General features: G+C 48.5%; 49 protein-coding genes, 1 tRNA gene, 1 riboswitch and 1 other annotated feature. Of the genes, 5 read left to right on the top strand and 45 right to left on the bottom strand.

Annotation, left to right across the window (positions count from 1 at the left end; all coding sequences use genetic code 11):
- The 3 genes from EGV91_RS17525 to EGV91_RS02400 form a co-directional block, all read right to left on the bottom strand.
- The coding region (locus tag EGV91_RS17525; protein WP_135500589.1) for a type IV pilus modification PilV family protein at positions 1 to 124 on the bottom strand (124 nt) is incomplete at its 3' end.
- A 222-nt stretch (positions 125 to 346) separates the two neighbouring features.
- The gene (locus tag EGV91_RS02405; protein ID WP_135500588.1) at positions 347 to 2,050 is read right to left on the bottom strand and encodes a sensor domain-containing diguanylate cyclase; all 1,704 of its coding nucleotides are present in this window, start codon (positions 2,048 to 2,050) and stop codon (positions 347 to 349) included.
- Positions 2,051 to 2,260: 210 nt separating this feature from the next.
- Complete coding sequence (locus EGV91_RS02400; protein WP_135500587.1) at positions 2,261 to 3,448, bottom strand: bifunctional folylpolyglutamate synthase/dihydrofolate synthase; 1,188 nt, start codon at positions 3,446 to 3,448, stop codon at positions 2,261 to 2,263.
- 72 nt (positions 3,449 to 3,520) lie between these two features.
- On the opposite strand from EGV91_RS02400, the gene EGV91_RS02395 reads away from it, so the two are divergent.
- On the top strand, positions 3,521 to 4,384 hold the full coding sequence (locus EGV91_RS02395; protein ID WP_135500586.1) for an ATP-grasp domain-containing protein: 864 nt from the start codon (positions 3,521 to 3,523) through the stop codon (positions 4,382 to 4,384).
- Complete coding sequence (locus tag EGV91_RS02390; RefSeq protein ID WP_135500585.1) at positions 4,381 to 5,172, top strand: ATP-grasp domain-containing protein; 792 nt, start codon at positions 4,381 to 4,383, stop codon at positions 5,170 to 5,172. Before EGV91_RS02395 ends, EGV91_RS02390 begins: the two co-directional genes overlap by 4 nt.
- 83 nt (positions 5,173 to 5,255) lie before the next feature.
- On the opposite strand, the gene EGV91_RS02385 is transcribed toward EGV91_RS02390, so the two are convergent.
- The 29 genes from EGV91_RS02385 to EGV91_RS02245 all read right to left on the bottom strand — a co-directional run bounded on the left by EGV91_RS02385 (position 5,256) and on the right by EGV91_RS02245 (position 33,610).
- Positions 5,256 to 5,570 carry a DMT family transporter gene (locus tag EGV91_RS02385; RefSeq protein ID WP_135500584.1) on the bottom strand — a complete coding sequence of 105 codons (315 nt, stop codon included), beginning with the start codon at positions 5,568 to 5,570 and terminating at the stop codon, positions 5,256 to 5,258.
- A 1-nt stretch (position 5,571) separates the two neighbouring features.
- The gene (locus EGV91_RS02380) at positions 5,572 to 5,913 is read right to left on the bottom strand and encodes a DMT family transporter (protein WP_135500583.1); all 342 of its coding nucleotides are present in this window, start codon (positions 5,911 to 5,913) and stop codon (positions 5,572 to 5,574) included.
- A gap of 22 nt (positions 5,914 to 5,935) precedes the next feature.
- Positions 5,936 to 6,517 (bottom strand): TetR/AcrR family transcriptional regulator, encoded by a 582-nt coding sequence (locus EGV91_RS02375; protein ID WP_135500582.1) that lies wholly within the window; start codon positions 6,515 to 6,517, stop codon positions 5,936 to 5,938.
- Between the two features lie 147 nt (positions 6,518 to 6,664).
- Positions 6,665 to 9,295 (bottom strand): valine--tRNA ligase, encoded by a 2,631-nt coding sequence (locus EGV91_RS02370; RefSeq protein WP_135500581.1) that lies wholly within the window; start codon positions 9,293 to 9,295, stop codon positions 6,665 to 6,667.
- Between the two features lie 67 nt (positions 9,296 to 9,362).
- Positions 9,363 to 9,583: a binding site (T-box leader), on the bottom strand.
- A gap of 22 nt (positions 9,584 to 9,605) precedes the next feature.
- Complete coding sequence (locus tag EGV91_RS02365) at positions 9,606 to 10,655, bottom strand: AbrB family transcriptional regulator (RefSeq protein ID WP_135500580.1); 1,050 nt, start codon at positions 10,653 to 10,655, stop codon at positions 9,606 to 9,608.
- 167 nt (positions 10,656 to 10,822) lie between these two features.
- Positions 10,823 to 12,109: a glutamate-1-semialdehyde 2,1-aminomutase gene (gene hemL, locus EGV91_RS02360; protein ID WP_135500579.1), complete on the bottom strand. Its 1,287-nt coding sequence runs from the start codon at positions 12,107 to 12,109 to the stop codon at positions 10,823 to 10,825.
- Complete coding sequence (gene hemB, locus EGV91_RS02355) at positions 12,110 to 13,090, bottom strand: porphobilinogen synthase (protein WP_135500578.1); 981 nt, start codon at positions 13,088 to 13,090, stop codon at positions 12,110 to 12,112.
- Positions 13,083 to 13,784 carry a uroporphyrinogen-III synthase gene (locus EGV91_RS02350; protein ID WP_135500577.1) on the bottom strand — a complete coding sequence of 234 codons (702 nt, stop codon included), beginning with the start codon at positions 13,782 to 13,784 and terminating at the stop codon, positions 13,083 to 13,085. The genes hemB and EGV91_RS02350 overlap by 8 nt, the downstream gene beginning before the upstream one ends.
- Positions 13,777 to 14,706: a hydroxymethylbilane synthase gene (hemC, locus tag EGV91_RS02345; RefSeq protein ID WP_135500576.1), complete on the bottom strand. Its 930-nt coding sequence runs from the start codon at positions 14,704 to 14,706 to the stop codon at positions 13,777 to 13,779. Before hemC ends, EGV91_RS02350 begins: the two co-directional genes overlap by 8 nt.
- Positions 14,707 to 14,721: 15 nt before the next feature.
- Positions 14,722 to 15,552 (bottom strand): cytochrome c biogenesis protein CcsA, encoded by an 831-nt coding sequence (gene ccsA / locus EGV91_RS02340; protein WP_135500575.1) that lies wholly within the window; start codon positions 15,550 to 15,552, stop codon positions 14,722 to 14,724.
- An 84-nt stretch (positions 15,553 to 15,636) separates the two neighbouring features.
- Entirely contained in the window at positions 15,637 to 17,001 is a 1,365-nt protein-coding gene (gene hemA, locus EGV91_RS02335; RefSeq protein ID WP_135500574.1) for a glutamyl-tRNA reductase, read from the bottom strand.
- Positions 17,002 to 17,458: 457 nt separating this feature from the next.
- A complete protein-coding gene (locus tag EGV91_RS02330) occupies positions 17,459 to 17,869 on the bottom strand; it encodes an HIT family protein (RefSeq protein WP_135500573.1) in 411 nt (136 codons plus the stop codon).
- Between the two features lie 70 nt (positions 17,870 to 17,939).
- Positions 17,940 to 18,521, bottom strand: a complete 582-nt coding sequence (yihA, locus tag EGV91_RS02325; protein WP_135500572.1) for a ribosome biogenesis GTP-binding protein YihA/YsxC — start codon at positions 18,519 to 18,521, stop codon at positions 17,940 to 17,942.
- Positions 18,518 to 20,845: an endopeptidase La gene (lon, locus tag EGV91_RS02320; RefSeq protein ID WP_135500571.1), complete on the bottom strand. Its 2,328-nt coding sequence runs from the start codon at positions 20,843 to 20,845 to the stop codon at positions 18,518 to 18,520. The genes yihA and lon overlap by 4 nt, the downstream gene beginning before the upstream one ends.
- A 319-nt stretch (positions 20,846 to 21,164) precedes the next feature.
- A complete protein-coding gene (gene clpX / locus EGV91_RS02315; RefSeq protein WP_135500570.1) occupies positions 21,165 to 22,436 on the bottom strand; it encodes an ATP-dependent protease ATP-binding subunit ClpX in 1,272 nt (423 codons plus the stop codon).
- Positions 22,437 to 22,612: 176 nt separating this feature from the next.
- Complete coding sequence (gene tig / locus EGV91_RS02310) at positions 22,613 to 23,926, bottom strand: trigger factor (protein WP_135500569.1); 1,314 nt, start codon at positions 23,924 to 23,926, stop codon at positions 22,613 to 22,615.
- 101 nt (positions 23,927 to 24,027) lie between these two features.
- Complete coding sequence (locus tag EGV91_RS02305; RefSeq protein WP_135500568.1) at positions 24,028 to 25,008, bottom strand: tetratricopeptide repeat protein; 981 nt, start codon at positions 25,006 to 25,008, stop codon at positions 24,028 to 24,030.
- A gap of 89 nt (positions 25,009 to 25,097) precedes the next feature.
- Positions 25,098 to 25,496, bottom strand: coding sequence for a transcriptional regulator Spx (gene spx / locus EGV91_RS02300; RefSeq protein ID WP_135500567.1), 399 nt, complete (start codon positions 25,494 to 25,496; stop codon positions 25,098 to 25,100).
- On the bottom strand, positions 25,493 to 26,149 hold the full coding sequence (locus tag EGV91_RS02295; RefSeq protein WP_135500566.1) for a TetR/AcrR family transcriptional regulator: 657 nt from the start codon (positions 26,147 to 26,149) through the stop codon (positions 25,493 to 25,495). The genes spx and EGV91_RS02295 overlap by 4 nt, the downstream gene beginning before the upstream one ends.
- A gap of 110 nt (positions 26,150 to 26,259) precedes the next feature.
- Entirely contained in the window at positions 26,260 to 26,697 is a 438-nt protein-coding gene (locus EGV91_RS02290) for an OsmC family protein (RefSeq protein ID WP_135500565.1), read from the bottom strand.
- A 158-nt stretch (positions 26,698 to 26,855) separates the two neighbouring features.
- Positions 26,856 to 26,929: transfer RNA gene (locus EGV91_RS02285), tRNA-Arg, on the bottom strand.
- Between the two features lie 107 nt (positions 26,930 to 27,036).
- On the bottom strand, positions 27,037 to 27,645 hold the full coding sequence (locus EGV91_RS02280; RefSeq protein WP_135500564.1) for an XTP/dITP diphosphatase: 609 nt from the start codon (positions 27,643 to 27,645) through the stop codon (positions 27,037 to 27,039).
- Positions 27,642 to 28,391, bottom strand: coding sequence for a ribonuclease PH (gene rph, locus EGV91_RS02275; RefSeq protein WP_135500563.1), 750 nt, complete (start codon positions 28,389 to 28,391; stop codon positions 27,642 to 27,644). Before rph ends, EGV91_RS02280 begins: the two co-directional genes overlap by 4 nt.
- 81 nt (positions 28,392 to 28,472) lie before the next feature.
- Entirely contained in the window at positions 28,473 to 29,276 is an 804-nt protein-coding gene (gene racE, locus EGV91_RS02270; protein ID WP_135500590.1) for a glutamate racemase, read from the bottom strand.
- 18 nt (positions 29,277 to 29,294) lie between these two features.
- Complete coding sequence (locus EGV91_RS02265) at positions 29,295 to 29,747, bottom strand: MarR family winged helix-turn-helix transcriptional regulator (protein ID WP_135500562.1); 453 nt, start codon at positions 29,745 to 29,747, stop codon at positions 29,295 to 29,297.
- A 74-nt stretch (positions 29,748 to 29,821) separates the two neighbouring features.
- Positions 29,822 to 30,289 (bottom strand): acyl-CoA thioesterase, encoded by a 468-nt coding sequence (locus EGV91_RS02260; RefSeq protein ID WP_135500561.1) that lies wholly within the window; start codon positions 30,287 to 30,289, stop codon positions 29,822 to 29,824.
- A 119-nt stretch (positions 30,290 to 30,408) separates the two neighbouring features.
- Positions 30,409 to 31,176, bottom strand: a complete 768-nt coding sequence (sdhB, locus tag EGV91_RS02255) for a succinate dehydrogenase iron-sulfur subunit (RefSeq protein WP_135500560.1) — start codon at positions 31,174 to 31,176, stop codon at positions 30,409 to 30,411.
- Between the two features lie 25 nt (positions 31,177 to 31,201).
- Positions 31,202 to 32,950, bottom strand: coding sequence for a succinate dehydrogenase flavoprotein subunit (sdhA, locus tag EGV91_RS02250; RefSeq protein WP_135500559.1), 1,749 nt, complete (start codon positions 32,948 to 32,950; stop codon positions 31,202 to 31,204).
- Positions 32,951 to 32,995: 45 nt separating this feature from the next.
- A complete protein-coding gene (locus tag EGV91_RS02245) occupies positions 32,996 to 33,610 on the bottom strand; it encodes a succinate dehydrogenase cytochrome b558 subunit (RefSeq protein ID WP_135500558.1) in 615 nt (204 codons plus the stop codon).
- Between the two features lie 197 nt (positions 33,611 to 33,807).
- Between EGV91_RS02245 and EGV91_RS02240 the strand changes: the two genes are divergently transcribed.
- Together EGV91_RS02240 and EGV91_RS02235 are read left to right on the top strand one after the other, a co-directional pair.
- Entirely contained in the window at positions 33,808 to 34,209 is a 402-nt protein-coding gene (locus EGV91_RS02240; RefSeq protein ID WP_135500557.1) for a YslB family protein, read from the top strand.
- Positions 34,210 to 34,378: 169 nt separating this feature from the next.
- Positions 34,379 to 35,371 (top strand): glycosyltransferase family 2 protein, encoded by a 993-nt coding sequence (locus tag EGV91_RS02235; RefSeq protein WP_135500556.1) that lies wholly within the window; start codon positions 34,379 to 34,381, stop codon positions 35,369 to 35,371.
- Between the two features lie 50 nt (positions 35,372 to 35,421).
- Here EGV91_RS02235 and EGV91_RS02230 read toward each other — a convergent pair whose 3' ends face one another.
- The 13 genes from EGV91_RS02230 to zapA all read right to left on the bottom strand — a co-directional run bounded on the left by EGV91_RS02230 (position 35,422) and on the right by zapA (position 50,468).
- Complete coding sequence (locus EGV91_RS02230) at positions 35,422 to 36,636, bottom strand: aspartate kinase (protein ID WP_135500555.1); 1,215 nt, start codon at positions 36,634 to 36,636, stop codon at positions 35,422 to 35,424.
- 143 nt (positions 36,637 to 36,779) lie between these two features.
- Positions 36,780 to 36,954: riboswitch (Lysine riboswitch) on the bottom strand.
- A gap of 37 nt (positions 36,955 to 36,991) precedes the next feature.
- Positions 36,992 to 38,788 carry an excinuclease ABC subunit UvrC gene (gene uvrC, locus EGV91_RS02225; RefSeq protein ID WP_135500554.1) on the bottom strand — a complete coding sequence of 599 codons (1,797 nt, stop codon included), beginning with the start codon at positions 38,786 to 38,788 and terminating at the stop codon, positions 36,992 to 36,994.
- Positions 38,789 to 38,838: 50 nt separating this feature from the next.
- On the bottom strand, positions 38,839 to 39,153 hold the full coding sequence (gene trxA, locus EGV91_RS02220) for a thioredoxin (protein WP_135500553.1): 315 nt from the start codon (positions 39,151 to 39,153) through the stop codon (positions 38,839 to 38,841).
- A 458-nt stretch (positions 39,154 to 39,611) separates the two neighbouring features.
- Complete coding sequence (locus EGV91_RS02215) at positions 39,612 to 40,577, bottom strand: electron transfer flavoprotein subunit alpha/FixB family protein (protein WP_135500552.1); 966 nt, start codon at positions 40,575 to 40,577, stop codon at positions 39,612 to 39,614.
- A 66-nt stretch (positions 40,578 to 40,643) separates the two neighbouring features.
- Positions 40,644 to 41,417 carry an electron transfer flavoprotein subunit beta/FixA family protein gene (locus tag EGV91_RS02210; RefSeq protein ID WP_135500551.1) on the bottom strand — a complete coding sequence of 258 codons (774 nt, stop codon included), beginning with the start codon at positions 41,415 to 41,417 and terminating at the stop codon, positions 40,644 to 40,646.
- A gap of 20 nt (positions 41,418 to 41,437) precedes the next feature.
- Positions 41,438 to 42,211, bottom strand: a complete 774-nt coding sequence (locus EGV91_RS02205) for an enoyl-CoA hydratase (protein WP_135500550.1) — start codon at positions 42,209 to 42,211, stop codon at positions 41,438 to 41,440.
- A gap of 16 nt (positions 42,212 to 42,227) precedes the next feature.
- Entirely contained in the window at positions 42,228 to 42,857 is a 630-nt protein-coding gene (locus tag EGV91_RS02200) for a TetR/AcrR family transcriptional regulator (RefSeq protein WP_158290559.1), read from the bottom strand.
- 59 nt (positions 42,858 to 42,916) lie between these two features.
- Positions 42,917 to 44,608 carry an AMP-binding protein gene (locus EGV91_RS02195; RefSeq protein WP_135500548.1) on the bottom strand — a complete coding sequence of 564 codons (1,692 nt, stop codon included), beginning with the start codon at positions 44,606 to 44,608 and terminating at the stop codon, positions 42,917 to 42,919.
- Between the two features lie 393 nt (positions 44,609 to 45,001).
- The gene (locus tag EGV91_RS02190; protein WP_135500547.1) at positions 45,002 to 45,415 is read right to left on the bottom strand and encodes a DUF350 domain-containing protein; all 414 of its coding nucleotides are present in this window, start codon (positions 45,413 to 45,415) and stop codon (positions 45,002 to 45,004) included.
- 22 nt (positions 45,416 to 45,437) lie between these two features.
- Positions 45,438 to 47,798 (bottom strand): endonuclease MutS2, encoded by a 2,361-nt coding sequence (locus EGV91_RS02185; RefSeq protein ID WP_135500546.1) that lies wholly within the window; start codon positions 47,796 to 47,798, stop codon positions 45,438 to 45,440.
- Positions 47,799 to 47,810: 12 nt separating this feature from the next.
- Positions 47,811 to 49,514, bottom strand: a complete 1,704-nt coding sequence (polX, locus tag EGV91_RS02180) for a DNA polymerase/3'-5' exonuclease PolX (RefSeq protein WP_135500545.1) — start codon at positions 49,512 to 49,514, stop codon at positions 47,811 to 47,813.
- A gap of 151 nt (positions 49,515 to 49,665) precedes the next feature.
- Positions 49,666 to 50,202, bottom strand: coding sequence for a CvpA family protein (locus EGV91_RS02175; RefSeq protein ID WP_135500544.1), 537 nt, complete (start codon positions 50,200 to 50,202; stop codon positions 49,666 to 49,668).
- Positions 50,203 to 50,207: 5 nt separating this feature from the next.
- Complete coding sequence (gene zapA / locus EGV91_RS02170) at positions 50,208 to 50,468, bottom strand: cell division protein ZapA (protein WP_135500543.1); 261 nt, start codon at positions 50,466 to 50,468, stop codon at positions 50,208 to 50,210.
- Between the two features lie 84 nt (positions 50,469 to 50,552).
- On the opposite strand from zapA, the gene rnhC reads away from it, so the two are divergent.
- The gene (gene rnhC / locus EGV91_RS02165; RefSeq protein ID WP_135500542.1) at positions 50,553 to 51,482 is read left to right on the top strand and encodes a ribonuclease HIII; all 930 of its coding nucleotides are present in this window, start codon (positions 50,553 to 50,555) and stop codon (positions 51,480 to 51,482) included.
- The last annotated feature ends 347 nt before the right edge of the window (positions 51,483 to 51,829 follow it).

The following is a 51,829-nucleotide window of genomic DNA, read 5'->3' as shown; positions in this document are numbered from 1 at the left end:
TTTCATTAAAAAGAGTCATTTGCGGGAAAATAGTCATGATTCCAATGAAAACGACGCTTAAAATGACAAGCGCGGCAAGAACTTCTACTAGCGTCAAACCATTTTCGTCCTTAAAAGCCTTCATATCATAACCCCCAGCTCACTAAGTAATGACTTGTTTCCATTTTTTTCTATAAAATAATGTAATTTCTCCAAATATTCATATGCTTATTATTACATTTAATTCAAGCTTCTGCACTATGTTTTTACAGTATAATCTACGTTATTTACTATTATTTTTCAGGTCTATACCCATTAAAATAGGAAAAAAGACTGTAAAATGAGTGATTCCTCATTTTACAGTCTTTTATTTTGCATACGCCGCGACTTTATTTCGGCCGGCTTGTTTCGCCCCGATATACAATGCCCGGTCAGCATTGCGGATCAATGCATTCGGTTCGTCGCTATCATCTGGCGCCGTTGATACGCCGATGCTTAATGTGATGTGAACTTTTTCCATTGAACGTTCAGAATCCAGGTCGCTTTGGATCAGAAATTCATGCTGCTCGATCCGCTTGCGCAAGTTCTCGGCAAACAGCATGCTGAACTCTTTGCCATAGTTTTCGAACATGACGACGAATTCTTCTCCCCCGTAACGCGCCACGGTCCCTTCTGACCCTACTTCTTCCCGGATCATGTTCGCCAGTTTGACAAGGATATCGTTTCCACTTTGATGGCCGTAAGTATCGTTGATTGATTTGAAATGGTCAATGTCCATCATGATCAGCGACAAGCTGGCAATTTCACCCGACTTGACTTTCTGCATGCTTTTTTCGAGCTTTTCATCCAAATAACGATAATTATAAAGCTGCGTCAATCCACAGCGCTCACTTGTGGCAATCGCACGCTGGACATATCCTGCCTTTTCCAAAGAAACGGCGAAATAGGTACTGAGAATGTCCAGGATTTTCAATTGGTGCGCTGCAAATGCGAACTTTTTACGGCTAGCGACGAGCAGCACTCCTTCTATTTTGTTATTCCGTGCGATGGGCGTACACATGATGCTTTCTGCATCGACTGGAACATAGCCTGTAACGATGTCGTCCCATTCGCTTTTCTTGTCGTAGATGACAGGCGTGCCGGAGACAATGACGTTGCCCGCTATCCCTTTATTGTAGCGGACCGGAGGCACTTGGTTCTTGATGAATTCATCATTTTCGAACATGCGCAGCATGAGCAATTCGCCGTCCCGGTAATCGATGACGTAGGTATAATCGAGGCGGAACATTTTCGTCACCTGGATGACAAATTGGTCGAGCACTTCATCGGTCGACAGCCGGGCCGCGAGCTGATGGCCGATCTCGCCGGCTTTTTTCAAGTCGATGTTAACTTTTTCCGAACTGCTGTACATGCGCAGCAGACCCGCAATCATGAGAAACGGGATGCCAAGCAAGAACAGCGCTGTCGCTCCGATATAGGCTTCTGTAATATACAGCGTGATGGCATATGGAAACACCAATAACGTAATTGCAAAGTCCCAAACGGTATCCAGAGAAAAGAATGATTTGTTGACTCCCATGAACATATCATCCATATAGAGGAATAAATGATTGGACAGGATGGAAATTATTTCGTAGATCAAGCCGAAAATCAAAATATGGGCGATAACCGTCGAACCGATTTCACCGCCAAATTCCATATAGGCAATGCCGGCAATCGCCGATACGACGAAAAACATCAGCGAATTGAACGGCAGCCGGATATGGCGCGGCTCATCGCTTCTGCTTCGGAATAATAAGATCAATACAGTCAGCTGAGACAGGATGATTTCCGCAAATAAACCATATTTCAAAAATACGGCTATGGTCACACATTGAACCAAATACATCGGTGTACCATTGATGTTGAGCGGCATCAATGCAGTCAAAATAGCCAATACTGTAAAAGCGGTGATATTCCACAAGTCAATTTCCGGCGGCGGATAATGTTGGTAAACTAGATACAATCCCAGTGGAACAATTGCAATCCAAAGCAGCCAAAGTATTATGCTTCGCTTTTTCGTTACAGCCATGCCATCTTCTCCCTCTTTATTCAATTGTTATGCGGCTTATGATTTCGCTTGGACTTATCGATGCCCGATGCGATCAGGTACCTTTCCTGCTGAAGTTCATGATGGCTGCAGATACAGAAGTCTTCTTCCCCCTGGGCAGGACGGTTTTTTCGCCGCCGGGCAAACAGGGTTAATGAAAACTATTGGAAACGATTTACAGATTCCCAACGTTTACCTGCGTAAATTCTGGAAAATCCGATAATCGTCTCGTTTTAGTTTTGACAATAAATAGAGAGAACCAGTGACTATTGTCACCTCTTTATGTTTATGTACAGGTAATATATCACAACTTTTCACAATTGTCTTTATTTTACACCTATTTTCTGAAAATAAAATTTCAGCAGGCAGAGCACGTTTATTTTCAAAGTCCACAAACGTGAAGCGGGTCCCAAAAGTTTCGAGTTGGCGCAGAATAGCAATATAGTCCTTGTCTTTCAAAAGCCCCATCACGATATGGATCGGCCGGTCGGGATAGCAGGTCGTCACCGTGTCAGCGAGCGCTTGGATGCTGGCTGCGTTATGGGCGCCGTCCAGGATGACGTCTGGAAAAATTTCTTCGAATCGGAACGGGATGCTGGCCCCTGCCAACGCTTTGCAGGCTTTCTCTGCATCATATGCCAAGCCCAGCAATTCTTTCGCGGCTTCATCGGCGAGCGCAGCATTCCATTTTTGGTGGCTGCCTTTCAGTTTGAGTTCTATTTCTAGAGGTCCTGCAGGTCGGATCACTTCTGCATGAAGCGATCTAGCCGTTTCTTCAACTACTTTAGAGGCTTCTGGTGGTAGCGGTCCGACGACGACAGGTTTCCATTTTTTTATAATACCAGATTTATGTAAAGCAATTTTTTCCAAGGAATCGCCCAAGAAATTTACGTGTTCCAACGCGATGGACGGGATGATGGCAATTTCAGGATCGATGACGTTCGTGCTGTCAAAGCGTCCCCCCATGCCGGCTTCGATAATGGCGTAATCGGGTGCTTTATCTTGGAACACCAGAAAAGCCGCAGCCGTCAGCAATTCAAAATCCGTCAACGGCGTTTTGATGCCGGTGAGCTTCTCCATCACTCGATCCAGATCTTCCGGCGACACCGGGACTCCATCAATCTGGATCTGATCGTGCAAGTCTTCAATCGCCGGCGAGAAGAAATTGCCGACCGAATGGCCGTGCTCACGCAGAATAGAAGTTAAAAAGGCAGCGGTGGACCCTTTGCCGTTCGTGCCAGCGATGTGGACGAACTTCCCCGTTTTATGCGGATCGCCCAATTCGGCAAGTGCCGCAGTGATCGTCTCCAAGCCCGGTTTGATTGCCGGGTCAGATGGCAGCGCCCATTTCTTTTTATAGCTATCGAGTCCATTTATCATTTTTAGCCTTCTTTCTGCGTGAAACATGATACACTTTTTTGAGACTTATTATATCACGAAGGTGGAGTGGAAATGACTACTTGTTGGGTTATTTATAATGGCAGTTTGATTTCGGATAAATTCGCGGACCAGGCACGGCTCGTTGCGGACGCGGCACAGCGCGCCGGCGTTGAGGCGAAGGCCGTGAAAAATTACGAAGTGCTGATGGATTTATCGGCTGAAGCCGTGCTGCCCGATTTCGCTGTGCTGCTTGATAAGGACATTCTGCTCGGCCATTTTCTGCAGAGCCGCGGCGTGCCGGTCTATAACGATCCGGCAGTCATCGGCTTGTGCGACAATAAAGCGACGCAATATATCCGCTTGGCCGAAGTTGGCTTGCCGATGCCGAAAACGATTGTCGCCCCGAAAGTTTATCCGAACTTCTCCATCCTGGAGTCCGGTTATTTCGAACGTGTCATCGCCGAGCTCGGCTTGCCAATGGTCATTAAAGAAGGCCATGGCTCATTCGGCATGAAAGTGTATTTGATCGAAAATGAAACCGAGTTCTATGAGAAAGTCGAATCGCTGCGCGGCGTCGATTTTGTGTTCCAGGAATTCATCGCATCGAGCCGCGGACGCGACATCCGCGTCAATATCGTCGGCGGCAAGATTGTCGCCGCGATGCAGCGCCATTCCGAAACGGATTTCCGCGCGAACATCACGAACGGCGGACAGGCTTCCCTGATCGATTTGAGTGAGGCTCAAGAGACCGTCGCGTTGCAGGCCGCAGAAGCGGTCGGTGCGGAATTTGCCGGCGTCGATTTATTATTCGGCGAGAATGGTCTGCCGCTTGTCTGCGAAGTCAATGCGGCGGCGCACATCCGCAACATTTTGGAAGTCACCGGCATCAATGTCGCGGACGCCATGATCGCCTACATACTGGAGGACTTGAAATGATTTTGCTATATGAACCGGCGGATGCCGAACGCAATGCAGGGTTTATTTGCGAATTGGAGCGCTTCGGCGATTTCGAATTGATGCTTTGGGAAGACTGGTCGATCGGCGGCATGTCCGCGCTTGCTGCCAAACTGTCCGGCTTGATGGTGTTGAACCGGACGCGGCAGCCCGGTGCGATGCGGTTCCTCGAGGACCACGGCGTCCGCTTGGTGAACCGTGCCGAAGTGAATCGAATAGCCAATGACAAATGGCAAAGTTTTGGGATGATGACGCTGCTCGGCGTACCAATGATTCCGACATACCGCGAGCCGCAGTCGTTTCCCTGCGTCATGAAGCCTGCTGGCGGACATGGCGGGCATGGCGTTGATATTATCCACTCACCCGCGGAGATACCGGCAATCGCGCCCCCTCTCGTCTTCCAGCCAGTTGTCGAGCATACTGCCGACGTCCGTGCCTATATCATCGGGAACCAAGTCGTCGGTGCGGTGAAACGCAGTTCTGCCGAATCGTTTAAAGCCAATTACACACTCGGCGGCGATGCGGCGAAATATGAATTGTCCGCTGCACAGGAGCAAGACGTCTTGCGGATTGTGCGTGCGTTGAACAGTGATTACGTCGGCATCGATTTTCTGTTGCTGCCGGATGGACGCCATGTATTCAATGAGATTGAAGATCCTGTTGGGGCACGTTCTTTTTATGCAACACACGATGAAAACATCGCGGAGCTGTTGGTGCTGTATTTGAAAGAGCTTGAGAAGGAATGGCCGTTTCGCGTGAAAAGGCAGTGAATTTCATCTTCCGTTTTTTAATGAACCTTTTCCGCAATAAAACCGCTCTCCCAAAGGAGAACGGTTTTATTTATTCATAGCCATCACGCTGTCAATTTCAACCCGACAACGGCGGCCACAATCATTGCGATAAAGGCGATTCGCTTCCAGTCTTTTGATTCGCCATAAATCAGCATGCCGACAAGTGTGCCCCCGACAGTGCCGATGCCGGTCCAGACGGCATAGGACAAACCCATCGGCAAAGTTCTCATCGCTAAGCCCAGCAAGCTGAAACTGATCGCGAATCCTGCGACCAAAACAATATAGGACGAGAGCGACTTGTATTTGACAACCCGGTTCATGCCTATTACGCCCAACACTTCAAAACAGCCAGCTAATATCAAGTATACCCAAGCCATGTTACACTACCCCTTCTTTCTTATCGGGATCTGCAGTCACCAGCTTCAAGCCGATCACCCCTGCCAGCAGCATGCTGATAAAGAATACTTTCGTCCAACTGAACGGTTCTCCAAATACAAGCATTTCCACGATGACCGTCCCTGCTGTCCCAATCCCTGTAAACACCGCATACGCTGTAGCAACCGGCACTTTTTCCAACGCTTTCAACAGCACGACGAATGAAATATAAATCAAGGCGGCGACGGCCACCCATGCCATCCAGCTGGAGGCATACTTCAATCCGACTGCCCATAATATTTCAATGACTCCTGCCATTATGACGAGCATCCAATGCTTATTCATATCTTTTCCTCCACAACTTCCATCAATCTTTTGAAATTCCGCGCCAATAGTAATGCCAGGAAGCATCCAGTCTTTTATTCAAACGCTCCGGGCCTCCGTATAGCATTTCCACGAATATCCCATCCAATATACCTAAAAATGCAGCGGTTGCCCGTTGAACATCGATTGTTCCGCTAAGCTGTTTTTCGGTTGCCGCCTTCTCCAAAATCGGTTCCAGCAGCTCCTCCATCTTGTCCAGATAGGAATATACGTTTTTCATCACGTCATCGTATAGATGCGCTGGCGGGAAAAATGAAATACGCAGCCAAAACTTGGTGTCGGCGTTCTGTTCGTAGCGCTCTTTAAGGTGTAAAAGGAAATCATATAAAAACTCTTTGATTGGACGCGCTTTGTTTTGTTCAATAAAATTGACGACTGTTCTTAATTCATTTTCCATTACCTCGTTGCACACTTGAAGAAAAAGCTCATCTTTCCCTTTAAAATAGGTATAGATGGACTGTTTTTTAATTCCCACGTCGTCGGCAATATGCGCCATCGAAGTTCCATCATAGCCATGTTCCGCAAAGCGGTTTAATGCAGCTTCTTTTAATTGTTGCTGAGTCATACCTTCACCCTTCCGACCGTTCGTAAGGTAAATATAACACGGTGATTTATTGTTGTCAATCGGAGAAGGTTCTGTTGCGCATATGCCTGGGACTCAAACAATTCCCTCATAAAAAAACCGCTCTCCCGAAGGAAAGCGGCTGCTCTTTTATAGGTTCTTCAATTCTTCAATGCGTTTTTCAACAGTTGCGTGTTTGTCGAGGTAATCGGCTTGTTTTGCGCGTTCTTCGGCTACTACAGCTTCAGGCGCTTTCGATACAAAGCGCTCGTTTGATAGTTTGCCTTGGACGAGCTTGACTTCTTTCGCCCATTTCTCGAGTTCTTTGTTCAAGCGCGCAAGTTCTGCATCGATGTCGATGAGGCCTTCAAGCGGCATGAACAATTCGGCTCCCGATACGACTGCGGACATCGATTTTTCCGGTGCTTGGATGTTTTCGCCGATCGTCAAGGTTTCCGGGTTGCAGAAACGTTCGATGTACGCAGCGTTCGCTTCAAGCACTTCATGTGTGTTGGCGTCTTTTGCTGAAATCGTCAATGCGACTTTCTTGCTCATCGGCGACTGCACTTCCGCACGGATCGTGCGCACAGCTGTGATGATGTCCATCAATAATTTCATATTGGCGGACTCGCTTTGGTTGGTCAATGAATCATCCACTGTCGGCCAAGCGGCGATTGTAATCGACTCGCCCTGGTGCGGCAGGTTCTGCCAGATTTCTTCCGTGATGAACGGCATGAACGGATGCAAGAGGCGCATTGTATTGTCGAGTACGTAAGCCAGAACCGAACGCGTCATTTTCTTAGCGTCTTCGTCTTCGCCGTATAATGGCAACTTCGCCATCTCGATGTACCAGTCGCAGAAATCATCCCAGATGAAGTTATAGAGCGCACGGCCCACTTCGCCGAACTCGTAGCGTTCCGCTAAGTTCGTCACTTGTTCGATGGTTTCATTCAAACGCGTCAGGATCCATGAATCCGCGACTGAGCGTTTGCCGGAAAGATCGATTTCTTCGTAAGTCATGCCTTCCATGTTCATCAAGGCAAAGCGGGAAGCGTTCCAGATTTTATTGGCAAAGTTCCATATGCTTTCGACTTTTTCCATCGAGAAGCGCAGATCCTGCCCCGGGCTGGATGCAGTTGCCAGGAAGTAGCGCAGCGAATCCGCGCCGTATTCAGCGATGACGTCCATCGGATCAACGCCGTTGCCGAGCGATTTCGACATTTTGCGGCCTTCCGCGTCGCGCACGAGGCCGTGGATCAATACGTCGTCGAACGGCTTTTCTTCTGTGAATTCAAGCGCTTGGAAAATCATGCGCGATACCCAGAAGTTGATGATGTCGTAACCGGTTACCAGCACATCGGTCGGGTAATAGCGTTTCAATTCGTCGCTGTCTTCCGGCCAGCCGAGCGTCGAGAACGGCCATAGCGCAGATGAGAACCATGTATCGAGCACATCTTCGTCCTGCGTCCAGTTTTCAGCATCGGACGGCGCTTCACTGCCAACGTAAACTTCGCCGGTTTCGTTATGGTACCAAGCCGGAATCTGATGTCCCCACCATAATTGACGCGAGATGCACCAGTCGCGGATGTTTTCCATCCAGTGCAGATACGTTTTTTCAAAGCGCTCCGGCACGAAATTGACGCCGTCTTCTCCTTTTTGCAGGTCAACGGATTTCTGCGCCAATGGCTTCATGTCCACAAACCATTGCGTTGACAGATACGGCTCGACTACCGCGCCGCTGCGTTCCGAATGCCCAACTGAATGCATATGCTCTTCAATTTTGAATAAAACACCCAGGTCCTGCAAATCTTTGACAATCGCTTTACGGCATTCGAAGCGGTCCATGCCTTCGTATTTGCCAGCGTTTTCGTTCATCGAACCGTCTTCGTGCATAACGAGTACGCGCTCAAGGTTATGGCGGTTGCCGATCTCGAAATCGTTCGGGTCATGCGCCGGCGTGATTTTCACGGCGCCGCTGCCGAATTCCATGTCGACATAATCATCTGCAACGATGTCGATTTCACGGCCGACAATCGGCAGGATGACTTTCTTGCCGATCAAGTGCTGATAGCGCTCGTCTTTCGGGTGAACCGCTACTGCTGTATCGCCAAGCATCGTTTCCGGACGCGTCGTCGCCACTTCAATCGAACCGGAACCGTCTGCCAGCGGGTAACGCATATGATAGAATCCGCCCTGCACGTCTTTGTAGGTAACTTCGATATCGGAAATCGCAGTTTTCGTTGCCGGATCCCAGTTGATGATGTATTTGCCGCGGTAGATCAATTTCTTCTCGTATAATTTAACGAAAACTTCCTGAACCGCTTTCGACAAGCCTGCATCCAGTGTAAAACGTTCGCGTGAATAATCGAGCCCTAATCCAAGCTTCGACCATTGCGCGCGGATATGCGATGCGTATTCTTCTTTCCATTTCCATGATTCCTCAAGGAATTTCTCGCGGCCCAGGTCGTAGCGCGACTTTCCTTCTTCGCGCAGCTTACCTTCCACTTTCGCCTGCGTTGCGATGCCGGCGTGGTCCATACCCGGCAGCCACAAGGCGTCAAAGCCTTGCATGCGCTTCATGCGTGTTAGGATGTCCTGCAATGTCGTGTCCCAGGCATGGCCCAGGTGCAATTTGCCGGTAACGTTCGGCGGCGGAATCACAATGGTATACGGCGTTTTGCCGCTTTCAGGTTTCGCTTCGAAGAATTTTTGGTTGATCCACCATTCGTAGCGGCCTTTTTCAATGGCTTGCGGATCGTACTTGGTTGGCATTTCAGTCATTGGTATTCCTCCTCTTGTTTTATTCGCCTGAGCGGTGCTGCCGGAAAACAAAAAAACCCCTTCGTCTGAAAAGGACGAAGGAGTTGTTCGCGGTACCACCTTTATACCAAGCTGAAAAAGCCTTGGCGCTCAAGCCTGATAACGGATTTCACATCCGGTTTCCGCTACTCGAATTTCACGGGAACTGCTCCGAGGCGACATTCGAATGCTGGTCCATGGAAGCCTCGCACCAAACGGCTTCCTCTCTGACATGCACGCACATTCTACTATCCTCATCAACGCATTGACTATCTAATTGATTCTATTGTACTCAATTTCCGCTTTTAGCGTCAAGTTTTTTTACGATGATCGTCACAATCGGCGACGCAATCAGCAGAATAAAAAACAGGCGGAACAATTGGAAGCTCGTGATCAGCGCCACATCGCCGCCGGTCGCGAGCGCCGTGATCGCCATTTCCGCGATGCCGCCCGGAGCCGCACTCAGAAAGAAATCCAGGAAGATATAATCCGGCAAGAGTTTCGCGAGTATGTACGCAATAAATGCAGTGAAACTGATGAGGAGTACATTGTTCAAAACGATGGCTGCCCCTAAGCGGAAGGTCAGTTTGTCGCCAATGCGCTCCATCTGCAAGCCGAGCCCGGCGCCGATGCATACCTGCGCAAGCGCAATCAGCCAGTACGGCAAGTCGACAAGCAGCTCGCCTGTCACCGTCTGGACAATCGCCATCGTGAGAATCGGTGCAAGCAGTTCCGCTGCCGGGAAGCCAATACGCTTCATGCCGAGATAAAGGGTCCCTCCGACAGCAAGTGCTGCGAGAAATGCGAGCGGCGCGAACGTGAAAACGCGCTCGCCCATTTCCCCTTCTTCCCGGCCGGTCAGGAATACCGTAAAAAATGGAACAATCGTGACGACCATGAAAATGCGGATCGTCTGCATCATCGTGACGACGGTGATGTTTGCCGATTTCACTTCTTCCGCGATGACGACCATCTGCGCGAGCCCGCCAGGAATCGACCCAAGAAGGCTCGTCGCCAAGGATTCATCCACCATTCTTTTGAACAGCAGCCCTAGAACGATTGACAAGCCGACAACCGATACCGTCATGAACGCCATATAAGGCAAATCGAGCCACATCAGGAACACCGCATCGCGTGTGAACGATGCTCCGATCTGGACGCCGAGCATGACAAGCCCAGCCGTCCGCAGCGTTTTCGGCCAATAAAGCTCCATTTTCGTAAATTGGCTGACAAGCAGCATCGCAATCATCGGCCCGAGCAGCCACGGCAGGAACATGCCGATCGTTTCGAATAAAAAGCCTGCTGCAACAGCGATTAGCGCTGTCCTCAAGAAAACCGTCATGCCCTACCACCTTTCGTATCCCGAAGGAGTTCTTTGTTCTATCGTACAGGAAAAAGAGCGGGAAATCTCGCGAATGCCGGAAAATCTTCGTTGAAGGATTTATTTGTTGCCTCATCCGCAAGAAAAAAGCCCGGCCGCAAATTCTGCGGCCGAGCTGAAGATTTTATTTAGCGTGCGAGTTTTGCAAAGACCGTGTGGAACGCTTCAACGGTTTTAGCGATCTGTTCTTCGGTATGGGCTGTCGACAAGAACATACCCTCGAATTGGGAAGGCGGCAAGTAAATGCCTTCTTCCGCCATCAAGCGGTAATAATCGGCGAACAAATCAGTGTCGGACGTTTTCGCTGTTGCGAAGTCGACGACGGGTTCGTTGGTGAAGAAGAAACCGATCATCGAGCCGGCACGGTTGACTGTGTGCGGGATGTTGTATTTCTCAGCTGCAGCACGGAAGCCGGCTTCAAGCTGGTCGCCGCGTTCGATGAACGTGTCGTACGAGCTTTCATCCAGGCGCGATAAAGTCTCCAAGCCAGCCGTCATCGCAAGCGGATTGCCGGACAAGGTGCCCGCCTGGTAAATCGAACCGCTCGGTGCAACTTGCTGCATGATTTCACGCTTGCCGCCGAATGCGCCGACTGGCAAGCCGCCGCCGATGACTTTGCCGAGGCATGTCATGTCCGGCGTGACGCCGTAATAGCCTTGCGCGCAATGATAGCCGACGCGGAAACCGGTCATGACTTCATCAAAGATGAGCACAGTGCCGTTTTCCGTCGTCAAATTGCGGAGTTCCTGCAGGAAGCCAGGGTTCGGCGGCACGACGCCCATATTGCCGGCAACCGGTTCAACGATGACCGCTGCGATGTCGTCGCCGAATTCCTGGAACGCCAAACGGATGCTTTCCAAGTCGTTATAAGGCACCGTGATGGTGTTTTTCGCTACAGAGTCGGGAACACCCGGTGAATCAGGCAAGCCCAGCGTCGCGACGCCTGAACCCGCTTTGATAAGCAAGCTGTCGGCGTGGCCGTGGTAGCAGCCTTCGAATTTCAAGATTTTGCTGCGGCCGGTATAGCCGCGGGCAACGCGCAATGCACTCATTGTCGCTTCCGTACCGGATGATACCATGCGCACCATTTCGATTGATGGCACGCGCTTGATGACAAGTTCCGCCAATTCAGTTTCGAGCAAAGTCGGCGCGCCGAAGCTTGTGCCGGACTCCGCCGTTTTCTGGATTGCTGCGACAACTTCCGGATGGGCATGCCCTAAAATCAGAGGCCCCCATGACAGCACATAGTCGATATACGTGTTGCCGTCGATGTCCGTGATCGTTGCGCCTTTGCCGGATGCCATGAAAATCGGATCCATGTTGACCGATTTGAATGCGCGCACCGGGCTGTTGACGCCGCCCGGCATAACTTTTTTCGCTTCAGTGAATGCTGCAATCGATTTTTCGTATGTCATTTATTTTCCCTCCAGCCAGCGTGCTGCGTCTTTTGCGTGGTAGGTCATGATGATGTCCGCCCCCGCGCGTTTCATGCTCAATAAAGTTTCCAAAACGATTTTCTCTTCGTCGACCCAGCCGTTCAATGCAGCTGCTTTGACCATGGCGTATTCGCCGCTGACGTTATAAGCGACGATCGGCAAATCGAAATTGTCGCGTACTTCACGGATGATGTCCAAATACGACAATGCCGGTTTGACGATCATGAAATCCGCACCTTCTTCAACATCGGATGCGGCTTCGCGCAATGCTTCCAAACGGTTCGCCGGGTCCATCTGATAGGTTTTGCGGTCGCCGAATTGCGGTGTTGAGTGTGCAGCTTCACGGAACGGCCCGTAATAAGCGGAAGAATATTTCACCCCGTAAGACATGATCGGAGTGTTTTCAAATCCGGCTTCGTCGAGACCGTAGCGGATCGCTGCGACAAAACCATCCATCATATTCGATGGTGCAATAATGTCCGCTCCGGCTTTCGCCTGCGACACCGCTGTGCGCGCCAGTAAATCCAATGTTTCGTCGTTCAGGATAACGCCGTCTTCGATGACGCCGCAATGTCCGTGGTCCGTATACTGGCATAAGCATGTATCCGCAATGACCACCAATTCAGGATGGCGTTGTTTCGCAAAACGGATCGCTTCCTGTGTGATGGCATGGTCATGGTACGCCTGTGAACCGACAGCATCTTTTTCGTTCGGCACGCCGAACAAGATGACCGACGGGATGCCGAGTGAAACCACTTCATCAAGCTCTGCTCCTAGCGTATCCAATGAGAAATGGTAGACGCCTGGCATCGATGAAATCTCTGATTTGACGTTTTCGCCTTCTACGACGAAGATCGGATAGATAAAGTCCTCTTTTTTGACGCTTGTTTCACGCACCATTGCGCGCAAATTTGCAGATCCGCGCAAACGGCGGTGGCGGTTGAATTTCAATTCAGTCATGTGTACAACTTCCTTTCGCGATTTCATTGACAAGATCGGTGTAAGTATATTTTTTAGGAATATAGTCGGCGCGGCCGCCATGCGAGATGAGGGCCCCTTCCGTGACATGGCCGATTGCGGCGGTGCGGATAGCGGTGAAATCGCCCCCAGCTTCCGCGTAGGCTCTGACAGCGGACGGGCTCGCAAATACAACGATGACTCCGCTCATGCGGCATAATTCCCGTGCATTCTCTATTTTAAGCGCCGTTTCGTAAATAATCCATTCATCCACTTGCAGCGGCATCGATGCGATGGTGTTTTTCGCAAGCGATCCTTTGATAAACAGGCATTTCGCGTCGCCTGCCACTGCCGGGAATTCCTGCACGAAAACGTCCGCACTGTAGACGCTCGGCATAAAATGGGTTTCGTAGCCATATTGCGCCAGTTTGTCAGCTGTCTTTTCGCCGACAGCGGCGATTTTCGCGTTAGTCCGGATGTGCAGCTGGCCGAACGCATCCGCGCTATTGGCGCTCGTGAAAATCAACCAGCCGTAACAGTCGAAATCCGGCAGTTGTGACTGCCGGACGGATGTTTCTATGAGCGGCAAATAAATTGCCTCACCGCCCAAAGACGCTGTCAGGGCCATAGCCCCTTCCGGCTCTTTTGATCCGGTGAAAATGATGGTTTCGCCTGTCAGCGGCAATTTCTCAGACATTGCTCTCAGCTTTTACTTTTTGGATCAAGTCGTAGCCGCCTTGTGCACTGATGCGCGCAGCAACATCTTTGCCTGCTGCGATCGGGTCGCTGTGGACAGCTGATTCTTTGAATACCTGCTCGGCATCCGGAGAAGAAATCAAGCCTGTGAACGACACTTCGCCATTTTGGACTGTCGCGTAGCCGGCAATCGGCACTTGGCAGCTGCCGTCCATGTCCCGTAGGAATTGGCGCTCAGCGTTGACTGCTAATGCTGTATGTTCGTCGTTGACTTTCGCCAGTTCCGCAAGCAATTCTGTGTCTTCCTCGCGACATTCGATCGCAAGCGCGCCTTGGCCGATTGCTGGTAGGCATTGGTCGATTTCAAGGAATTCCGTCACGATTTCATCTTTCCAGCCCATGCGCTTCAATCCTGCAGCTGCAAGAATGATGGCATCGAAATCACCCGACTTCAGTTTTTCCAAACGTGTGTCGATGTTTCCGCGGATCCACTGGATGTCGATGTCCGGGCGCAGCAATAATAATTGCGAACTGCGGCGCAAGCTGCTTGTGCCGACAACCGCTCCGACTGGCAAGTCCATGAATTTCACGTGGTTATTGGCGATAAACGCATCGCGCGGGTCTTCGCGTTCAGGGATGCATCCGATTGCAAGCCCTTCCGGCAGCACGGATGGCATATCTTTCATGCTGTGGACAGCAAAATCGATTTCCTTATCGAAAAGCGCTTGTTCGATTTCTTTGACGAATAAGCCTTTGCCGCCAACTTTTGACAGCATGACATCGACAATCCGGTCGCCTTTTGTGACGATTTCTTTGACTTCGAATTCGAATGGCGCGCCGGCCGCTTTCATTTTATCGATAAACTGGTTGGTTTGTGTCAACGCCAGCTTGCTTCTTCTTGAACCTACAATGATTTTTCTCAAATGAATCCTACCTTTCTAGTACCAAAAATGAAATTCAGATAAACGGCTGCCGAGGAAAAAATTAACCAGCAGCAATAAGAATGCGTAGATATGGGCCATCGCATACGAGCTGCCGTTGAGTGCCCCTTTGCGGTGGCGGTACAGCAAAATGCTGTAGACAATCAGCAGGATGAATGAGCCGATGATTTTCACGTCCAAAAGCGAAAACTGCTCAAGCGAGATATACGCCCATTGCAGCCCGAGCACGAGCGACACGAATAATAGCGAGATGCCCGCAAGGATTGAAATCGTCATGCCCTGTTCGGTCTGGCCGAGCGACGGCAAATTGCTCCATTGCTTTGTCCACTTCTTCTTTTTCAGCAGCCTATACAACACCATATGCAATGCTGAGAAAACGAACGACAGCGAAAACGCGACATACGATAAAATCGCAAACGTGATGTGGATCAATAATAATTCCGACACTAAGGCTTCCCCGACCGGCGAGCGTTCAATCTGCACCGGGGCGAATGTATGGATCGTCATGAAGATGAATCCGATGATATTGATGAAAAACACCGCAAAATCGAAGCGGTAGAATATCCGCAAGACGAGCGACAGCGTCACCAACAGCCAAGCATAGAAATAAATACCTTCAAACAGCGTTAATATTGGAAATCGCTGCGTCTCTATAATGTACAACGATAAAAAGACGGTCTGCAGCAGCCAAACGACGCCAAGCAGCGTCATCGCAATGCGGCTCGCCCGCTTTTCCTTATATAAATAATCGAAAAAATAAAAGACAAGGCTGACAGCATATAGAATAACCATAGCTTCGTGCAGCCTTGCCATTGTTATATCAGCCATCCTATTCCCCTTCGTTTCCATAATTAAAGGCGTTCCGCATCTACATTTTAACATATAGATCCGTGAACGCCTCTTTAAGAAAGCTTAAAATGAATATCCGGGAGTTTCTTGTTTCTGCTGTTCTTGTGCTTTATCAGCTTTGGTTCTTGCAGCGTTTGTCTGTTTCTCTATTTCAATCTCCACTTCATCTTCAATGCCGAAGATCTGCTGGAACAATTCCAGCTGCTCACGCGATTTAGGCGCACCGGCCATTTCCTTCGCTTGAAGGATCGGCTCTTTCAGCAATTGATTGATGATCGATTTCGTGTGTTTGTTCAATATTTTCTTTTCACGGTCGGTCAAATCAGGCATTTTGTTTTCAATGCTGGACATTGTCTCCGCTTGGATCGTCAACGCTTTTTGGCGCAAAGCCGAAATGACTGGAACCACGCCGAGCGTCGTCAGCCAATCGTTGAACTGAGACGTTTCCGTTTCAACCATCGTGACGATTTGGCGTGCTGCGCGTTCGCGTTCTGCCAGATTCGCTTCCACAATGCCTTGCATATCATCGATATCGTATAAAAACACATTCGGCAAATCGGCGATTCGTGGATCGATATCGCGCGGAACCGCAATATCCACCATGAACAACGGTTTGCCTTTGCGCAATTTATCGACAAACTCCATCAATTGGAAATCGATGACGTAATCAGTCGCACCCGTTGAAGAAATCAAGATGTCCGCTTCAAGCAATGCGCATTGCAATTGCGTCATCGGCTTCGCGTTGCCGTTGAATTTTTCCGCAAGTGTTTCCGCTTTTTCAAGTGTGCGGTTGATGACCGTCACTTTATCAGCGCCGCTGCCTTGCAGATTCTTGATCGCCAGCTCGCCCATTTTACCCGCGCCCAAGATGACGACATGCTTGTTTTTAAGCGTGCCGAAAATCTTCTTGCCAAGTTCCACAGCCGCATAAGAAACCGATACGGCATTCTCGCCGATCGCTGTTTCCGAATGCGCCCGTTTCGCTAGCGTCACCGCTTGTTTGAACAATTGATTGAAAACCGTTCCGGTCGTGCCGAATTCCTGCCCTGCGAGGAAGCTTGATCTCACTTGTCCGAGAATCTGCGTCTCCCCAAGGACCATCGAATCGATGCCGGCTGTTACGCGGAACAAATGGTCTACCGCTTCGTCTTTTTCATGGACGAATAAATACTGTGAGAACTCTTCTTGCGACAATCCGAAATAGTCCGCAAGAAATTGCTTCACATAATAGCGCCCTGTGTGAAGCTGGTCCACCACCGCGTAAATCTCCGTCCGGTTGCACGTAGAAACGATGACGTTTTCCAATATGCTTTTCTGGTTTTTTAACGCCTGCATCGCTTGTGGAAGATCCCCCTCGATAAACGAGAGCTTTTCACGGATTTCCAAAGGTGCAGTACGATAGTTCACCCCGACCACTAAAGTATGCATGGGTTCAAAACACCTTTCACGTTCAATATTTCCTATAAATTAAGTATACCACTACTAAAGTTTTATAATCTTTCACAAATGTGAACAAGACATGAAAACTGATGTTTATTTATATTCATTATAAAGTAAGTTTAACAAAGCCCTGGTGCCTCAACAAGCATAACGCTCTTAGTCGAAATAGTGCGAGAACTTCGGGTTTGGCTTGTGGCAAATCATGAACGGGCCAGGAGGTTGTTTATGGAAAATGCGGTTTGTTTGTAGAATAAATGATTTGTTTGCAGAATCCGTTAGTTTGTTTGCAGAATATGCGATTTGTTTGCAGATTCCGCCGATTTGTTTGCAGAATCCTGATTTACTTGCAGCATTCTAGTTTTACTTGCAGCAAGGAGATATTCACTTGCGGCAAACTCCAATTCACTTGCAGAAACCTCTTTTCCCCACAAAAAAACGCGCCAGCTCAGCTGCGCGTTTTAGGTCGTTTATTGTCCGGCTGCTTGAGCCAGTGGCGCAATCCTTTGCCGGCGTGCGGCTCGTCGTTATAGCGCGGCAGGATGTGGAAATGGCTGTGGAGGATCGACTGGTTGGAAGCCGCGCCAACGTTCCAGCCGAGCGTATAGCCATCCGGTGTGTATTTGGCGTCAAGGAATGTTTTCGCTTCGTGCAGCAAGTCGTATGTATCCCGCCATTCTTCCGGCGTCAGCTCGAATGTATCGACGCGGTGTGCTTTCGGTACGATGACGCCGCTGCCTTCGAGGACATCTTGCTCGAAGTTATGCTGCAGAAAATAACAGCTGGCGTTTTCGAGCACGATTTTCTGGTGTTCATCTTCATGCGGGTTGCAGAATGGACAATGCTTCATCTCAGCCATAATCAAACTCCTTGGATTTTCTTTCCATTATATCAAAAAAAGCACAGCCTTAGCTGCGCTTTTCCATTTCTTACATTCTTTTTTCGATTTCTTGCCAAGCGGCGTCTTTGCCAAGCCCGGTTTCAGAGGAGAAGACGATCAATGGATCGCGCTTGTCCATCTCGAGTGTTTCGCGGACGATTTTCTTGTGCTTGTCCCATTTGCCTTTCGGGATCTTATCGGCTTTGGTGGCAATGATGATGCACGGAATGCCGTAATGCTTCATGAAGTCATACATCGCAACATCGTCGCGGCTCGGCGCGTGGCGCAAGTCGACGATCTGAATGACCGCTTTCAGCTGTTCACGGTCTGTGATATAGCGCTCAATCATCTTGCCCCATGCTTCACGTTCCGTCTTCGACACTTTTGCGTAGCCATAGCCCGGTACGTCGACATAGAAAAGCTGTTCTTCTATTTTATAAAAATTCAGCGTCTGCGTTTTCCCGGGTTTTGAAGAAATGCGGGCCATGCTTTTGCGCCCGATCATTTTATTGATGAAAGACGATTTACCGACATTCGAGCGGCCGGCTAAGGCGAATTCCGGCAAGCCGTCTTCCGGATATTGGTCCGGGCGGACGGCGCTGATTACAAGTTCTACGTTATGGACAATCATTCACTTACTCCTTCTAATGCGATTTCAAGTGCTTCGTCAGCCTGGGAAACGAGTTTGAACGTCAATTCCTGGCGGACGCTTTCCGGAATGTCCTCGATGTCCCGCTCGTTGTCCAACGGCAAGATGATCGTTTTCAATCCGGCGCGGTGCGCACTCAATGTTTTCTCTTTCACTCCGCCAATCGGCAGAACCCGTCCGCGCAGCGTGATTTCGCCCGTCATGCCGACTTCACGGCGGATCGGCCGTTTGGTCAAAGCGGACACCAGCGCGGTTGCAATGGTGATGCCTGCGGATGGGCCGTCTTTTGGCACGGCGCCTTCCGGAACGTGGATGTGGATATCCTGCGTTTCATAGAACATCGGATCGATGCCGAGCTCTTCAGCTTTCGAGCGCACAAATGACAACGCTGTCTGAGCGGATTCCTTCATCACGTCGCCCAGTTTACCGGTCAGCTGAAGCTTTCCTTTGCCGGGTGATAATGAAACCTCGATCTGCAGCGTATCACCACCGACTGCCGTGTAGGCAAGTCCGGTAGCGACGCCGACTTGGTTTTCCGTTTCAGCCATGCCGTAGCGGAATTTGCGCTTGCCGAGGTATTTCTCGACTTTCGGCGCATCCACTTCGACTTTCGCTTTCTCGCCTGAAACGATTTCTTTCGTCACTTTGCGGCAGATGGAGGCAATTTGGCGTTCCAAGCCGCGGACACCCGCTTCACGCGTGTAATAGCGCACGATGTTCAGGAGTCCTTCGTCTGTAAAATGCAGCTGCTCATCCGTCAACCCGTGCTCTTTCAATTGCTTCGGAGCCAAGTGGTTTTTAGCGATCATCCCTTTTTCAGCTTCCGTATAGCCTGCGATTGAAATGACTTCCATCCGGTCGCGCAAAGGCCCTGGGATCGAGCTCAGGTCATTTGCAGTCGCAATGAAAAGGACATTCGATAAATCGTAGGTTTCTTCTATATAATGGTCGCTGAACGAATTGTTCTGTTCCGGGTCCAATACTTCAAGCATTGCCGAAGACGGATCGCCACGGAAATCGGATGACATCTTATCGATTTCATCCAACAGGAATACCGGATTAACGGTTCCTGCCTTTTTCATCCCTTGGATGATGCGTCCTGGCATCGCTCCCACGTACGTACGGCGATGGCCGCGGATTTCCGATTCGTCGCGCACGCCGCCAAGCGAGATGCGGACGAATTTGCGGTCCAGCGATTCTGCAATCGATTTGGCGAGCGAAGTTTTCCCGACGCCAGGAGGCCCGACGAGGCAAAGAATCGGTCCACGAAGCGAATGCGTCATCTGGCGCACAGCCAAATATTCAAGGACGCGTTCTTTTACGGTCTCCAAACCATCATGGTCGCGGTCGAGAACGTCTTCCGCGTGTTTGATGTCGAGCCGGTCTTCAGTAGATTCCGACCATGGAATCGTCACAAGCCATTCAATGTAATTGCGGATGATGCCGCTTTCCGCTGCAGCGGAAGGCAATTTTTCGTAGCGGTCCAGCTCTTTAAGCGCAACTTTCAATGTTCCTTCCGGCATGCCGGCTTCTTCGATGCGCTTTTTCAAGTCGACGATTTCGCCCGACTTGCCGTCTTTGTCACCAAGCTCAGACTGAATTGCTTTCATCTGCTCACGCAAATAGAATTCTTTCTGCGTCTGCTCCATCGATTTCTTGACGCGCTGGCTGATGCGTTTTTCCAAATCAATGACTTCCTGTTCATTGTGGAGGCGGCGAATCAGCGTTTCGAGGCGTTTTTCCACATCGAACAGCTCCAGCACTTCCTGCTTTTCAGACAGCTTGAACGGCAAATGGGAAGCAACCATATCTGCCAAACGGCCTGGTTCTTCGATATCGGCAACAGTATTATACGTTTCTGTTGTCACTTTTTTCGAAGCTTTGACGTATTTCTCGAAATGCTCGAGCAATAAACGCATCAATGCGTCTTGTTCCGCTGTTTTTTCTTCTTCATCCGGATAAGAAGACACATCAACAGCAGTATACGCATCGCCTTCATTGTAATTTTTCCACTTTCCGCGCTCGAGCCCTTCGACCAGCACACGGATTGTGCCGTTCGGCAGTTTCAGCATCTGCTTGACTTTCGCCAAGGTTCCTACCTTATACAAATCATCTTTTCCGGGCTGTTCGTTGCCCACTTCTGTCTGCGTCACAAGGAAAACGATGCTGTCTTCCAGCATTGCCTGTTCGAGCGCCGCCACTGACCGTTCACGGCCGACATCAATATGCAGCACCATTGTCGGAAAGACCAATAGTCCCCGCAGCGGCAATAAAGGCACGCTCTTGCTTGTTTTTCTCTTAGCCATTGGAATACCCACCTCCGGGTTGAATTTTAAAACTGGTTGACACCGCTAGCTTGATTTTAACTTGTATTTCAATTAAAAAAGTGAGGAACATTTCCTCCATTGCAAACCGGCCATTAAAAAACGGGCCTTCCCCCGAACGCGCGAAAACGCACGATCAGAGTCAGCCCGTATCATCCTTTGCCACCCAACTTTTACGGGCAAGTGATCCAGCTTGCGCGGAAGATCAATTGGCCGCTAAAGTCCGATTGGTCCACCAACTAACAGGGGGTTAAACTCCCCACTGATTGAAGTTTCACTTATATCCAGCTGTCATGCCGGATTATGCGGATGTTTTTTCGTTATTGCCTTCTTTAAATTCAGAGCCATCTTCTAAAATGAGTTTTGGCTGTGCTTTTTCAGTGATCGTTTCTTTTGTAATGACACATTCCACGATGTCTTCGCGTGAAGGCAAGTCGAACATCACATCAAGCATTGTATTTTCGATGATTGAGCGGAGTCCGCGTGCACCGGTTTTGCGTTCAATTGCCAATTTCGCAATTTCCACCAAAGCGTCCGGTTCGAATGTCAATTCCACGCCATCCAGTTCCATCATTTTCTGATATTGCTTGATCAATGCATTTTTCGGTTCAGTCAAAATCTGAACCAATGCGCCTTCGTCCAATTGCTCAAGGCTCGCCAATACCGGCAAACGCCCGATGAACTCAGGGATAAGGCCGAATTTCAGCAAATCTTCCGGAATCAATTGGCTAAGCAATGATTTATCATCCAATTCTTCTTTGTTCGGATCTGCACCGAAACCGATGACTTTGCTGCCAAGGCGGCGTTTGATGATTTGTTCGACGCCATCGAATGCTCCGCCAACGATGAACAATACGTTCGTCGTATCGATCTGGATGAATTCCTGGTGAGGATGCTTGCGGCCTCCCTGCGGCGGCACGCTTGCAGTTGTTCCTTCTAGGATTTTCAGCAAAGCTTGCTGAACGCCTTCACCTGAAACATCGCGTGTAATCGATGGGTTCTCGGATTTGCGGGCCACTTTATCGATTTCATCGATGTAGATGATGCCTTTTTCAGCGCGTTCCACATCGTAGTCCGCTGCTTGGATCAATTTCAGCAAAATGTTTTCAACGTCTTCGCCTACATAACCGGCTTCAGTCAATGAAGTCGCATCTGCAATGGCGAAAGGCACGTTCAAGATGCGGGCCAAAGTTTGTGCCAGCAAGGTTTTCCCGCTGCCAGTTGGTCCGATCAAAACGATATTCGATTTAGACAATTCCACATCATCGATTTTGCTCTGGGAATTGACGCGTTTGTAATGGTTGTAAACAGCAACAGCAAGCGATTTTTTCGCTTTGTCCTGTCCGATTACGTAGCCGCCGAGAATGTCCATGATCTCTCTTGGTTTCGGGACCTCTTTGAACTCGACTGCTTCTTCAGTACCTAGCTCTTCTTCTACGATTTCCGTACAAAGCTCGATACATTCGTCGCAAATATATACACCTGGTCCTGCGACCAGTTTACGTACCTGTTCTTGCGGTTTTCCGCAGAAAGAACATTTTAAATGATCTTTTTCGTCATTGAATTTGAACAATGTATCCACCCCTATTCAAGCCATTATCTTACAAGATTATGCTCATTGTAGCAACTAATTAGAATTACTACAAAAAGTACGCTCTTATGTAACGCGGTGCTTACTTGCGTTGTTCTATGTAGAGTAAAACAAGGCGCGATTGCCGCGCCTTGTTTTAAGCCTTGCTTATGTGATAATTATTCAGCGCTTGGAGCGTCTGCAACATCAGTTGTAATTTTAGCGTTTTCCACTAGGAATTCAACAGTGTTCTGCATGCGGATGTCGTTTTCAAGCATCTCAGTGCCGCCAAGTGCAGTTTTGATTTGTTCAGTATCCATGTTGAACTGGGAAGACATCTTCTCAAGTTCAGCATTGATGTCGTCAGAAGACACTTCCATGTTTTCTGCAGCAGCAATCGCTTCTAGAACCAATGATACGCGTACGCGTGTTTCTGCGTCGGTTTTCATTTGTTCGCGAAGTGCAGCCTCGTCCTGTCCAGAGAACTGGAAGTAAAGTTCAAGGTTCATGCCTTGCTGTGTCAAGCGCTGTTCGAAATCGCTCATCATGCGGTCAGTTTCAGAAACGACCATTGCTTCAGGGATGTCGATTGTCGCGTTTTCAGCAGCTTTTTGCACTAACTCATCGCGCAACTGTGCATCAGCATTGGCTTTTTTCTCAGCCGCTAAAGTTTCTTTCATTTTCGCGCGCAATGCATCCAACCCTTCTACTTCAGGATCGATTTCTTTTGCGAACTCGTCGTTAAGTTCTGGAAGTTCTTTCGATTTCACTTCGTTGATCTTCACTTTGAAAGTTGCAGCTTTTCCTGCAAGTTCAGCAGCATGGTATTCTTCAGGGAAAGTAACTTCAACATCTTTTTCTTCGCCTGTTTTAGCACCGATCAACTGTGATTCAAAACCTGGGATGAATGAGTTCGAACCGATTTCAAGAGAATAATCTTCTCCTTGGCCGCCTTCGAATGCTTCTCCATCAACAAATCCTTCAAAGTTGATAACAGCAGTATCGCCTTCAACGATTGCTTCATCTTCTTTGACAGCAAGTTCAGCGAAACGCTCTTGGTTTTCTTTCAATTGGTTTTCGATCTCTTCGTCAGTCACTTCAGCATCCTGTTGGGAAACTTCAAGGCCTTTGTATTCGCCAAGCTGAACTTCCGGTTTAACCGTCACTTTAGCTGTGAATACTAGCGGTTTGTTTTTCTCCATTGTTTCGATGTCGATTTCAGGACGGTCTACAGGGTTGATGCCTGCTTCTTCCACTGCGTTAGCGTAAGCGTCCGGCAAAATGAAATCCAAAGCATCCTGATAAAGTGATTCTGTACCAAAACGCTGTTCGAACATTTGGCGCGGCATTTTCCCTTTACGGAAGCCTGGTACGTTAATTTCTTTTACGACTTTCTTGAACGCTTTGTCCAATCCTGCGTTTACTTGCTCCGCAGGCACTTCAATTGTAAGAATTCCTGTGTTTCCTTCTTGTTTTTCCCATTTTGCTGACATTTTATAAGCCCTCCAAACATTTTCTACAAAGTCATATTACGTTTATACGATTTTTGACAACTTCCATATTATATCACACATAGCGCCATGTTCAACTATTTCTACCCGTTGCGCAGCTCAAACCATTGTTCGGCGTGAAAAATGAGCGTCAGGAGCTCAGGATCCACAGATTCCCCGGCTTCTTCTGAAAAAAGCCCATCCAAATATCCCTTGTATGCGAATGCCACTTGTTCAGCGCTATAGCCCTCCCACATGAACGGATAAAACAAAAACACATGACGGTCGAACAGCTCGAGCGCCATGTCCAGCCGTGTCGGATCTTTCTGCATGGCGTCTTGCAGAACTTCTTTGACCGCAACAAGCTTGCTGTCATTTGCAGGATCGGGCAATTGCCGGATCGAATACGTTCCTTCAAAGCCGAACTTGCTAAGGCGGACCTCAGCATCTATTTTTTCTTGATGCAGTTTGAATAATATGTATGTTTTCGCCAGCAAGTCCGTCTCCGGATGCTGGACCAGTTCCACCATACTGCCTTTCATCACTTCTAACGAGCCAGTGGGCAGTTCGAGTATGCGCCGCTCCTGTTCTGCAGGCGGCAGCGCCACAAAATTCGCTGCCGCATAAAGCGTCGGATCGATTTTGGCTGGCGCGGAGTTCGAAGCAATACGTTCGTTCAGCTCGCGCAATTGCTGGAATTGCTCCAGCCGTTCTTCAGGCAAAACCTTTTCTTCGATCAGCGCTTCAATCATTCGCTCCGCTTCGGCAAACTCACGGACTTGCATTAAAATGCTTATGTATAATTCCATTGTTTCCAGATAATGCACAGGCCCTACTTTCAAGAGTTCCTTGCATACTTCAAGCGCTTCCTCGTATACGCCAAGCTCAAATAAACAATAAGCATATGCACCGAGCGCTCCCGGATGTTCAGGCTCGTAAGAAAGCACTTGGTACAGCTTATCGCGTGCACTGACATATTTTTCGTCTTTCAACAGGTTCATGCCTTCTGTCAGCAGCACTTGTACCGTGTTCGGAAAAACAATGACATTGCCTTTCCGTTTCAGCTCCCTGTACTTTTTCCGCATTTTAACACCCCATTTGTACTATTTATAATACCATAACGGGTTTTTGCAAGAAAATAAAACCTCAGCCGTTCGGACTCGCTGATCCTAACTCAATGGGGAATCGCTTTTAGCTTTTGGAATTGGCTGATGCGGAACCAGCGCGGCAGGAATTGGCGGATTTCGTCATCATTGTATCCAACCTGCAGTTTTTTGCCATCATGGAGGATTGGCAAACGCAAAATCCCCGGGTTTCCTTGGATGACTTCATACAGTTCCGGCATAGACAAAGTATCGAGGTCGACTTTCAGTTTTTTGATGGCGTAGGCTTTTTTGGAGATGATCTCTTCCGTGCCTTCATCCGTCAGCGACAAGATCTCCTGGATCTCTTCGACGGTGATCGGCGTAACCGAGATGTTTTTTTCAGTGTAAGGGATATTGTATTCATTGAGCCATGCAATCGCTTTCCGGCAGGAGGTATTGCTCGTCGCAGTAAATAATTTCGCTTTCATCGTGTCACATTCCTTTCATTCAATGTACCTTCCTTCATCTGTTTGATGATCTCCGGGGGGAACAGCGTACGGCAAAACACTTTTGCAAACTGCTGATAATCCACATCCAAGCCCTCACTATTGCGGACTTGTAATTTTTCGAGCAGCGACTGCAGGCACCATGTCAACGTTCCAATATCAATATCCGGCCACATGAGCCCTTTTCGCTGAAGCTTTTCAAGATGCTGCAGCACTTTTTTCTGCATATGCACTTTTGCATCTTTGACCACTGCGGCCAATTCGGCATCGCGGATCAGCAGCTCCGGCATCAATTTCCCTAAATTCGATTCATTCATTTTATGGTAATGCATTTCAAGGCGCCCAGCTAACAGCTTTTCGGGATCGCCACTTTTCCACTCGAGATCAAGCGGCATGATGTCTTCGAGCTGATTTTCGATGAGCGACATCAATAATTGCCGCTTGTCTGAGAAATACCGGTAAAATGTGCCGGTGGCAACATGGGCCCGTGCGGCAATCTCTTTTGCCGTCGTGTGTTCGTAGCCCTTTTCGATAAAGAGGGATTTGGCACTTTCAATCAATGCCTCTCTTTTTAACTTTGATCGTTGTTGTTTCGGAAACGTCGGAAAATCTCCGACCAAATTTTCGTTCGGCATTTCGTCACCTCTAGTACATAGAATAACACGCTTACACGAAAAACATGAACTCTGGTTCATGTTTTAAAAGCGTTTATTTTCATGTTGCTTCACATTTTCGCCATTTAATGTTAAAGCTCCTCCACATCTTCACCATTTAAAATCAGCTTATAGGCCAAAGCCGGCATGATTGAATGGGCAACGGGGCAATATTTGTCAGCACTCGTCCGGATTGCGTGCCACACCCGCTCTGGCTCCACTTCGCCATCTACCAGGAAAGTTACGGCAATCGCCGTAAATTCTTTTGGCGGCTTGTCATTTTTATCGCCTTCTGTGACAATTTCAATGCGTTCAATCTTATTCATGCGGCTTCTTAAGATCGCCACCACATCCATTCCGACGCAGCCAGCGAGCGCTCCGAGAAGCGCCTGCATCGGCAGGACGCCATTTCCTTCCCCGCCTGTCGCCTGATGGGCATCCATTGCGAGTTCATGGCCTCCGGGAGTCGTCATCGTAAACAGAAAATCTTTTTGCCATATTGTCGATACTTTCAAAGTAGGTCCAGCCATTTTATCTCCACCTTCCGGCAATAAATTTACTTTTATTCTAACATTATTATTCTGAATATTCCGGGTTCTTTAAATTATTTTTTCAGCTATAGGAAAACCCCTCTGATCCAAATGGGATCAAAGGGGTCTGCCGTTTTCTTATGTAATCATTTCTATAACGTCCCAGGAGAGATTCGAACTCCCGACCGACGCCTTAGAAGGGCGTTGCTCTATCCAGCTGAGCTACTGGGACATGGCTTTCTTTTGGAATCGATTCTCCAACGAAAGACAATTTTAATTATAGAAATGATTTCATTAAAAGTCAATGCTATTTTGCAAAAACATTAAATTGATTTTCTGCTATTCTTCAGAGCCGTTAAGCAGCTTTGACAACGATTGCTGCATTTCTCTCATAGCATTGCCGCGATGGGAAATGGCCGCTTTTTCCTGTGGCTGCATCTCTGCCAATGTCCGCCCTTCGGATGGCACCCAGAAAATCGGGTCATAACCGAAGCCGTTTTCGCCGATGCGCTCTTCAATGATATAACCTTCGCAAGTTCCCGAGAAAACTTTTGTTTCTTTTCCAGGAACAGCGATTGCCAGCACACAGCGGAAACGCGCATGGCGTTTTTCTTCCGGAATGCCTTTCATTTTCTCCAAAACTTTGTCGATGTTCGCGCTGTCGCTTTTCTCGCCGCCGGCATAGCGCGCCGAGTAAACGCCAGGTTCGCCGCCGAGTGCATCAATTTCCAGCCCGCTGTCATCCGCGATAACGGCGGTATTAAGGAGTTTGGCAACCGTTTCCGCTTTCAGTATGGCATTTTCTTCAAAAGTGGAGCCTGTTTCTTCAACGTCGATGTCTTCTGCGATATCGCGCAATGTCAAAACTTCATAGCCGAATGGACGGAACAGCGCTTCGAAATCCTTTGCCTTGCCCAAGTTTTGAGTTGCAATGATCACTTGTTTCATAGGTTGGAATTCACCTCTTCCCCGACCCGGAGAGCAATCTTTCCGAGTACTTGTTTTTGCATTTCAATCAATTGGCTGATGCCAGCTTCGCCAAGGTCCAGCAATTCGTTGAGCTGTGCGCGTGAGAATGTCGCCTCTTCTCCAGTGCCCTGCAGCTCGACGAAATGTCCAGCTCCGGTCATCACCAGGTTCATATCCACTTCTGCTGTCGAATCCTCGACATAGTTCAAGTCCAGAATCGCACCGATTTCTTCATCGATGCCTACGCTGGTTGCTGCCAGGAAGTCTGTTACTGGAAAAGCCGGCAAGTCCAGTTCGCCGATCGCCATCGTCATAGCGACGAATGCGCCGGTAATAGAAGCTGTGCGCGTTCCGCCGTCCGCCTGAATGACATCACAATCGATCCACAGCGTGCGTTCGCCCAACTTTTCCAAATCTACTACAGCGCGGAGTGCTCTGCCGATTAAGCGCTGAATCTCCATTGTACGTCCGCCCACTTTGCCTTGCGATGATTCACGGCGATTGCGTGAATTGGTTGCCCGTGGCAGCATCGAATATTCGGCAGTGACCCAGCCTTTGCCTTGACCTCTTAAAAAGGGCGGAACTTTTTCCTCAATCGTTGCCGTACAGATCACTTTCGTCTGTCCGACTGTTATCAGGACCGATCCTTCAGGATGTATCAAGTACTCTGTATCCATCTGCACCGGACGCAATTCGCCCGCTTTTCTGCCATCAATTCTAGTCATTTATATTTCCTCCTCAACTCTTCATCATTAGATTACCATATTTGCGGAAGCTCGACCAAAAAAACCTGGCGGCGTGAGCCGTCAGGTTTTGGGAAAACGTATCGAATGGACGAATGGTTCTTCAATGCCCAGCCATTTCTGGATAATCGACCGGAAGATCGGAATCGATCCGGATGTATAGAAGTGGTGGACCGGCGGCTTGGTGCGATCCGAAAGTTGGCCTTTGAAGCGCAAATGGCGTTCGACGTCTTTGGCTGTCTCTTCTGCAGATGACAACACTTTGACACCGTTGCCGAACACGCCCTCGATAAAGTCCTGCAGCAACGGATAATGGGTGCAGCCCAAAATAGCTGTATCAAAAACTTCCCCTTCGAGCTGGGACAATGTTTCCTCCACCATTTTTCGGGCAAACTCCCCTTCGTACTCATCACTTTCTACGAGCGGCACAAACCTCGGGCACGCCAATTGAACAACATTCGACGAAGACACGAGTGACTTCACTGCTTTTTCGTAAGCGCCGCTCTGGACAGTTCCCAGAGTGCCGAGAACCGCAATATTCTTCCCAGGAGAAGATTTGATCGCAGCGCGGGCGCCTGGAAAAATGACGCCGATTACGGGAATCGGCAATTTTTTCTGAAGAGAGTCCAACGCTGCAGCTGTTGCGGTATTGCACGCAATCACCAGCATCTTGATTTTCTTTTTCATCAGCGCCTGCGCCATCTGCCATGTAAACTTCTTCACTTCTTGAAGTGAACGGGGTCCGTATGGGCAGCGCGCATTGTCGCCAATATAAAATATCTGTTCATTCGGCAATAACTTCATGATTTCCTTGGCGACGGTCAGTCCGCCTACCCCTGAATCGATAACACCTATAGGCGCATTCACGTTCAAATCACCACTATCCTATTTCATGTTTGTATGGAGCTTCTCAAGAAGCATTGAAAATTGGCCAGCTTCTTCTTCGCTGAAATTCGCCAGCACATTTTCCAAGTAATCCTGGCGCTTTTTAATCACTTCTTCAATGATCCGTTCGCCCTCTTTCAAGAGTTTGATGCGGACAACACGGCGGTCCTGTTCTTCACGGATGCGTACCACAAGTTCATTTTTTTCCATGCGGTCCACTAAGTCAGTCGTTGTGCTGAACGCCAGGTACATCTTGTTGGAAAGATCTCCGATTGTCATATCTCCGTGCTCAAAAAGCCATTGCAAAGCAATAAACTGAGGCGGTGTAATGGTATAGGAATTCAGGATTTCGCGGCCTTTTTGCTTGATGATGCCGGAAATGTAACGAAGTTCTTTTTCCATAAACGCTACCCGTTCCGGGTCATGGAGATTCTGTTTGGCATTTTCATTCATTGAATTCAACACTCCTTGGCTAAGTATCCTTCTCTCTATAGTGAAGGTTTTTTATGGATATGGCAAGAATCCGCTTATTTTTTTGTTGAAATTAACTGCTTTGCTGTAAATAATTGCTTTTGCTCTTCTGTCCAAGGATGCCCTTTGCCTGTCTCTTTTGAGATCTGGACCATGATGCCCCGCCCAGTAAAACAAGTCTCCCCAGCTTCATTCGTCACCCAATAATGGATGTCTACCGATGAATTGCCGACTTTTGCCGCTTTCACATAAACCGACAGCATTTCATCAAAAAAGACCTGCTGGACGTAATCCACTTGCATATCTGCCACTACCGGGATCAACCCATCGCCGTCAGCCAGCCAGTTTTGCATAAGGCCGAGGCTTTTCATATATTCGATGCGGGCGAATTCAAAATACGTGATTGGCACTGTATTATTGACGTGCCCGAACATATCGGTTTCCGAAAACCGGACTTGCACCGGCACAGAAAATTCGAATCCATTCTGCCATTCATCCCGATTTTCAATGTAGTTCGCTTTCATATTGAGACCCCCATTGCGCTTTATTTTCTTAGTATAGCAAATAATGCTCAATTGGGGGCATACAGCTAAAAATAGATAGAAAAAAACCCCGCATAAGCGGGGTTCTCCTTTTCATTCAATCAAACATTATGGTCGCTTCCGAAGAAGTTGCGGAACATTTGAACTGTTGTGTCGCGGTTCAATGCTGCGATTGAAGCTGTCAAAGGAATTCCTTTAGGGCAAGATTCAACACAGTTTTGAGAGTTACCGCATCCGCCTAGGCCGCCTTCACCCATGATTGCGTTCAAACGCTCATCACGGTTCATGGCACCTGTCGGGTGGGCGTTCATCAAGCGCACTTGTGAAAGCGGCGCCGGTCCGATGAAGTCGGATTTATCGTTGACGTTCGGGCATGCTTCCAAGCATACGCCGCAAGTCATGCATTTTGATAATTCGTATGCCCATTGGCGTTTCCGCTCAGGCATGCGCGGGCCTTCGCCCAAATCGTGCGTGCCATCGATCGGCACCCAAGCTTTGACTTTTTTCAGCGAGTCGAACATGCGGCTGCGGTCTACGATTAAGTCGCGGACTACAGGGAATGTTTTCATCGGCTGAAGGCGAATCGGCTGTTCCAATTGGTCGACAAGCGCCGTACAAGATTGGCGGGCTTTGCCATTGATGACCATAGAACAAGCGCCACAAACTTCCTCAAGACAGTTCATGTCCCATGTTACCGGGGTTGTCGTTTTCCCTTCGATGTTGACAGGGTTGCGTCGGATTTCCATCAATGCCGAGATGACATTCATGTTTGGACGATATGCTAATTCGAACTTTTCCCAATACGAATTTTCATCCGTAGAGTTTCTGCGTTCGATTTCAAATATAACCGTTTTTGCTGCTTCACCCATGGTAAAATTAGCTCCTTTCTAAGTGCTATGCTTTCGCCGAATAGTCACGTTTACGCGGTGGAATCAATGAAAAGTCGACTTCTTCGTAATGGAAGATCGGTGCATCGTAGCCATTGAACTTCGCCATTGTCGTTTTCAAGAATTCTTCATCATTACGCTCCGGGAATTCCGGTTTGTAATGGGCGCCGCGGCTTTCGTTGCGCAGAAGCGCTCCGATCGTGATAGCCCGTGCTAAATGCAGCATATTTTTCAACTGGCGCGTGAACATTGCGCCCTGGTTGCTCCAAAGCTGAGTGTCTGTGATGTTGATGTGGTTGAAACGCTCCAGCAATTCCTGGATTTTTTCATCCGTTTTTTGCAGGCGATCGTTGTAGCGCACAACTGTTACGTTGTCCGTCATCCATTCGCCAAGCTCTTTATGCAGGACATATGCATTTTCCGTACCGTTCAACGCGAGAATCTCTTCCCATTTGCGCTGTTCTTCAGCTTGGGCTCTGTCATAGATATCCGAAGGAAGGTCTTCTGCCAAAACGTCCAAGCCTTTCATGTACTCGATTGCATATGGCCCTGCGACCATTCCGCCATAAATAGCGGATAATAAGGAGTTTGCGCCCAAACGGTTTGCACCGTGCTGGGAATAATCGCATTCGCCTGCCGCAAGAACGCCAGGGATGCTTGTCATCTGATGATCGTCAACCCATAGGCCGCCCATTGAATAATGGACTGCCGGGAAGATTTTCATCGGCACTTTGCGTGGGTCGTCACCAGTGAATTTCTCGTAAATTTCAATGATTCCGCCAAGCTTAACGTCCAATTCATGTGGGTCTTTATGAGAAAGATCCAAGTAGACCATGTTTTCGCCATTGATGCCAAGCTTTTGGTTTACGCAGACATCGAAGATTTCCCGTGTCGCGATATCACGCGGCACAAGGTTCCCGTATGCCGGGTATTTTTCTTCAAGGAAGTACCAAGGCTTGCCGTCTTTATAAGTCCAGATACGGCCGCCTTCTCCGCGCGCTGATTCTGACATCAAGCGCAGTTTATCGTCGCCTGGGATTGCTGTCGGGTGAATTTGGATAAATTCGCCGTTCGCGTAATACGCTCCCTGCTGATAAACGATTGAAGCAGCAGATCCCGTGTTGATAACAGAGTTCGTCGATTTGCCGAAGATGATCCCAGGACCGCCAGTTGCCATGATAACAGCATCTGCACGGAACGCACGAATTTCCATCGTCGACATGTTTTGGGCTGTAATCCCTTTGCTGACGCCTGCATCATCAAGAACCAGTCCGAGGAATTCCCAACCTTCGTATTTTGTGACAAGCCCGCTCACTTCATAGCGGCGAACCTGCTCGTCCAAAGCGTAAAGCAATTGCTGGCCAGTTGTTGCGCCTGCGAAAGCTGTTCTGTGGTACATCGTGCCGCCGAAACGGCGGAAGTCCAAAAGGCCTTCAGGTGTACGGTTGAACATGACGCCCATGCGGTCAAGCAAACGGATGATTTCGGGTGCAGCATCTGTCATCGCTTTAACCGGTTTTTGGTTAGCCAGGAAATCGCCGCCGTAAACGGTGTCATCAAAGTGAATATCCGGGGAATCCCCTTCACCTTTTGTATTTACCGCTCCGTTGATCCCGCCCTGCGCACAAACCGAGTGAGATCTTTTTACAGGAACGATTGAGAATAGGTCGACGGGAGAGCCTGCTTCTGCCGCTTTAATAGCAGCCATCAAGCCGGCAAGGCCGCCTCCTACGATAGTAAGTTTGCCTTTCGCCATTATGGTATTCACTCCTCTTTTAGTTCACCAAATATCGAAATTTTATTAAACGAATGCGAATAGCGCTCTGATGCCGATAATAGACAAGACGACAAATACGAGCAACGTGAAGTACGTTGAGTATTTCTGTGCCTTTTCAGACTGCGTGATTCCCCAAGTAACCAAGAATGACCATAAGCCGTTCGCCAAGTGGAACGTCGCTGCCAATACACCCAAGATGTAGAATACCAGCATAGCCGGGTTGTCGAGGATGTTGGCCATCATGTTGAAGTCTGCTTCAGCAGCATTGCCGATAGCGACTTGGAAACGCGTTTCAAACACGTGCCATGCGATGAAGATTACCAGGAAAATTCCTGTATAGCGCTGTGCCACGAACAATGTGTTGCGCATGTAGCTGTAATGCCCCACATTATTTTTCGAAGTGAACGCTATGTATAGACCGTAGAACGCATGGTACATCAACGGTAAATAAATAACGAAGATCTCCAAGAAGATTACGAACGGCAAGCTCGCCATGAAATGGGAAGCTGTGTTAAACGCTTCCACGCCTTGTGTCGCAAAATGGTTGACGATTAAGTGCTGCGTCAAGAACAATCCGATTGGAATGATCCCCAATAGTGAGTGCAGCCTGCGCATTAAAAATTCTCGATTATCCAAAATTTTACCTCCCTTAGGCGTTAATGGGCAGCAAAAAGAGCAATCGATATGTTACGAAAGCATCCATTGACTGCTATTATCATCATGATACAATAATATGACATATTTATTGTACTCCGCACCAATAGGAGCGTCAAGGCAACTTGCCTCATTACTAACTGTTTCATCCTTTAATTTATTATATTGAAAGTGGGTTCAACATGACTGTCACAGACACAGATTTCAACGGAAAATTCGGCTTGGAAGTTCTACGGGAACACGTAATCCCTGATATTCTCGGGCGCCACCAACCGGATATCCTTTACTGGGCCGGCAAATCGCTTGCCCGCAAATTCCCACTGGCATCGCTGGACGAGGCACCGGACTTTTTCAGGCAAGCCGGCTTCGGCGAGCTGAAACTTGAGCGTTCGGCTAAAGGCGAAACCGTGCTGCACCTTGCTGCGCCTGGGCTGGAGCATCGTTGCTTCAAGCTTGAAGCGGGATTTTTGGCACAGCAAAAACAGAATATTGACGGTTTTATGACAGAAGCTTATGAAGAGCCGCTCGGCAAGAAAAAGGGTGTTCGCATCACGTTGAAAACAGACCTGCGCGATAAGGTTTGAAACCTCCTGTGCTCTCCGGCACAGGTTTTTTCTTGCCTGCGTTCTTTTAGCGTAAGAACAATGGCTCTTTCGGAATCTGTTATTTAATTGTAGTATTGAATCAGAATAGTGTAGTTAATCCGCACTTTAATCCACATCCAGAATAAGCATTCATCAAAGGAGAGATTTAATGACAAATATTTTAATTACGATTGGCATTCCGGTTTACAATGGCGAACGCCATATCCAAAGTTGCGTTGATTCCATCCTGAAACAGACCATACCCCAAGAACAGATTGAAATCATTATTGTCAATGATGGCTCCATGGACCGCACAGCCGCTGTATTGGATTCCTATTCCAAACAGCACTCCAATATCCGGGCCATTCACCAGCCTAATACCGGCGGACCAGGTGCACCACGAAATACCATCATTTCGGAAGCGCTTGGAGAATACATTTTCTTTGTCGATGCTGACGACTTCCTCGGGGAAGAAGCCCTCGAGCGCATGTACGGGATGGCTGTAGAAAACGGTTCCGATATTGTTCTTGGAAAGTTCGTCGGCGTCAATGGCCGCGGTGTCGCCCAATCCATGTTCAATCGCAACCAAGCCAAAACGACTGCACTTCAATCCGATGTGTTTGATGCCATCGGACCTACTAAAATGTTCCGCAGAAAATTCCTCCTCGAAAAAGGAATCCGCTTTCCTGTCGGCATCTGCACTGCCGAAGATCAGCCTTTCATGGTCCATGCCTATATTCTCGCTGACACCATCTCCATCGTTGCCGACTACCCTTGCTATTACGTCGTCAATCATTCCGATAAAGAGCATGCTTCGGTCATGCCTGCTTCCCCTTACGATTATTACAGCACACTGGATCAATCGGTCCGGATTATTAAACTCCATATCAAAAACCAAACACATCAAGATTTGCTGATTGCAAAATACTTAAAAAAAGAATTCACGACTGGACGGAGCGTTTCGTTCGCTTCTTCCATGATCAGCAAGCAAGAAAAAACAGCTTGGCTCAGCGAATTGAACCGCTGCCTCTTCAGCTGGAGCAATAGCAAAATCATCAGCCACCTCCCAACTCCTTTGCAGCAATTTGTCAGCTGCGCAAAGACGAATGATCTCCAGAAAGTGCTAACATTTTTCTCTGAAGACATCCCAGATGCCGGCTGAGAAGCATTAAAAAAGGCAAGTCCCGCAGTTAAGCGGGACTTGCCTTTTTATTACCGGGATAATCCGTAAGCGTCATGGAGTGCATTAGCGGAAAGTTTCATGTCCGCTTCGGGCACAACAACGGATATCTTGATTTCCGAAGTGGAGACCATTTTCACAGGGATGCCTTCTAACCGAAGGATATCAAACATTTGGGCAGCGACCCCGGGATTGGATACCATGCCGGAGCCGACGATGGAAACTTTCGATAAGCCGACTTCATATGTTGCCGCAAGGAATCCGATTTCCTCCTGTCGCTCAGCGAGCACACGGCGTGTTTCCTCCAGACTGTCTTCTTTGATTGAAAATGACACCGAAGGCGGGGCATCATCTGTAATGCTCTGGACAATGATATCAACATCGATATGATGCTTCGCCAATGTCGTAAAGATGTTCGCCAGTGAACCATTGAACGCTTTTTTATATGTAACCGTCACGCGTGCGATTCCGGATTCGAACGCCACGCCTCTGACAATCAGATTTTTTTCCACAGTGATCACCTCTTGTATGATTGTTCCCGGTTCATCCGAATAACTTGCGCGGACCGATAAAGGGACATGATTGTTTTTCGCAAATTCGACCGCGCGCGGATGCAGTACGCCTGCCCCCAGATTGGCCAGCTCAAGCATTTCGTCGTAGGAAATCTGCTCCAGCTTGCGCGCACCTGTTACGAAGCGCGGGTCGGATGTGTAGACACCGTCGACATCGGTATAGATTTCACATTTGTCGGCGCGCAAGGCAGCGGCAAGCGCTACTGCTGTTGTATCGGAGCCGCCACGGCCAAGCGTCGTGATATTGCCGATTTTGTCGACGCCTTGGAACCCGGCAACCACACAAAAATACCCGTCGCTCAGTGCCTGTTCAATGCGCTCGGTGTGAATTTGTTCGATGCGGGCATTGCGCGGCACGGATTCGGTTTCAATCCCCGCCTGCCAGCCGGTGAATGACAGTGCTTCATGGCCAAGCATTTTGAATGCCATCGCGAGCAGCGCAATCGTCACTTGTTCGCCGGTCGCGAGCAGCATATCCATTTCCCGCTTCGGCGGCTGGGATGAGATGTCCCCTGCCAATTCGAGCAGCGTATCAGTGGTCTTGCCCATCGCCGACACGACGATGACGACGCGCAGACCTTTTTCCTTTTCACGGATCGCACGTTTCGCGACGCCGATGATTTTTTCCGGTGTTGCGACGGATGTTCCGCCAAACTTCATAACTACGGTTTCCATTCTATCCACTCCCATAATGTAAGTGGCCCTCAACATGAATGCCGGGATGCCAGAAACAGCAGCTCGGCTAAACAATAAAAAAAGGCAGCTCGCCAGATTGCCGGCAAACTACCTCTTTCGTCATGCACGAATAAAAAACGTCCATGTGAGATAGCCCTCCAGAGATTGACTCTGACAGCCCGGCATTTCTTAAATGCCGGACCAGCACACGGATTTGCAAGAATCCGTACACTTCGGCGGCTGCCCCTTTCCCCATTCTTCACAGATTCTGCAAATCTCCGAATGGCTACTTTTGGCGTCCGCGCCTCTATCATCACTTTTCCAAGTGATCTAAATATGTCTTTACGATATCACGTTATTGTTCAGCTGGCAATGATTGCTGCGAAAAATGCTGTTGGATCTGGTCCGCCAGCTTGTCTGGCATGCCCGCTTCTTTCAAGTCTTCCTTGCTTGCTTCTTTGATGCGCTTTACAGAACCGAAATGCTTCAATAGCTGCTGTTTGCGCTTCGGCCCGACTCCTTCCAAATCGTCCAATGCGGACTGGATCGAGTTTTTGCCGCGCAGCTGGCGGTGGAACGTAATGACGAATCGATGGACTTCGTCCTGGATGCGCTGCAGCAAGTAAAACGCTTCACTTGTGCGTTTCAGCGGCACCGCTTCAACTGGATCGCCGTAGAGCAGCTGCGAAGTTTGGTGCTTCGCGTCTTTGGCGAGGCCAGCAATCGGTATCGATAAGCCGAGTTCGTCTTCCACAATTTCACGGGCGGATTCGATCTGCCCTTTGCCGCCATCGATGACGATCAGGTCAGGCAGAGGAAGCCCATCTTTCAGGACGCGTGTATAGCGCCGGCGGATGACCTCCCGCATCGCTGCGTAATCATCCGGCTTTGAGGCATTGCGCGTTTTGTATTTCCGGTAATCTTTCTTCGACGGTTTGCCGTCAATGAACGTAATCATCGCCGACACAGCGTCCGCGCCTTGGATATGCGAGTTGTCAAAAGCTTCGATGCGCAGCGGCGTGGCAATGTTCAACGCCGTGCCCAATTCTTCACAAGCCCCGATTGTCCGCTCTTCCTGGCGTTCAAGCAGCCCGAACTTTTCCTTGATGGCGATTTCCGCGTTCGTTTTCGCAAGCTGCAATAAATCCTTTTTCTTGCCGCGCTGCGGTACGAGCACACGGATATCCAGCCATTCACGGATCAATTCAGCGTCGACGCCTTCCGGCAGCAAGACTTCATTCGGCTTGACGTGATGCGGCTGTTCATAGAACTGGCCGATGAACGTCAGGAATTCTTCCTGAGGGTCCCGGTACAATGGAAACAGCGACACGTCCCGCTCAATCAATTTGCCTTGGCGCACAAAAAAGACTTGGACGCACATCCAGCCTTTATCAACGGCATAGCCGAAAATATCGCGGTCAGTGAAATCATTCATCGCCATTTTTTGTTTTTCCATGACGGTTTCAATATGCGCAATCTGGTCGCGGTATTCTTTTGCCCGTTCGAATTCCAGATTCTCAGCCGCTTCGGACATCTTTTCAATGAGGTCCTGTTTGACATCGCGGAAGCCGCCGTTTAAGAATTTCGTAATGCTGTCGATCATTTCCTGATAAGTTTCTTTTTCAACCGGTTTGATGCACGGCGCCAAGCATTGTCCCATATGATAATACAGGCAAGCACGGTCCGGCATCGTATGGCATTTCCGCAATGGATAAAGCCGGTCCAATAGCTTTTTCGTTTCACTTGCCGCATAGGCATTCGGATAAGGGCCGAAATACTTGCCTTTGTCCTTTTTCACTTGCCGCGTCGTGATCAGCTTCGGATGGCGTTCACCGGTTATTTTCAGGTACGGATAAGATTTATCGTCTTTTAGCATGATGTTGTATTTGGGATCGTGTTTTTTGATCAAATTCAATTCCAGGATCAACGCTTCGATGTCTGAGGATGTGACAATGTATTCGAAATCCTCGATTTCACCGACGAGCCGCTGTGTTTTCGCATCGTGGCTGCCCGTGAAATACGAACGCACCCGGTTTTTCAACACTTTTGCCTTGCCGACGTAAATGACCGTATTTTGCCGGTCTTTCATCAAATAACAGCCTGGCTGGTCAGGCAGAATTGCTAATTTATGCTGGATCAATGTGTTTGCCATATTCTCACCCTATTAAAAAACCGGGTGCCATTTCTGGACCCGGTTAAGAATTATGCGTGTTGGTTAACCAATTCAGCCAATGCTTCTTTAGGGCGGAAGCCGACAACTTTATCTACTGGCTGTCCGTCTTTCATCAAAAGAAGTGTTGGAATTGACATGATGCCGTATTCGCTGGCAGTGCCTTGGTTTTCATCCACGTCCACTTTCACGATTTTCACTTTGCCGTTCATATCTGCATCCAATTCTTCAAGTACTGGAGCGATCATTTTACAAGGTCCGCACCATGCAGCCCAAAAGTCTACTAGTACTAGGCCTTCAGAGATTTCTTGTGAAAAGTTTTGGTCTGTTCCTTTAACGATAGCCATTAATAATTCCTCCTTGGGTTATAAACAAAATCTAAAACGATTATATCATGCGCTAAATGGTCTAGCTATTTATATGCCTATTGTTTATTTACCCCAATTTTGTTCGAATAAACGAAGGTTTTTTGACTGATTAGACGAACGCCGATATTCCGCAAAACAGCTCCGCTTTCCTGCGGGCTTGCGCTGAACTAACTCGTGCTGGCGCCCGAGTGGATTTCAGCACGTCGCTACGCTGCCCCGCGGGAGTCGGACTGTTTTGCTCCATATCTGGAGATACCATTGAAATACAGTCATTAAAATTATTAGGTTTTCGACTAAAGAAATGATTCAGTATGAAGATTCACCCTTGAATAAAACGAAATTCATCCGACAGAAGAGAAAGAAAAAGAGCTACCGAGAATTTCTCGATAGCCCTTTCATATTATTCAAGACCCACATTTCTGCGCGGCTTGGGTTTATTACATTACTTTCTTGAATTCTTCTGTCAACATCGGGATGACTTCGAACAGATCGCCGACGATGCCGTAATCCGCCACTTTGAAGATGTTCGCTTCAGGATCTTTGTTGATGGCAACAATGACTTTCGAGTTGGACATACCCGCCAAATGCTGGATTGCGCCTGAGATTCCGGCTGCGATGTAAAGGTCAGGTGTAACGACTTTGCCTGTTTGGCCGATTTGCAAAGAGTAATCGACATAGTCCGCGTCACATGCTCCACGGGATGCGCCGACTGCGCCGCCCAATAGGTTGGCAAGTTCCTGCAACGGTGCGAAACCGTCTGCACTCTTGACGCCGCGGCCGCCTGCTACGATTACTTTGGCTTCTGACAAGTCAACGCCTTCAGTCGATTTGCGGACAACGTTTTTGATGATCGTACGCAAGTTTGTGATGTCTACTGACAATGAGCTGATGTCGCCTGAACGTTCTTCTTTTGCAAGCGGTGTGATGTTGTTCGGGCGTACTGTGATGAATGAAACGCCTTCTTTATTTTTCACTTTTTCGAACGCTTTGCCTGAATAGATCGGGCGAACGAATACTGCGTCATCGCCTTCGCCTTCGATTGCCGTCACATCTGAAATCAAACCTGTTTGCAGCTTAGAAGCGATTTTAGGCGACAAGTCTTTGCCGACTGCTGTATGTCCGAAAACCAAAGCTTCTGGGCTCTCCTGCTCGACAATAGCCATGAATGCCTGGCCGTAGCCGTCAGATGTATAATGCTTCAAATGCGGGTGTTCAACTGTTACGACGCGGTCTGCGCCGTAGTTCACCAATTCCTGGCCGAAATCACTGACTGCGTCTCCCAAAAGAACCGCAACCACTTCTCCTCCGCCTGAAAGCTGCTTCGCAGCGGCAATCGCTTCAAATGATACGTTGCGCAAAGCGCCTTCGCGCGTTTCCGCCAATACTAATACTTTTTTTGCCATTGTCCGTATACCCCCTAAGTAGATGTGAAAATGCTTGGAATGATTTATTTAACCGATTTTATTGGATTAAATGACTTTAGCTTCGTTGCGCAGCAAGCCGACTAGTTCAGTGACTTGCGCTGAAAGGTCGCCCTGTAGTACGCGGCCTGCAGCTTTTTTAGGCGGCAAGTAGATTTCGATTGTTTCTGTTTTCGCTTCTACATCGTCTTCTTCGATGTCAAGATCATCCAATTCCAGTTCTTCAAGCGGTTTTTTCTTCGCTTTCATGATTCCTGGAAGTGATGGATAGCGCGGTTCGTTCAAGCCTTGCTGTGCCGTTACCAGCAACGGCAATGACGTTTCAAGCTCTTCCGCGTCACCTTCGATGTCTCTTGTGATCGTTACAGTTGTGCCGTCGATTTTAAGGTCTGTGATCGTCGTCACGTAGTTGATGCCCAACAAGTCAGCAACGCGCGGTCCGACTTGGCCAGAACCGCCATCGATTGCAACGTTTCCTGCAAGGATCAAGTCCGGGTTTTTATCTTTCAAGTACTCAGCCAATATGTATGCTGAAGTAAACTGGTCCATTTCTTCCACGTCATCTTCCGTGTTGATCAGAACGGCTTTGTCCGCTCCCATCGCCAACGCTGTGCGAAGCTGCTTCTCTGCTTCTTCTCCGCCCATTGTAATGACAGTCACTTCGCCGCCGTGCGCGTCGCGTACTGTGATTGCTTCTTCAATCGCATACTCGTCGTAAGGATTGATGATGAATTCCGCGCCGTCTTCCTGGATCTGCCCGTTGGAAATCACCAGTTTTTCTTCTGTGTCAAAAGTGCGTTTTACCAATACATAAATGTTCATGAACGTAAACCTCCCAAGTATTATTTCCCTTTGAATTGCGCCTGTCTTTTTTCCAGGAAAGCCTGGATGCCTTCTTTCGCGTCTTCCGAAACAAATACTGTCCCGAATGATCCCGCTTCCGCTTTAACCCCTTCATAATAAGAAGCAGGTTTTGCGTATTGGAGCATGTCGATAGCCGCTTTCACGGAAACCGGGCTCTTTTTCGCAATTTTCTTCGCAATTGTAAGCGTTTCCGAAAGCAGGTCTGCTTCAGGGTAGGCGCGGTTCGCCAAGCCCAATTGAGCTGCTTCCGTTCCTGTAATCGGATCACTCGTCAATAGCATTTCGGCCGCTTTCGCTACACCGACGTATCTCGGAAGCCGCTGTGTGCCTGCAAAACCGGGAATCAGCCCTAGCTGCAACTCCGGTAATCCCAGTTTAGCATTTTCACTGACAAATCGCATATGGCAACTCATCGCCAGTTCCAGGCCTCCGCCCAGAGCTGCTCCATGAATCGCTGCCAGCACTGGTTTGTGGAACGTTTCCAGCCGTTCAAAAACAGCTTGCCCGCTCGCTGAAAGCTTCGAGAATTCTTCGCCTGAACTTACTTCAGTGAATTCCTTGATGTCTGCTCCCGCTGAAAAGAATCTGCCTTCTCCGTGAAGGACGATTGCGCGGACTTCTTCATCATCCGCTACTTCATCAAGCAAGTTGCCGACTTCGAGGATAAGTGAACGCGATAACGCATTCGCTGGCGGACGGTTGATGGTCGCAATTGCAACGCCGTCCTCTTTTTTCCAACTGATAAATTCCATTCGATTAGCCCCTCTCTTATGCACGCATACCCTTCATCAACAGACGATGAACTTTTGGCGCCAAACTGACCAAATCGTATTTATGGTCATTCATCACCCAGGTGGTGATGGTCTCATCCATTGTACCAAAAACCATTTGCCTTGCTAAACGGATATCCATGTCTTTATCAAATTCCCCGGTCTCCATCCCATTGACGAGGATTTTGTCCATTAACAATAAATACTCCCTCAACACGCCATTTATTTTTATGCGGAGCTCGTGGTTCGATTGCCGAAGCTCCAGCTGGGTGACGATGGCAAGGTGCAGATCGTTCGCAAGCAAATCGAAATGGCTTTTGATCATCAATTGCAGTTTGTCCGAAGCGGACACTTCCTGTTCGAGTATGTCGCCCAGCTTGCTGACGAACAGCCCCATTTTTTCCTGAAAGACCGAGATCAGGATGTCTTCTTTATTCTTGAAATATAAATAGATGGTGCCATCTGCGACGCCTGCTTGTTTCGCGATTTTCGAGACCTGCGCCTGATGGTAGCCATTTTCAGCAATTACGATTACGGCCGCATCGATGATTTGCTTGTATTTCGGTTTATCCTTTTTTACCAATTCATCACCACCCAAAAAAATATGAAAATATGAATGGCGGTTCATTCATATTTTCATATTATAGTTTAAGGAATATTGTGTCAAGCTTTTATGCGCTTCTCCGCTTAGGAAGGAATCGCTTCGCTTTGTTTCGCGCGCTCTTCATCGACCAGCGATCGCCGCAGGATTTTCCCTACTGCCGTTTTCGGCAATTCTTTGCGGAACTCGTAAATGCGCGGCACTTTGAATGATGCCAAGTGTTCGCGGCAATACTTATCGAATTCTTCTTCTGTTACAGTATACCCTTCTTTCAAGACAATGTAAGCTTTTACTGTTTCTCCGCGGTACGGATCCGGAATTCCAGCTACAACGCATTCTTGTACTGCTTCGTGTTCATACAGCACTTCTTCGATCTCACGTGGATAAATATTGAATCCACCGGCAATGATCATGTCTTTTTTGCGGTCGACAATGAAGAAATGGCCCCCTTCATCCATGTAGCCGAGGTCCCCTGTCAACAGCCATCCATCAACAATTGTAGCGGCCGTATCTTCCGGGCGGTTCCAATAGCCTTGCATCACTTGCGGGCCTTTAATGGCGATTTCGCCGATTTCACCATGCGGCACTTCTTCCGTCGTGCCCGGCAAGAAGATTTTGCTGTCGGTATCCGGATATGGGTAGCCGATCGATCCTTTTGTGCGTTCGCCCCAGACGAGGTTTGAGTGGCTGACTGGCGAAGTTTCGGTCAAGCCGTAGCCTTCAACCAATTTCCCGCCCGTGATTTTCTCGAACTTTTCCTGTACTTCTGCTGGCAGAGGAGCAGACCCGCTCAAGCATGCTTCGATGGAAGACAAATCGTATTTCGCGATGTCCGGGTGGTTCATCAAGCCGATATACAATGTCGGTGCGCCAGGGAATAAAGTCGGCTTTTGTTTATTGATTGTCTTCAATGCCGTTTCAGGATCGAATTTCGGCAGCAGCACCATGCGGTTGCCTTGCATAACGGAAAGAATAAGAACCGTCGTCAAGCCGTAGACGTGGAATAACGGGATAATGCCCATGATCGTCTCTTCGCCCTTTTTGCATTTGTACAGCCAAGCATCACACATGGTTGCATTGGAAATCAGGTTTTTGTGCGTCAGCATGACGCCTTTCGGTGAACCGGTCGTGCCGCCAGTGTATTGCAGCAATGCCAAATCGTGTTCGAAATCGAAATCCGGCTTCTTCACATCGGTCGAAGCGATTTTCATGATCTCCAGGAATTGATGGTTGATGCCCCGGTGTTCGACTTTTACACTGAGGCCAGTCTGCCGTTTCTGAATGAACGGATAAATGATGTTTTTCGGGAATGGCAGATAATCCTTAATCGCCGTGACCACAACATTCTCCAGTTTCGTCTCTTTCAGCACTTTAGCGACGCGTGGGTACAACAGATCCAGTGTGACAATCAAACGTGCTCCGGAATCGTTCATTTGGTACGCAATTTCACGTTCCGTGTAAAGCGGGTTCGTCATGACCACGACGCCGCCGGCATACAGGATACCGTAGAAACTGATGACCGCCTGCGGTCCGTTCGGCAACATGATTGCGACGCGGTCCCCTTTTTGAATCCCGAGCTTCTGCAAGTAATTCGCAAATTTCATCGCCGAATCATAAAGCTCGTTGTACGTCACATCTTTCCCTAGGAAATGGATCGCGACCTTCTCCGGAAACTGTTCGTGGGCCTGTGTCAAATACTCCTGTACCGGCATACTCGGATATTGAAGCGTGTGAGGAATTTCTGGCGGATAATGAGCGAGCCACGGTTTCTCTGTCATTCTTTCTTCCTCCTTTTAAAATAAAGAATAGTGAAAATATTCCTACTTTTATTATAATCGACATTGAAAGGGCTTTCAACAAGAAAAGCGGAAATGGCCGTTAAGGTTCGAAAGGCGTAAGATGGACTGGCGAAGCGGCGTGTTTCTGCCGCACAGCCAGAGCAGCTTACGACCCGAGAACCTGGCCGTTGCAGCTGGACATCAAGAAATGCGAAAGTGCCCGTTTACCTTTGAAAAGCAGCATTAAAAACAAAAACTGCCCAGAAAAGTCATAGTGACTTTCCGGACAGCCTGATTTAGTTAAAAAACAAAAAGGAAGATGACGCCCACTATTACAAACAGCACGCAAAACACGAACAGTATTTTGATGAGGTTTTCCATCGTTTACAACTCCTATGAAATACTTGCTCCGATGACAAATGACAGCCCGACAGAAATCGTCAAGGAGATAAAGCCGACGGAACGGTTATCGTTTTCAATTTCTTCGTCCACTTTAAATCGAGGGGTCAGGAATTCAAACAATAGATACGCGAATATCAACAGCGCAAAACCGTATAAGCCCCAGCCAATCATTTCCGCCAAGGAATTATGCTGATCGATTGAAAAGCGGAAGATATTCGTGATGCCGAAGATTTTGCCGCCTGTTGCCATCGCAACCGCAACATTCCCTTTTTTAATTTCTTCCCAGTTCTTGTATTTCGTGACGATTTCAAAAAGCACCATTGAAACGATCAAGCACAGCACGACCACACTGAAATATCCAGCTGTTTCAACGAGCGGATGGGTCCAAAAACCAGTTTCCGACATTCTCATTTCTCCCCTATATAACTTACTTCAACTCAGCAATTGTGACACCGGATCCGCCTTCGCCCGCTTCACCGAAACGATAGCCTTTGACTCTCGGATGTTTTTTCAAGTATTGCTGGACTCCTTGCCGCAATGCACCTGTCCCTTTTCCGTGGATGATTGACACTTGATGGTAATTCGATAATAACGCATCATCAATGTACTTTTCAACCCGCATCAAGGCATCTTCGTAGCGTTCGCCGCGCAAGTCGAGTTCAAGTTTAATATGGCTGTCGCGGTTTTGCAGCGTTGCCATCGTCCGTGTTTCTTTCTGTTTTTCAGGTTTCGTATACGACAGATCGGATTCTGCGAGTTTCATTTTCAGGATGCCAATCTGGACAATCCATTCTTTGTCCGATACTTTTTCCACCAACGTGCCTTTTTGGCCGAATGAAATGACTTTCACTTCATCGTTCACTTTCAGGACATGCTGCTGGTTCGCTTTCGCGGCTTTTTTCAACACGCGATTCTCTGGCATCGCTGCTTCGAGGCGTTTTTTGGCTTCAATCAATTGATGTTCTTTGACGCTGGATGTTTGATTCATCTGCATCTTGCGCAGTTCAGACATGACCGTTTCTGCTTCGCGCGTCGCTTCTTCAACGATTTTGCGTGCTTTTTCTTTTGCTTTGTCTTCAAGTTTCTCTTTCTGACTTTCGTAATCCTTCAATTGCTGCTCAAGGTCTTTTTTCAGGCGAGTAGCTTCGGCACGCAATTCAGCTGCCTGTTCTGCGTCCTGTTCGGACTCTCTGCGGCTTTTTTCAAGAGAAGCAATCATCGAATCGACTTCCCTGCGGTCCGTGCCGGTAAAGCTCTTGGCGTGGCTGATGATGTGCTCAGGCAAACCGAGGCGCTTCGAAATTTCAAACGCGTTGCTGCGCCCGGGGACGCCGATCAACAAGCGGTACGTCGGGCTCAATGTTTCCACATCGAATTCCACGCTGGCGTTCGCCACGCCTGGTCGGTTATAGCCGTAAGCCTTCAATTCCGGATAATGGGTCGTCGCAATAACGCGCGCCCCGCGGCCATGGACTTCATCAAGCAAGGAAATGGCAAGCGCTGCTCCTTCCTGCGGATCCGTGCCGGCTCCGAGTTCATCGAAAATGACCAACGAATTGCTGTCAAATTTCGATAGGATGTCGACAATATTGACCATATGAGATGAAAATGTACTCAAGCTTTGCTCAATCGATTGTTCATCGCCGATATCGGCGAATACCTGATCGAATACCGCTAGCTCTGAACCGTCCAGTGCCGGGACAGGAATGCCCGCTTGCGCCATCAGCGTAAACAGCCCAACGGTTTTCAGCGTCACGGTTTTACCGCCCGTATTCGGTCCGGTAATGACGATTGCCGTGATGTCGCGCCCGAATTCGATATCGTTTGCCACCACTTCATCGGCAGGAATCAACGGATGCCGCGCTTTTTTCAATTTGATATAGCCTTCTGTGTTCATCTCAGGCTTCGTACATTTATGTGCCGCTCCGTATTTCGCTTTCGCGAAAACGAGGTCCAACTCACCCAACACTTCGACCAAGCCGAACAAGTCATGGGCCACTTCCTGCACTTGTGCAGAAAGCATCTGGAGAATACGGTCGATTTCTTCTTTTTCTTTCATTTTCAAGCGGCGTACTTCATTATTTGCCTGCACGACAGCATCGGGTTCAATAAACAAGGTCTGGCCCGATGACGATTGGTCATGGACGATGCCGCCGTAATGGCTGCGGTATTCCTGTTTGACCGGGATGACGAAACGGTCGTTGCGGATCGTAACGATCGTATCCGACAGCATTTTCGCTGCGTTTTTGCCGCGCACCAAGCTTTCCAGCCGTTCACGAACGCGGCTTTCTTGGGCGCGCAATTGCTGGCGGATGGTTCGAAGGCCTGGGCTCGCGCTGTCGAGCACTCCGCCATTGTCATCGATGCACATATTGATATCGTGTTCCAATTGCGTCAAAATCGGCATCGCCTCTTTTTTCGCAAGGAAATGCGGAATCGAGATAACGCCTTCTTCCCGAATGCTTTCGAAGAATTGGCGCAAAATCCGGCTGGCACGGATGGTCGACGAGACTTCCATCAATTCCATCGGGCTGAGTGAACCGCCGATTTGTGCGCGTTTTGCATGCATGCGGATATCGAAAATCCCGCCCATCGGCACATTTCCTTTGGTGCGGATAATTGCCGCCCCTTCATCCATTTCTTCCAACAGGCGGTTTACTTCATTTATTTCAATCGACGGCAATAATCCGTCGACATGTGCTTTGCCGAGTGAAGACGTGCAATACCGCGCTACTTCGCTGCGGATTTTGTAAAATTCCAGTGTTCTTAAAGCGCGTTCTGCAATCACGCGAGACACCTCCTACTTTTTGATAAATGCACGCAGCCGCTCAAGCGGCCACGTGTTAACGACATTGTCTTTCTTCAGCCAGGCTTTTTGGGCATGTTTTACCCCAATAGCCATGACCTCAAGCTGTTCGGCCGCGTGGGCATCCGTGTTGATCGCCACTGGCACACCTTTTTCCTGAGCCATTTCCAAATATTCAACGGCTAAGTCCAAGCGGTATGGGCTGGCATTCAATTCAACGATTTTGCCGTACTCTTTTGCCCAGTCGAGCAATTGTTCGACATCCGGATCATAGCCGTCGCGCTGGCCGACAATGCGGCCTGTCGGATGGGCAATCATATCGACAAGCGGATTTTTCATCGCTGTCAAGATGCGTTCCATGATCTGGTCGCGGGGCTGCTGGAAACTTGAATGGATGCTGGCAATGACAAAGTCAAGCTGTCCCAACACTTCATCATCAAAATCGAGTGAACCATCCGGCAAAATATCCATTTCCGTTCCGGACAAAATGTCGAAATCGCTGTATTTTTTATTCAGCTCACGGATTTCCGCGTTCTGCTGCAACAAGCGCTCTGGTGTCAAGCCGTTCGCCACTTTCAAGTATTGGGAATGGTCGGTGATGGCCATATAGCTATAGCCTTTGCTGCGCACGGCTTCCACCATTTCCGGCAGCGAATGCGCGCCGTCTGACCATGTCGTGTGCATGTGCATATCTGCTGTAATGTCTTCGAGGGCCACCAAATTCGGCAACTCCTCCAGCCGGTCGATTTCCCGGCCGTCTTCCCGAACGGATGGCGGAATGAAAGGCATTCCGAAATGGGCATAAAAATCAGCTTCAGAAGTGAATGTCGCGATTGAGCCATCCGGCTGCTCCACGCCGTATTCGCTGATTTTCTTGTTCTGCGATTTGGCCAATTGGCGCATCCGCACATTATGGTCTTTCGATCCCGTGAAATGATGGAGCGCGGTGATGAATTCCTCCGGCGCCACCAAACGGAAATCAATATCGATCATATCCTGGAATTCAACCGTCACCGATACTTTCGTATCGCCCGATGCAATTGTTTCCTGGACAGGCAATGCTGCGAGCAGCTTTTCTTTCACTGTTTTAGGGTCAGACGTTGCGATGATGAAATCAAGGTCTTTGCTGGTTTCTTTCGTACGGCGGTAGCTGCCAGCAACTGAAAACTCGCTGATGCCCTCGATCGCCCCAAGAATCTCCTCAACAAATTTGACCGCTTCTTCCGTTTTCCAAATCGGATGGCGCCCCGGTTTCGATTCGAAATCGGTCAATTCCTTCAGAATCTTGTCTTCGGATTTCGGACCGAAGCCCGGCAGTTTCTGGATTTCGTGGTCCAGGCAGGCCTGTTTCAACGCTTCCGCCGAATCTATGCCCAGCTCTTTATACAATTTCGCAATCTTTTTGCCGCCCATGCCTGGCAATTTCAATAACGGAATCAGCCCTTTCGGCACTTCTTCCTGCAATTCCTCAAGCACCGAAGACTTCCCTGTTGCGATCAAATCCGCAATGACTTCACCGGTGCCTTTGCCGATGCCTTTCAGCTTCGTCACATTTTCGATTTCATCCAAGCTCCGCTGATCCAGTTCCAGCGCTTGCGCCGCTTTGCGGAAAGCACTGACTTTAAACGGGTTTTCCCCTTTGATTTCCATATAAACCGCTATTTTCTCAAGCGTTCTGATGATTATTTTTTTGTTCATGATAAGCCTCCGGTAATATGACTTGTCTTTAGCAAATTTATTCTTTTGATTTCGAAAAGGTTTTTATACCGATATTCCGCAAAACCGCCACGGCAATTCTCGGACAGTAACAAGGAGCTGCCCCATTGGTGTCGGGGCAACTCCTCTCGCCTTACATATAAATATACCACCATTCCTTCACTTTCTCGGAGAAATAAGGTGTGTTTTCCAGAATCGACTTCGCGATCCCTGAGTTTTCCAAATAACCTTGGATCGTGCCAACCGGCAATAAAGCCAGAACGTATAGGAGTATGAACAATAGCAAATACGCTTCGATGAAGCCCAAAACCGCTCCCAATATTTTGCTGAGGAAACCGAGCACCGGCAAGAATTTCAGGAAATCGAACATCGAGGCAATCAAGTTCAATGCAAATTTAACCGCAAAGAAAATCAATGCGAATGCGAACAATTGATAGAAGGTCTGGTCCAGATCAAGTTGTTCGATGGCAATCGTGAAACGCGAGTCGCTGTCGACTGCCGGATAAGGAATCCATAATACAAAATACTCCGCAAGCGGCTTATAATAGACATAAGCCACGATCAACGCGATGACAAACCCAACCATATGTACCAGCTGGAGCACGAAGCCCCGCTTTGCGCCTACTATGATGCCGCCAATCAATAAAATCAGTAAAATAATATCAAGCATGTACGTCAGCCCTTCAACTTTTTCAATTCATTTTCTAATTGTTCTACCTGCTCTTTAAGTTTAAGATTATCATGTACCGTATTGATCGCAGCCAATACAGCGAGCTTCGAACTGTCGAGAGATGGATTCATTGCATGGAATTCACGCATCTTCTCATCAACGATTGACGCTACTAGCCGCATATGGCCGGATGTTTCTGTGCCTGTAAGTTTATAGGTATAGCCGTAGATTTCGACCGATGTACGAATCTTATGTTGCTCTGACAATGCTCCACCCCTCCTTAGAAATCCTATACATAATCATAACATGAACCGAACTAGAATGTGAATTATTAGAAAGGGGACTCCCCCATGTCCAACACCGTGCTGAAACTTCCAGAGGAAAGCCTCCTCCAAATCATCAAGCATTACGATAATAAGAAAATCGCAGCGAAGGCGCAGTACGTACGTTTTACTGCAAAACTCTCAGATACGGTCGTCACCGTCTACACCTCCGGCAAAGTGATGTTCCAAGGTTCCGGCGCAGAGCGCGAAGCGGCGAAATGGGGATCCGCTTCCACCACAGCGGCAAAGGTTTCTTCCGCTAAAGGCGACGTCCTGCCCCCCGACTTTGCCCATAAATCCGTATTGGGCTCCGACGAAACCGGCACCGGAGATTTCTTCGGGCCCATCACCGTCGCCGCCTGCTTTGTGCCAAGCGAAGGAGTAGCTCTCGCGCATGAGCTCGGGGTTAAAGATTCCAAATTGCTGACAGATGATTACATGCGCAAAATTGCGCCGGATCTGAAAGAAGCTTTTGTCCATAGCGTATTGACGCTGAAAAATGAGAAGTATAACGCGGTCCAAAGCAAAGGCTGGTCGCAAGGAAAAATCAAGGCGCTGCTCCACAACCAAGCACTGAAGCATGTGCTCAGCAAAATCGAACCTGTGAAACCTGATGCCATCCTTATCGATCAATTCGCTGAACGCGGCATTTATTACAAGCACATCAAAGATGAACCTGAGATCGTCCGCGAAAATGTCCTGTTCTCGACAAAAGCAGAAGGCTTGCACGTATCTGTCGCTTGCGCTTCCATCATCGCCCGTGTTGCCTTTTTGGAAGAAATGGACGCTTTGAGCCAAAAAGCTGGTGTCACATTGCCGAAAGGTGCCGGTAAAATCGTAGATGAAGCCGCAGCGAAAATTTTGCTGAAGCACGGCGACGCTTTTTTACAGTCGTTAACGAAAGTCCATTTTGCTAATACGAAGAAAGCAAAAGATCTTGCCGCGAAAAGACGGTAATCAACAACTTACGTGTATTTTAAAGCTTAAGGGGAGGTCCCTTAAGCTTTTTTTATTTGGTTTCTAATTTTTCGAACATTCTTATATTAACATATCTTTGGTGAAAAGGAAGCACACTTTAAGTATTTAGCACTAATAAATTTACAATTAAAAAAACGAAATCCAAGGATTTCGTTTTTTTATTTAATATGTTACATCCATACGTGCCTTGGTCGTTCGGGAAATATTCCTCCAGTTTTTGGTCCGCGATGATTCGACTGGGCGTCATCGGGCAGCGACTGGAAGTTCGCCACTTTATAATCGTTTAACGTCCGGGCCCATGCTAAGGCCGATCATCCCTACGAACC

It is taken from the genome of Planococcus koreensis, from assembly GCF_004761975.1.
GTDB classification, from domain to species: Bacteria; Bacillota; Bacilli; order Bacillales_A; family Planococcaceae; genus Planococcus; species Planococcus koreensis.
Note: the sequence above shows the minus strand (reverse complement) of the source record. Positions and strands in the feature narration are given on the sequence as shown.

Bases quoted from the DNA above. Each gene is read 5' to 3' on its own strand.
- EGV91_RS02405 (WP_135500588.1), bottom strand. From the start codon at position 2,050: ATGGCTGTAACGAAAAAGCGAAGCATAATACTTTGGCTGCTTTGGATT.
- EGV91_RS02230 (WP_135500555.1), bottom strand. From the start codon at position 36,636: ATGGAAACCGTAGTTATGAAGTTTGGCGGAACATCCGTCGCAACACCG.
- trxA (WP_135500553.1), bottom strand. From the start codon at position 39,153: ATGGCTATCGTTAAAGGAACAGACCAAAACTTTTCACAAGAAATCTCT.
- EGV91_RS02330 (WP_135500573.1), bottom strand. From the start codon at position 17,869: ATGGCTGAGATGAAGCATTGTCCATTCTGCAACCCGCATGAAGATGAA.
- EGV91_RS02200 (WP_158290559.1), bottom strand. From the start codon at position 42,857: ATGAACCGCCATTCATATTTTCATATTTTTTTGGGTGGTGATGAATTG.
- lon (WP_135500571.1), bottom strand. From the start codon at position 20,845: ATGGCTAAGAGAAAAACAAGCAAGAGCGTGCCTTTATTGCCGCTGCGG.
- EGV91_RS02260 (WP_135500561.1), bottom strand. From the start codon at position 30,289: ATGAAAGCGAACTACATTGAAAATCGGGATGAATGGCAGAATGGATTC.
- EGV91_RS02365 (WP_135500580.1), bottom strand. From the start codon at position 10,655: ATGACGGTTTTCTTGAGGACAGCGCTAATCGCTGTTGCAGCAGGCTTT.
- uvrC (WP_135500554.1), bottom strand. From the start codon at position 38,788: ATGGCAAACACATTGATCCAGCATAAATTAGCAATTCTGCCTGACCAG.
- EGV91_RS02295 (WP_135500566.1), bottom strand. From the start codon at position 26,149: ATGCCGAACGAAAATTTGGTCGGAGATTTTCCGACGTTTCCGAAACAA.
- EGV91_RS02375 (WP_135500582.1), bottom strand. From the start codon at position 6,517: ATGACTCAGCAACAATTAAAAGAAGCTGCATTAAACCGCTTTGCGGAA.
- EGV91_RS02390 (WP_135500585.1), top strand. From the start codon at position 4,381: ATGATTTTGCTATATGAACCGGCGGATGCCGAACGCAATGCAGGGTTT.
- spx (WP_135500567.1), bottom strand. From the start codon at position 25,496: ATGAAAGCGAAATTATTTACTGCGACGAGCAATACCTCCTGCCGGAAA.
- EGV91_RS02205 (WP_135500550.1), bottom strand. From the start codon at position 42,211: ATGGAATTTATCAGTTGGAAAAAAGAGGACGGCGTTGCAATTGCGACC.
- sdhA (WP_135500559.1), bottom strand. From the start codon at position 32,950: ATGGCGAAAGGCAAACTTACTATCGTAGGAGGCGGCCTTGCCGGCTTG.
- EGV91_RS02210 (WP_135500551.1), bottom strand. From the start codon at position 41,417: ATGAACATTTATGTATTGGTAAAACGCACTTTTGACACAGAAGAAAAA.
- EGV91_RS02400 (WP_135500587.1), bottom strand. From the start codon at position 3,448: ATGATAAATGGACTCGATAGCTATAAAAAGAAATGGGCGCTGCCATCT.
- EGV91_RS02175 (WP_135500544.1), bottom strand. From the start codon at position 50,202: ATGCTTGATATTATTTTACTGATTTTATTGATTGGCGGCATCATAGTA.
- hemL (WP_135500579.1), bottom strand. From the start codon at position 12,109: ATGACATACGAAAAATCGATTGCAGCATTCACTGAAGCGAAAAAAGTT.
- EGV91_RS02395 (WP_135500586.1), top strand. From the start codon at position 3,521: ATGACTACTTGTTGGGTTATTTATAATGGCAGTTTGATTTCGGATAAA.
- EGV91_RS02280 (WP_135500564.1), bottom strand. From the start codon at position 27,645: ATGAAACAAGTGATCATTGCAACTCAAAACTTGGGCAAGGCAAAGGAT.
- EGV91_RS02350 (WP_135500577.1), bottom strand. From the start codon at position 13,784: ATGTCTGAGAAATTGCCGCTGACAGGCGAAACCATCATTTTCACCGGA.
- hemB (WP_135500578.1), bottom strand. From the start codon at position 13,090: ATGACTGAATTGAAATTCAACCGCCACCGCCGTTTGCGCGGATCTGCA.
- ccsA (WP_135500575.1), bottom strand. From the start codon at position 15,552: ATGGCTGATATAACAATGGCAAGGCTGCACGAAGCTATGGTTATTCTA.
- EGV91_RS02380 (WP_135500583.1), bottom strand. From the start codon at position 5,913: ATGAATAAGCATTGGATGCTCGTCATAATGGCAGGAGTCATTGAAATA.
- EGV91_RS02265 (WP_135500562.1), bottom strand. From the start codon at position 29,747: ATGAATGAAAATGCCAAACAGAATCTCCATGACCCGGAACGGGTAGCG.
- EGV91_RS02240 (WP_135500557.1), top strand. From the start codon at position 33,808: ATGACTGTCACAGACACAGATTTCAACGGAAAATTCGGCTTGGAAGTT.
- yihA (WP_135500572.1), bottom strand. From the start codon at position 18,521: ATGATTGTCCATAACGTAGAACTTGTAATCAGCGCCGTCCGCCCGGAC.
- hemA (WP_135500574.1), bottom strand. From the start codon at position 17,001: ATGCATACTTTAGTGGTCGGGGTGAACTATCGTACTGCACCTTTGGAA.
- EGV91_RS02290 (WP_135500565.1), bottom strand. From the start codon at position 26,697: ATGGCTGGACCTACTTTGAAAGTATCGACAATATGGCAAAAAGATTTT.
- EGV91_RS02190 (WP_135500547.1), bottom strand. From the start codon at position 45,415: ATGTCGGAAACTGGTTTTTGGACCCATCCGCTCGTTGAAACAGCTGGA.
- polX (WP_135500545.1), bottom strand. From the start codon at position 49,514: ATGAACAAAAAAATAATCATCAGAACGCTTGAGAAAATAGCGGTTTAT.
- EGV91_RS02370 (WP_135500581.1), bottom strand. From the start codon at position 9,295: ATGACTGAAATGCCAACCAAGTACGATCCGCAAGCCATTGAAAAAGGC.
- EGV91_RS02235 (WP_135500556.1), top strand. From the start codon at position 34,379: ATGACAAATATTTTAATTACGATTGGCATTCCGGTTTACAATGGCGAA.
- tig (WP_135500569.1), bottom strand. From the start codon at position 23,926: ATGTCAGCAAAATGGGAAAAACAAGAAGGAAACACAGGAATTCTTACA.
- rnhC (WP_135500542.1), top strand. From the start codon at position 50,553: ATGTCCAACACCGTGCTGAAACTTCCAGAGGAAAGCCTCCTCCAAATC.
- sdhB (WP_135500560.1), bottom strand. From the start codon at position 31,176: ATGGGTGAAGCAGCAAAAACGGTTATATTTGAAATCGAACGCAGAAAC.
- EGV91_RS02305 (WP_135500568.1), bottom strand. From the start codon at position 25,008: ATGCGGAAAAAGTACAGGGAGCTGAAACGGAAAGGCAATGTCATTGTT.
- EGV91_RS02195 (WP_135500548.1), bottom strand. From the start codon at position 44,608: ATGACAGAGAAACCGTGGCTCGCTCATTATCCGCCAGAAATTCCTCAC.
- EGV91_RS02385 (WP_135500584.1), bottom strand. From the start codon at position 5,570: ATGGCTTGGGTATACTTGATATTAGCTGGCTGTTTTGAAGTGTTGGGC.
- rph (WP_135500563.1), bottom strand. From the start codon at position 28,391: ATGACTAGAATTGATGGCAGAAAAGCGGGCGAATTGCGTCCGGTGCAG.
- EGV91_RS02215 (WP_135500552.1), bottom strand. From the start codon at position 40,577: ATGGCAAAAAAAGTATTAGTATTGGCGGAAACGCGCGAAGGCGCTTTG.